The organism is Streptomyces sp. NPDC006643, from assembly GCF_042870175.1.
Taxonomy (GTDB): domain Bacteria; phylum Actinomycetota; class Actinomycetes; order Streptomycetales; family Streptomycetaceae; genus Streptomyces.
Genome location: NZ_JBIAHA010000008.1, coordinates 1 through 54,755, shown reverse-complemented (window position 1 = coordinate 54,755; position 54,755 = coordinate 1). Strand labels below are relative to the sequence as shown.

The 54,755-nt window shown below is 70.9% G+C and carries 58 protein-coding genes and 1 riboswitch (1 of these 59 running past the window's edge); of the genes, 33 read left to right on the top strand and 25 right to left on the bottom strand.

Annotated elements, in window-relative coordinates; translation table 11 throughout:
* The 4 genes from ACFYNU_RS12980 to ACFYNU_RS12965 all read right to left on the bottom strand — a co-directional run.
* Positions 1-848, bottom strand: partial view of a cobyric acid synthase gene (locus ACFYNU_RS12980; protein ID WP_356586104.1) — the 5' portion only. Its footprint begins 715 nt before the window's first position; only the first 848 of its 1,563 coding nucleotides appear in the window; it begins with the start codon at positions 846-848; the stop codon falls past the left edge of the window.
* Entirely contained in the window at positions 845-1,831 is a 987-nt protein-coding gene (locus tag ACFYNU_RS12975) for a cobalamin biosynthesis protein (RefSeq protein ID WP_356586106.1), read from the bottom strand. Before ACFYNU_RS12975 ends, ACFYNU_RS12980 begins: the two co-directional genes overlap by 4 nt.
* Before the next feature lie 205 nt (positions 1,832-2,036).
* Positions 2,037-2,113: riboswitch (cobalamin riboswitch) on the bottom strand.
* A 397-nt stretch (positions 2,114-2,510) separates the two neighbouring features.
* A complete protein-coding gene (locus tag ACFYNU_RS12970) occupies positions 2,511-2,750 on the bottom strand; it encodes a hypothetical protein (protein WP_356586108.1) in 240 nt (79 codons plus the stop codon).
* 70 nt (positions 2,751-2,820) lie between these two features.
* Positions 2,821-4,089 (bottom strand): inorganic phosphate transporter, encoded by a 1,269-nt coding sequence (locus ACFYNU_RS12965; RefSeq protein WP_356586110.1) that lies wholly within the window; start codon positions 4,087-4,089, stop codon positions 2,821-2,823.
* A 330-nt stretch (positions 4,090-4,419) separates the two neighbouring features.
* Between ACFYNU_RS12965 and ACFYNU_RS12960 the strand changes: the two genes are divergently transcribed.
* From ACFYNU_RS12960 to ACFYNU_RS12935, 6 genes are all read left to right on the top strand, one after another.
* The gene (locus ACFYNU_RS12960) at positions 4,420-5,100 is read left to right on the top strand and encodes a class II aldolase/adducin family protein (protein ID WP_356586112.1); all 681 of its coding nucleotides are present in this window, start codon (positions 4,420-4,422) and stop codon (positions 5,098-5,100) included.
* 135 nt (positions 5,101-5,235) lie between these two features.
* Positions 5,236-6,363: a serine aminopeptidase domain-containing protein gene (locus tag ACFYNU_RS12955; protein WP_356586114.1), complete on the top strand. Its 1,128-nt coding sequence runs from the start codon at positions 5,236-5,238 to the stop codon at positions 6,361-6,363.
* Positions 6,364-6,543: 180 nt separating this feature from the next.
* Positions 6,544-7,971 carry a hypothetical protein gene (locus ACFYNU_RS12950; RefSeq protein WP_388766075.1) on the top strand — a complete coding sequence of 476 codons (1,428 nt, stop codon included), beginning with the start codon at positions 6,544-6,546 and terminating at the stop codon, positions 7,969-7,971.
* Between the two features lie 321 nt (positions 7,972-8,292).
* Positions 8,293-9,891 carry an ABC-F family ATP-binding cassette domain-containing protein gene (locus ACFYNU_RS12945; protein ID WP_356586118.1) on the top strand — a complete coding sequence of 533 codons (1,599 nt, stop codon included), beginning with the start codon at positions 8,293-8,295 and terminating at the stop codon, positions 9,889-9,891.
* A 336-nt stretch (positions 9,892-10,227) separates the two neighbouring features.
* Positions 10,228-10,446, top strand: coding sequence for a helix-turn-helix domain-containing protein (locus ACFYNU_RS12940; protein ID WP_356586120.1), 219 nt, complete (start codon positions 10,228-10,230; stop codon positions 10,444-10,446).
* Positions 10,447-10,575: 129 nt separating this feature from the next.
* Positions 10,576-11,367, top strand: a complete 792-nt coding sequence (locus ACFYNU_RS12935) for an enoyl-CoA hydratase/isomerase family protein (RefSeq protein WP_356586122.1) — start codon at positions 10,576-10,578, stop codon at positions 11,365-11,367.
* A gap of 15 nt (positions 11,368-11,382) precedes the next feature.
* Here the strand turns inward: ACFYNU_RS12935 and ACFYNU_RS12930 are convergent, their stop codons facing one another.
* On the bottom strand, positions 11,383-12,117 hold the full coding sequence (locus ACFYNU_RS12930) for a hypothetical protein (protein WP_356586124.1): 735 nt from the start codon (positions 12,115-12,117) through the stop codon (positions 11,383-11,385).
* 92 nt (positions 12,118-12,209) lie between these two features.
* Here ACFYNU_RS12930 and ACFYNU_RS12925 point away from each other — a divergent pair, with 92 nt between their 5' ends.
* The 5 genes from ACFYNU_RS12925 to amaP are packed head-to-tail and all read left to right on the top strand — an operon-like array spanning position 12,210 to position 14,532.
* A complete protein-coding gene (locus ACFYNU_RS12925) occupies positions 12,210-12,692 on the top strand; it encodes an Asp23/Gls24 family envelope stress response protein (RefSeq protein WP_356586126.1) in 483 nt (160 codons plus the stop codon).
* A 36-nt stretch (positions 12,693-12,728) separates the two neighbouring features.
* Positions 12,729-12,920: a hypothetical protein gene (locus ACFYNU_RS12920; RefSeq protein ID WP_356586128.1), complete on the top strand. Its 192-nt coding sequence runs from the start codon at positions 12,729-12,731 to the stop codon at positions 12,918-12,920.
* A 6-nt stretch (positions 12,921-12,926) separates the two neighbouring features.
* Positions 12,927-13,271, top strand: a complete 345-nt coding sequence (locus ACFYNU_RS12915) for a hypothetical protein (RefSeq protein WP_356586130.1) — start codon at positions 12,927-12,929, stop codon at positions 13,269-13,271.
* Positions 13,268-13,948 carry a DUF6286 domain-containing protein gene (locus ACFYNU_RS12910; protein ID WP_356586132.1) on the top strand — a complete coding sequence of 227 codons (681 nt, stop codon included), beginning with the start codon at positions 13,268-13,270 and terminating at the stop codon, positions 13,946-13,948. Before ACFYNU_RS12915 ends, ACFYNU_RS12910 begins: the two co-directional genes overlap by 4 nt.
* The gene (amaP, locus tag ACFYNU_RS12905) at positions 13,945-14,532 is read left to right on the top strand and encodes an alkaline shock response membrane anchor protein AmaP (RefSeq protein WP_356586134.1); all 588 of its coding nucleotides are present in this window, start codon (positions 13,945-13,947) and stop codon (positions 14,530-14,532) included. The genes ACFYNU_RS12910 and amaP overlap by 4 nt, the downstream gene beginning before the upstream one ends.
* A gap of 169 nt (positions 14,533-14,701) precedes the next feature.
* On the opposite strand, the gene ACFYNU_RS12900 is transcribed toward amaP, so the two are convergent.
* The 5 genes from ACFYNU_RS12900 to ACFYNU_RS12880 all read right to left on the bottom strand — a co-directional run bounded on the left by ACFYNU_RS12900 (position 14,702) and on the right by ACFYNU_RS12880 (position 19,523).
* On the bottom strand, positions 14,702-15,457 hold the full coding sequence (locus ACFYNU_RS12900) for an SDR family oxidoreductase (RefSeq protein WP_356586136.1): 756 nt from the start codon (positions 15,455-15,457) through the stop codon (positions 14,702-14,704).
* Positions 15,458-15,462: 5 nt separating this feature from the next.
* Positions 15,463-17,292, bottom strand: a complete 1,830-nt coding sequence (locus ACFYNU_RS12895; RefSeq protein WP_356586138.1) for a glycoside hydrolase family 15 protein — start codon at positions 17,290-17,292, stop codon at positions 15,463-15,465.
* Between the two features lie 29 nt (positions 17,293-17,321).
* Positions 17,322-18,110: an SURF1 family protein gene (locus tag ACFYNU_RS12890; protein WP_356586140.1), complete on the bottom strand. Its 789-nt coding sequence runs from the start codon at positions 18,108-18,110 to the stop codon at positions 17,322-17,324.
* Positions 18,111-18,197: 87 nt separating this feature from the next.
* Complete coding sequence (locus ACFYNU_RS12885; RefSeq protein ID WP_078494392.1) at positions 18,198-18,431, bottom strand: hypothetical protein; 234 nt, start codon at positions 18,429-18,431, stop codon at positions 18,198-18,200.
* A gap of 63 nt (positions 18,432-18,494) precedes the next feature.
* Positions 18,495-19,523, bottom strand: coding sequence for a DEDDh family exonuclease (locus tag ACFYNU_RS12880; RefSeq protein ID WP_356586142.1), 1,029 nt, complete (start codon positions 19,521-19,523; stop codon positions 18,495-18,497).
* Positions 19,524-19,717: 194 nt separating this feature from the next.
* Here ACFYNU_RS12880 and ACFYNU_RS12875 point away from each other — a divergent pair, with 194 nt between their 5' ends.
* A complete protein-coding gene (locus tag ACFYNU_RS12875; protein WP_356586144.1) occupies positions 19,718-20,551 on the top strand; it encodes a sterol desaturase family protein in 834 nt (277 codons plus the stop codon).
* A complete protein-coding gene (locus ACFYNU_RS12870) occupies positions 20,548-21,198 on the top strand; it encodes a lysoplasmalogenase (protein WP_356586146.1) in 651 nt (216 codons plus the stop codon). Before ACFYNU_RS12875 ends, ACFYNU_RS12870 begins: the two co-directional genes overlap by 4 nt.
* A 48-nt stretch (positions 21,199-21,246) precedes the next feature.
* Here ACFYNU_RS12870 and ACFYNU_RS12865 read toward each other — a convergent pair whose 3' ends face one another.
* Positions 21,247-22,776, bottom strand: coding sequence for a S8 family serine peptidase (locus ACFYNU_RS12865; RefSeq protein ID WP_356586148.1), 1,530 nt, complete (start codon positions 22,774-22,776; stop codon positions 21,247-21,249).
* Between the two features lie 237 nt (positions 22,777-23,013).
* Here ACFYNU_RS12865 and ACFYNU_RS12860 point away from each other — a divergent pair, with 237 nt between their 5' ends.
* The 3 genes from ACFYNU_RS12860 (at position 23,014) to moaA (ending at position 26,163) form a co-directional block, all read left to right on the top strand.
* The gene (locus tag ACFYNU_RS12860; protein WP_356586150.1) at positions 23,014-23,382 is read left to right on the top strand and encodes a DUF485 domain-containing protein; all 369 of its coding nucleotides are present in this window, start codon (positions 23,014-23,016) and stop codon (positions 23,380-23,382) included.
* Positions 23,379-25,025, top strand: a complete 1,647-nt coding sequence (locus ACFYNU_RS12855) for a cation acetate symporter (protein ID WP_388766066.1) — start codon at positions 23,379-23,381, stop codon at positions 25,023-25,025. Before ACFYNU_RS12860 ends, ACFYNU_RS12855 begins: the two co-directional genes overlap by 4 nt.
* A 148-nt stretch (positions 25,026-25,173) precedes the next feature.
* Complete coding sequence (gene moaA / locus ACFYNU_RS12850) at positions 25,174-26,163, top strand: GTP 3',8-cyclase MoaA (protein WP_356586152.1); 990 nt, start codon at positions 25,174-25,176, stop codon at positions 26,161-26,163.
* On the opposite strand, the gene ACFYNU_RS12845 is transcribed toward moaA, so the two are convergent.
* Both ACFYNU_RS12845 and ACFYNU_RS12840 read right to left on the bottom strand, forming a co-directional pair.
* The gene (locus ACFYNU_RS12845) at positions 26,146-26,403 is read right to left on the bottom strand and encodes a hypothetical protein (protein ID WP_356586154.1); all 258 of its coding nucleotides are present in this window, start codon (positions 26,401-26,403) and stop codon (positions 26,146-26,148) included. The genes moaA and ACFYNU_RS12845 overlap by 18 nt on opposite strands.
* A 229-nt stretch (positions 26,404-26,632) precedes the next feature.
* Positions 26,633-27,007, bottom strand: a complete 375-nt coding sequence (locus ACFYNU_RS12840) for a DUF3099 domain-containing protein (RefSeq protein ID WP_356586156.1) — start codon at positions 27,005-27,007, stop codon at positions 26,633-26,635.
* A gap of 215 nt (positions 27,008-27,222) precedes the next feature.
* Between ACFYNU_RS12840 and ACFYNU_RS12835 the strand changes: the two genes are divergently transcribed.
* Positions 27,223-27,507, top strand: coding sequence for a GlsB/YeaQ/YmgE family stress response membrane protein (locus tag ACFYNU_RS12835; protein WP_356586158.1), 285 nt, complete (start codon positions 27,223-27,225; stop codon positions 27,505-27,507).
* An 80-nt stretch (positions 27,508-27,587) separates the two neighbouring features.
* Here the strand turns inward: ACFYNU_RS12835 and tyrS are convergent, their stop codons facing one another.
* The 3 genes from tyrS to ACFYNU_RS12820 form a co-directional block, all read right to left on the bottom strand.
* A complete protein-coding gene (gene tyrS, locus ACFYNU_RS12830) occupies positions 27,588-28,865 on the bottom strand; it encodes a tyrosine--tRNA ligase (protein WP_356586160.1) in 1,278 nt (425 codons plus the stop codon).
* An 80-nt stretch (positions 28,866-28,945) separates the two neighbouring features.
* Positions 28,946-30,337 carry a metallopeptidase TldD-related protein gene (locus tag ACFYNU_RS12825; protein WP_356586162.1) on the bottom strand — a complete coding sequence of 464 codons (1,392 nt, stop codon included), beginning with the start codon at positions 30,335-30,337 and terminating at the stop codon, positions 28,946-28,948.
* A complete protein-coding gene (locus ACFYNU_RS12820; protein ID WP_356586164.1) occupies positions 30,334-31,857 on the bottom strand; it encodes a TldD/PmbA family protein in 1,524 nt (507 codons plus the stop codon). The genes ACFYNU_RS12825 and ACFYNU_RS12820 overlap by 4 nt, the downstream gene beginning before the upstream one ends.
* A gap of 190 nt (positions 31,858-32,047) precedes the next feature.
* Here ACFYNU_RS12820 and fabG point away from each other — a divergent pair, with 190 nt between their 5' ends.
* From fabG to ACFYNU_RS12805, 3 genes are all read left to right on the top strand, one after another.
* Entirely contained in the window at positions 32,048-32,767 is a 720-nt protein-coding gene (gene fabG / locus ACFYNU_RS12815) for a 3-oxoacyl-[acyl-carrier-protein] reductase (RefSeq protein WP_356586166.1), read from the top strand.
* Positions 32,768-32,771: 4 nt separating this feature from the next.
* Entirely contained in the window at positions 32,772-33,542 is a 771-nt protein-coding gene (gene fabI / locus ACFYNU_RS12810; protein WP_356586168.1) for an enoyl-ACP reductase FabI, read from the top strand.
* A gap of 366 nt (positions 33,543-33,908) precedes the next feature.
* Positions 33,909-34,205 (top strand): hypothetical protein, encoded by a 297-nt coding sequence (locus ACFYNU_RS12805; protein ID WP_356597139.1) that lies wholly within the window; start codon positions 33,909-33,911, stop codon positions 34,203-34,205.
* Positions 34,206-34,209: 4 nt separating this feature from the next.
* Here ACFYNU_RS12805 and ACFYNU_RS12800 read toward each other — a convergent pair whose 3' ends face one another.
* Positions 34,210-34,893, bottom strand: coding sequence for a FadR/GntR family transcriptional regulator (locus ACFYNU_RS12800; RefSeq protein ID WP_356597101.1), 684 nt, complete (start codon positions 34,891-34,893; stop codon positions 34,210-34,212).
* A 126-nt stretch (positions 34,894-35,019) separates the two neighbouring features.
* Here ACFYNU_RS12800 and ACFYNU_RS12795 point away from each other — a divergent pair, with 126 nt between their 5' ends.
* The 4 genes from ACFYNU_RS12795 to ACFYNU_RS12780 all read left to right on the top strand — a co-directional run bounded on the left by ACFYNU_RS12795 (position 35,020) and on the right by ACFYNU_RS12780 (position 37,464).
* The gene (locus tag ACFYNU_RS12795; protein ID WP_356597103.1) at positions 35,020-36,348 is read left to right on the top strand and encodes an MFS transporter; all 1,329 of its coding nucleotides are present in this window, start codon (positions 35,020-35,022) and stop codon (positions 36,346-36,348) included.
* 17 nt (positions 36,349-36,365) lie between these two features.
* Positions 36,366-36,482, top strand: coding sequence for an SGM_5486 family transporter-associated protein (locus ACFYNU_RS12790; RefSeq protein ID WP_023542633.1), 117 nt, complete (start codon positions 36,366-36,368; stop codon positions 36,480-36,482).
* A 170-nt stretch (positions 36,483-36,652) separates the two neighbouring features.
* Positions 36,653-36,859 carry a hypothetical protein gene (locus ACFYNU_RS12785; RefSeq protein WP_356597105.1) on the top strand — a complete coding sequence of 69 codons (207 nt, stop codon included), beginning with the start codon at positions 36,653-36,655 and terminating at the stop codon, positions 36,857-36,859.
* 86 nt (positions 36,860-36,945) lie between these two features.
* On the top strand, positions 36,946-37,464 hold the full coding sequence (locus ACFYNU_RS12780) for a histidine phosphatase family protein (protein ID WP_356597107.1): 519 nt from the start codon (positions 36,946-36,948) through the stop codon (positions 37,462-37,464).
* A 97-nt stretch (positions 37,465-37,561) separates the two neighbouring features.
* On the opposite strand, the gene serB is transcribed toward ACFYNU_RS12780, so the two are convergent.
* On the bottom strand, positions 37,562-38,803 hold the full coding sequence (gene serB / locus ACFYNU_RS12775; protein ID WP_356597108.1) for a phosphoserine phosphatase SerB: 1,242 nt from the start codon (positions 38,801-38,803) through the stop codon (positions 37,562-37,564).
* Between the two features lie 308 nt (positions 38,804-39,111).
* Between serB and ACFYNU_RS12770 the strand changes: the two genes are divergently transcribed.
* Positions 39,112-41,694 carry an FHA domain-containing protein gene (locus tag ACFYNU_RS12770; RefSeq protein WP_356597110.1) on the top strand — a complete coding sequence of 861 codons (2,583 nt, stop codon included), beginning with the start codon at positions 39,112-39,114 and terminating at the stop codon, positions 41,692-41,694.
* A gap of 96 nt (positions 41,695-41,790) precedes the next feature.
* Here ACFYNU_RS12770 and ACFYNU_RS12765 read toward each other — a convergent pair whose 3' ends face one another.
* The 3 genes from ACFYNU_RS12765 to ACFYNU_RS12755 form a co-directional block, all read right to left on the bottom strand.
* On the bottom strand, positions 41,791-42,507 hold the full coding sequence (locus tag ACFYNU_RS12765) for a transglycosylase SLT domain-containing protein (RefSeq protein WP_356597112.1): 717 nt from the start codon (positions 42,505-42,507) through the stop codon (positions 41,791-41,793).
* Positions 42,508-42,767: 260 nt separating this feature from the next.
* Entirely contained in the window at positions 42,768-43,880 is a 1,113-nt protein-coding gene (locus ACFYNU_RS12760) for an S-adenosylmethionine:tRNA ribosyltransferase-isomerase (RefSeq protein WP_356597114.1), read from the bottom strand.
* Positions 43,880-44,581, bottom strand: a complete 702-nt coding sequence (locus ACFYNU_RS12755; protein ID WP_356597116.1) for an SDR family NAD(P)-dependent oxidoreductase — start codon at positions 44,579-44,581, stop codon at positions 43,880-43,882. The genes ACFYNU_RS12760 and ACFYNU_RS12755 overlap by 1 nt, the downstream gene beginning before the upstream one ends.
* Positions 44,582-44,967: 386 nt before the next feature.
* Between ACFYNU_RS12755 and ACFYNU_RS12750 the strand changes: the two genes are divergently transcribed.
* The 3 genes from ACFYNU_RS12750 (at position 44,968) to ACFYNU_RS12740 (ending at position 47,154) form a co-directional block, all read left to right on the top strand.
* Positions 44,968-46,113, top strand: a complete 1,146-nt coding sequence (locus ACFYNU_RS12750) for a GAF domain-containing sensor histidine kinase (RefSeq protein WP_356597118.1) — start codon at positions 44,968-44,970, stop codon at positions 46,111-46,113.
* A complete protein-coding gene (locus tag ACFYNU_RS12745; protein WP_023542642.1) occupies positions 46,106-46,753 on the top strand; it encodes a response regulator transcription factor in 648 nt (215 codons plus the stop codon). The genes ACFYNU_RS12750 and ACFYNU_RS12745 overlap by 8 nt, the downstream gene beginning before the upstream one ends.
* A gap of 149 nt (positions 46,754-46,902) precedes the next feature.
* Positions 46,903-47,154, top strand: coding sequence for a chaplin (locus ACFYNU_RS12740; RefSeq protein ID WP_356597121.1), 252 nt, complete (start codon positions 46,903-46,905; stop codon positions 47,152-47,154).
* A 104-nt stretch (positions 47,155-47,258) separates the two neighbouring features.
* Here ACFYNU_RS12740 and ACFYNU_RS12735 read toward each other — a convergent pair whose 3' ends face one another.
* A complete protein-coding gene (locus tag ACFYNU_RS12735; protein ID WP_356597123.1) occupies positions 47,259-48,047 on the bottom strand; it encodes a hypothetical protein in 789 nt (262 codons plus the stop codon).
* 124 nt (positions 48,048-48,171) lie between these two features.
* Between ACFYNU_RS12735 and ACFYNU_RS12730 the strand changes: the two genes are divergently transcribed.
* The 4 genes from ACFYNU_RS12730 to ACFYNU_RS12715 all read left to right on the top strand — a co-directional run bounded on the left by ACFYNU_RS12730 (position 48,172) and on the right by ACFYNU_RS12715 (position 51,415).
* Positions 48,172-48,963 (top strand): ABC transporter ATP-binding protein, encoded by a 792-nt coding sequence (locus tag ACFYNU_RS12730; protein ID WP_356597125.1) that lies wholly within the window; start codon positions 48,172-48,174, stop codon positions 48,961-48,963.
* Positions 48,964-49,023: 60 nt separating this feature from the next.
* On the top strand, positions 49,024-49,452 hold the full coding sequence (locus ACFYNU_RS12725; RefSeq protein WP_356597127.1) for an NfeD family protein: 429 nt from the start codon (positions 49,024-49,026) through the stop codon (positions 49,450-49,452).
* Positions 49,453-49,588: 136 nt separating this feature from the next.
* Entirely contained in the window at positions 49,589-50,518 is a 930-nt protein-coding gene (locus ACFYNU_RS12720) for an SPFH domain-containing protein (RefSeq protein WP_023542647.1), read from the top strand.
* 129 nt (positions 50,519-50,647) lie between these two features.
* Positions 50,648-51,415, top strand: a complete 768-nt coding sequence (locus ACFYNU_RS12715; RefSeq protein WP_356597129.1) for a sulfite exporter TauE/SafE family protein — start codon at positions 50,648-50,650, stop codon at positions 51,413-51,415.
* 123 nt (positions 51,416-51,538) lie between these two features.
* Here ACFYNU_RS12715 and ACFYNU_RS12710 read toward each other — a convergent pair whose 3' ends face one another.
* From ACFYNU_RS12710 to ACFYNU_RS12700, 3 genes are all read right to left on the bottom strand, one after another.
* Entirely contained in the window at positions 51,539-52,051 is a 513-nt protein-coding gene (locus ACFYNU_RS12710) for an HNH endonuclease (RefSeq protein WP_356597131.1), read from the bottom strand.
* 189 nt (positions 52,052-52,240) lie between these two features.
* Positions 52,241-52,780, bottom strand: coding sequence for a YbhB/YbcL family Raf kinase inhibitor-like protein (locus tag ACFYNU_RS12705; RefSeq protein WP_356597133.1), 540 nt, complete (start codon positions 52,778-52,780; stop codon positions 52,241-52,243).
* An 86-nt stretch (positions 52,781-52,866) separates the two neighbouring features.
* Positions 52,867-53,649, bottom strand: a complete 783-nt coding sequence (locus ACFYNU_RS12700; RefSeq protein ID WP_356597135.1) for a sporulation protein — start codon at positions 53,647-53,649, stop codon at positions 52,867-52,869.
* A 75-nt stretch (positions 53,650-53,724) separates the two neighbouring features.
* Between ACFYNU_RS12700 and ACFYNU_RS12695 the strand changes: the two genes are divergently transcribed.
* Positions 53,725-54,366 carry a DNA-3-methyladenine glycosylase gene (locus ACFYNU_RS12695; protein ID WP_356597137.1) on the top strand — a complete coding sequence of 214 codons (642 nt, stop codon included), beginning with the start codon at positions 53,725-53,727 and terminating at the stop codon, positions 54,364-54,366.
* Positions 54,367-54,755: the final 389 nt, after the last annotated feature.

The following is a 54,755-nucleotide window of genomic DNA, read 5'->3' as shown; positions in this document are numbered from 1 at the left end:
GACATCAGCGGCACCGCGCAGACCGCGACCCGCAGGACGTCCTCTCCGTGCGGAGGAGCCACCACCGACTCGCGTACGGCGCCGCGCAGGGACACCCGCAGACCGTCCTCCTCGTCGATACCCAGTCCGTGCCGGAAGGGCAGCACGCCGTACGTGGCGCGGCCGGTCAGCCCGCGCAGCATCTCCAGGCCCGGCTCCAGCAGCGACACGTCGCCCCGGAACTTGTTGACGAGATAGCCCGAGACCAGCGTCTGGTCCTCGGGGCTCAGCAGCGCCGTCGTACCGAAGAAGGACGCGAAGACGCCGCCCCGGTCGATGTCGCCGACCACGACGACGGGCAGCCGGGCGGCCCGCGCGACGCCCATGTTCACGATGTCGGTACGCCGCAGATTGATCTCCGCCGGGCTGCCGGCGCCCTCGCAGATCACCGCGTCGTACGTGCTCCGCAACTCCTGGAGACAGTCCACGACGGTGCCCAGCAGGGTCTCCTGACGTCCGGGCCCCGCGCCGTCGCCGTGGTAGCCGCGGGCGCTCAGCTCACCCACCGGCCGCCCCATCAGCACCACTTGACTGCTGCGGTCGCTGCCCGGCTTGAGCAGGACGGGATTCATCAGCGCCGTCGGCTCGACGCGCGCCGCCTGTGCCTGCATCGCCTGGGCCCGGCCGATCTCGGCGCCCTCGCGCGTCACGAACGAGTTCAGCGACATGTTCTGCCCCTTGAAGGGAGCCACCTTCACGCCCCGGCGTACGAGCCAGCGGCAGATCCCCGCCGTGACGACGCTCTTCCCCGCGTCGGAGGTGGTGCCGGCGACCAGCAGCCCGCCCCCGAGCCCTTGTCGGCCGCTCATCGGACCCTCCTCCTCAGGAGGCGGCCGGCCAGCAGCCGCCCGGCCACGCAGACGCCGAGCGCCAGCACGCCCACCCGGCGCGACAGTTCGACCGCCCGCTCGATGTCGGCCACCTCGACCGGCCGGCCGCCGCCGTTCAGCACCGGCCGGTGCTCGACCCGTCCGCCGTACGCGAGGGTGCCGCCGAGCCGTACACCCAGCGCGCCCGCGAACGCCGCTTCCACCGGGCCCGCGTTGGGGCTCGGATGGCGGCCCGCGTCGCGCCGTACGGCCGCCAGCGCCCGCGCGGGCGCCCCGCCCGCCACGGCGGCCAGCGCGGCCGTCAGCCGGGCTCCCGGCCAGCCCGCCACGTCGTCCAGCCGCGCGGACGCCCAGCCGAAGCGCAGATGGCGCGGCGAACGGTGCCCGACCATCGCGTCCAGCGTGTTGACGGCGCGGAACGCGGCCAGCCCCGGCACCCCGCCGAACGCGCCCCAGACCAGGGCCCCCACGACGGCGTCCGAGGTGTTCTCCGCGACGGACTCCACGACGGCGCGCGCGATCTCCCGCTCGTCGAGATGCTGCGGGTCCCGTCCGCACAGATGCGGCAGCCGCTCCCGTGCGGCCTCCACGTCCCCGGCCGCCAGCGCGCCGCCGACGGCGCGCGCCTCACGCCCCAGCGACGTACCGCCGAGCACGGTCCAGGTGACGGCGGCGGTCAGGGCCACGGACGCGGCGGTACGGTTCCGCAGCCCGCGCGCCACGAGTGCCGCCGCCCCGGCCGTACCCCCGGCACACACCACGGCGTACAGCGCGCCCCAGCCCCGGTGGTCACGCCACAGCAGACGCTCGACGGTGCCCGCTGCCCGCCCGAAGGCGGCGACCGGATGGCCGCGCCGGGGATCGCCGAAGCACCGGTCGGCGAGCAGACCGGCGGCGGCGCCGTACGCGAAAACGCTTCCCTGGGCCGGTACTTCGCGGCCCGCCGAATACTCGGCACGCATCGCTCAGCCCGCCGTTACGCCTCGGGAAGCTCTCGGGGTTCTCGTACTCGAAGGACGCGAAGGACGCGAAGGAGTCGACGGACTCGAAGGACGCGACGGACTCGGAGGTCTCGAAGGCAGGGACGCGACAGCTGAACCGCAGCCGGGCATGGCGATGTGTCCTCACTCAGGGTCCGCGCCCTGGTTCGACGTGATGCGGCGACAAGAGTTCCTGGCTCCCGGAGACATGGCTGTCTCCGGTCACAGTGGCGGGACCGCGCCGGATTCGCACCGGCTTCCTCTCGCTGTCGCCGTATGGGCCTCGGCAGTCCACCACGCGTGCGAATCCCCGTCAACCAGGCTTTGACCTGCGGCGGGGCAGTGTGCTGAGACCCACACGCCACGGGCCGCGAAACCGAGAAGGCGCTCTGCGGATATCGCAGTTGGTTCTATGGAACTCAACCGATCGCGTTGTTCTTGGTTGAATCGATGTCGAATCCCTTGCTGAACGAACGCGATCAACCAAGAATCCGCAGCTGTCGAACGCGACGGCCGGGACCCCGCCCGCCGGTACCGGCAGCCGGGGAGCGGCACAAGGCGGGCCGGGCGGTGCGCGAACTGGGCTGACCGGGACACGACGGAGGGGGCGGCCCGTATGGCACGGGCCACCCCCTCGGCGTGTGCCGGATGAGACGTCGGGTCAGGCGACGATCAGATAGATCCCGTACGACACGGCCGCCAGGCACAGGGCGAAGCAGACGTACGCGCCGGTGCGGGCGACCGCGACGGAGCCGGTGCCCCTGGCCGCCGTACCGCCCTCGGCGGATGCCGCGCCCTTCGAGAGCCCGACGATGCCCAGGGTGAACAGGCCCACCAGAGCGACGGTCGCCACGAGGCTGACGCCGAAGACGGAGCCGAGCGCCGCCCAGTCGATGTTCATGCTTGAAAGTGTCCTTCGCTTCGTCGGGCCGTTGAGGTCGCGCCGTGCCGTTGGTGCCGGGACGCCGATGTCAGACGGTCGCGGGGCGGGCCGGTTCGGCGGTCGGGTCCGTGGGGCCCGGCGCCGGGGCCGGGATGGTCGCCGCGATCTCCGACGACGGACCGCCCACCGGGGGCGGGGTGACGGCGGCGACGGCGGCGGTCACGATGCCCGCGGGCTCCGCGGCCTCGGCGGAGCCGTCCGCCTCGTTGACGTTGGTGTGGTCGACCGGCCGGCGGCGCGAGGCGAACCAGATGACCGCCGACAGCGAGATGAGCAGCGCGGCCGTGACGCCGATGCCCCACGGGCCCTGCTTGGTCAGGAACTCGGCGCCCGCCGCGACCAGACCGGCGGCCGGCAGGGTCAGACCCCAGGCGACGAACATCCGGGTGGCGGTCGACCAGCGGACTACCCCGCCCTTGCGGCCGAGCCCCGCGCCCATCACGGCGCCGGAGCAGGACTGGGTGGTGGAGAGCGAGAAGCCCAGGTGCGACGAGGCGAGGATGACGGTTGCCGCGCTGGTCTGGGCGGCGAAGCCCTGCTGCGGGCGGAGGTCGGTGAGGCCCTTGCCCATGGTGCGGATGATGCGCCAGCCGCCGAGGTAGGTGCCCAGCGCGATCGCGACACCGGCGGAGACGATGACCCACATCGGCGGGTTGGAGCCGGGGGCGAGGACGCCGCCGGTGACCAGCGCGAGGGTGATGACACCCATCGTCTTCTGCGCGTCGTTGGTGCCGTGGGCGAGGGACACGAGGCCGGCCGACGCGATCTGTCCCGCGCGGTAGCCCTTCGCCGTGTCCTTCTCGGCCGTGTGGCGGCCGATGCGGTACGTCAGCCGGGTGGCGAGCATCGCGGCCAGCCCGGCGACGAGCGGCGCGGCGAGCGCGGGGAGCAGGACCTTGGTGACGACGACGCCGCCGTTGACACCGGAGGTGCCGACGGACATCAGCGTGGCGCCGATGAGACCGCCGAAGAGGGCGTGGGAGGAGCTGGACGGAAGTCCGAGCAGCCAGGTGAACAGGTTCCACAGGATGGCGCCGACGAGCGCCGCGAAGATCACTTCGGTTCTGATGCCCTGTTCGTTGATGAGCCCGCCGGAGATGGTCTTGGCGACCTCGACCGACAGGAACGCGCCGACGAGATTGAGCACGGCGGACATGGCCACCGCGGTCTTGGGTTTGAGGGCGCCGGTCGAGATGGTCGTCGCCATCGCGTTGGCGGTGTCGTGGAAACCGTTCGTGAAATCGAACACAAGAGCTGTCACGATCACGATCGCGAGCAGCAGCGTGAGGTGTTCCATTTACCCAGGCAATCGTTTGACGTCATCGGCCGTTCAGGAACGTAGGGATGTTGAGTGAACGGAAGATGAACTGAGGCAGGCGTTGCGGTGTCTCTCGTCGGGGGGTGATCGATCCGCCGGTGAACTGCGCGGTGACCGGCGGAGTTTCGAGAGGGCCCCCGGATTCCGCCTGCCCCTTGCGGCGCCCGGCCCCGGACCGTTCCCCGGCCTCTTTCCGGCCCCTTCCGGGCGGCCTCGGAGACCCGGTCGCCGGCGGTCCGGCGGCAGGGAGAGATATCGCTCAAACGTGGGTCCCGCCAATCCCTTCACGTCACCTGGCAGGATCGCCGCATGACGGAAACCGGACACGCCGACGGACACGCGAACGGGCAGTCGATCGAACAGGCGTGGCGGGACCTCGTCGCCACCGCCCGTCGCAGCGCGGCCGACGGACTGGTCGTCGGCACCTCGGGCAATGTGTCCGTACGCGTCGGAGAGCTGGTCCTCGTCACGCCGAGCGGAGTGCCGTACGACCGGCTGACGCCCGGGGACACCGTCGCGGTGGACCTCGAAGGCCGCCAGGTGATCGGCCGCCTCAAGCCCACCAGCGAGCTGCCGATGCATCTGGAGGTCTACCGGAACGCGGACGCCGGCGCCGTGGTCCACACCCACGCCGTGCACGCCACCGCGGTCTCGACCCTCGTGCCCGAACTCCCGCTGATCCATTACATGGCCGCGGACTTCGGCGGTCCGGTCCGGGTCGCCCCGTACGCGATGTACGGCACCGACGCCCTGGCCGGGAACATGGTGCGCGCGCTGCGCGACCGCACGGGCTGTCTCCTCCAGAACCACGGCACCGTCACCTACGCCGGCACCCTGGACAAGGCGTACGACCGCACGGCCCAGCTGGAGTGGATGTGCCGCCTCTGGCTCACCGCCTCCGCCGTCCCCGGCCACACGCCCAGTCTGCTCTCCCGGCAGCAGGTACGGGACGTCGAGGAGCAGCTCAAGGGCTACGGCCAGCGCGGCTGACCGACGCGCGGCCCCGCCGCCCACGGCACCGGCGTGCCGCCGGGAGACGCCCGCGCCGCCCCGAGCCACCCCCGACGGTCACCCCGGACGCCCGCTCCGCTGGCCGTACCGCCCATCCGTACCGACACTGGGGGAATGCGCCCGGCCAGAGCGACGGCAGCAGCCGTCACCACAGTGATCGGTGTCGGCACGGCCGCTGTGGCGGCCGGCCGGTACGCCAGCGACGCCGCGCTCAAGGCGCCCCCCAGACGGCCACTGCCCGGCGACCCACGGCTCACCGTGCACGCCACCGCCGCCGGCCGGGTCACCCTCACCCGCTGCCTCGCCTCGCTGCGCCCCGGCACCTACGGGCTGGAGTCCTCCGACGTCCAGGCCGTCGTCGGCCCGGTCCTCGATGACGTACCGCACCCCGCCGACACGGTCGTCCGCAGGCTGGAACGGGTCAGCGCGGGCACCCTCGCCGCCGGCAGCCGCGTCCGGCTCACCCCCCGGCTGCACCACGGCGACCCCGCCACCGCGCTCGGCATCGAGTACGACCAGGTGGAGATCCCCGGCGAACTCGGCACGCTGCCCGGCTGGTTCGTGCCCGGCAGCCGGGACACCTGGGTGATCACCGCGCACGGCCTCGGCGCCACCCCGGAGCACCCCATGAACGTCCTGGAGTTCCTGGTGGACCAGCAGCTCCCGGTCCTGAACCTGGCCTACCGGGGCGACCACGGCGCCCCGCGCTCCCCGGACGGCCTCGGTCACCTCGGCGACTCCGAATGGCGCGACCTCGACGCCGCGATCCGCTTCGCCGTCCGGGGCGGCGCCGAACACGTCGTCCTGTACGGCTGGTCCATCGGCGCCACGATGGCCCTGCACGCCGCCGCGAGGTCCGGACAGCGGGACCGGATCACCGGGCTCGTCCTGGACAGCCCGGTCCTCGACTGGGAGAGGACCCTGCGCGCCCTGGCCACCGCCCGCCGCACCCCGGGCCCCCTGCTGCCCCTCGCCGTACGCGCGGCGCAGGGCCGCACCGGACTGCGCGGCGGCCGGCTGCCCGTGGTCGCCGATCCGGGCACCCTCCAGGTCCCGACGCTGATCATCCACGGCCCCGACGACGTCCTGGCCCCCTGGTACCCCTCCCGCGAACTCGCCGCGCGCCGCCCCGAGCTGATCGAGCTGCACACCGTCTCGGACGCCCCGCACGGCGCCATGTGGAACGCCGACCCCACCGGTTACGAGGAGGCGCTCCGCCGCTTCCTCACCCCCCTCATGTAACCCGCCGTCCTCCTGTCCCACCCCCGCACGCCATGCTCGCGCGGTAGCGCCCCCGCCCCCCTGCGGGCATCCCCGCCCGCCCTCCGGTCCCGCGTCTTCCCGGCGGTGTGACCGGCCGCTGGAGGCCCGGCCCGGAGGTTCCGTTTGGGCTTTCGGGCAATCAGCGGGAAGACTGCTCCCGTGACGTCCCGAAAGCCTGATGAGCAATTGGCGCGCAACTCCAGACTCCGACTCGTCCGCCCGCGAGCGTTGACCACGGCCCGACGGGCCGTGACCACCGGACGAACACGTCCGGCACCCCGTCCGCCGGAGGGCACCCCGCCCCCCGCGGAGCTGGCCCGTCAGGCGCGGGCCGTACTGGCCGACGCCGTACGGATCGCCCGCTGGGCCGCGGCCGACCGGGACCCCGGCGCGGGCCCGCTCGCCCCGAAGGCCCGTGAACGGGCCGCCGCCGCCCTGGAGTTGACCCCGGATCAGGTGAGCGCGGGCTGGGACCGCGCCAGGCTCGCCGGGCTCGTCGAACTGCACGGCGGCACCGCGCGTCCCGGCTGGCGTCTGCGCGCCTGGGACCGTGACGACTCCGCCGTCCTGCGCGGCTGGGTCGCCCTCTTCGACGCCTGGTCGCTCGTCCACGCCGCCCCCGCCGACGTCGCCCCGGCGACGGTCGCCGAGGTCGTCGAGGCCGTCCCCCAGGTGCTCTCCCTCCTCCAGCTCTCGGCCGGCCCGGTGCTCGTACCGGCGCTGCTCGACCTGCTCCAGCAGCGCGTCGCGGAACTGCGCGACGAGCGCTGCGAGGTCCCGTACGACCCCAACGCCGCGTCCGGCCCCACGGCCGTCCCGACGGCGTCCGCACCGGACCCCGACCCGGCACGGGCCGACGACACGGTCCCGCTGCCGCCGCTGCTCGACTGGGCCCTCGAAGGACTGGCCGCCGTCGGCGCGCTGACCCTCGGCAAGGGCCAGGCGACCCTCACTCCGCTCGGCAACTGGGCGGTCTGGGTCAAGCTGGAACAGATCTGCGTCGCCGCCCAGAGCCCGGCGGGCAACATCGAGCAGTCCGCCGACAACATGCTGCGCGGCTGCGCCCGGCTCACCCCCGGACCGGCCCGCGCCGAATACCGCGCCTGGCTCGCCGCCCGCCCCGTCGGCAGCGCCGTCACCGAACTCCTCGCCGTGGCACGCGGCGAGGACGCGCTCCTGCGCGGGCTGGCCTTCGAGGCGCTGCGCGTCGTCGGCGCCCCCGCCGAGCCCGAGGTGCGCGCCGCGAGCGCCGAGCCCTCCGTACGTCCCTACGCGCTGCTCTGGCTCGCCGAGTACGAAGGCGCTGACCCCGAGGACGCGCCCGACGTCCTCACCCGTGAGGAGTCCACCTGGCTCTGGGTCGACACCGCCGCGGCCGTCGCCGACCACGGCGAGACCGCGCTGCTGGTCCGCCATCTCGACTCGGCCGTCCAGGGCACCGTCCCCGCCCTGCTCGACGAGGTCAGGGCCGTCGGCCACCCCCGCACCGTGCAGGTGCTGGTCGCGCTGGCGGCGGCGCACCCGGACCCGGCCCTCGCGAAGGCCGTACGCAGGGCCGCGTTCCAGGTCCACACCGGAGGAGCCTGACCCGGCCGGAGCCGGGCGCCCACGGGGTGTCCGGCGCCGGCCGGGTCCGCCGCGCCGGTCGACCGTCCCGCTCCGGCGCGTCCGCCGCGCCGTCCGGCCGTCCCGCCCCGCCTGTGACCCGCGTCTCAGTTCGTCCGGTCGCGCCCCGGCCACCGACAACGCGGCCGGGGCCGCCCGCCCCGGACAGACCCCGCCAGGCGTAAAGCAGTTGTGCGGCCCCGGTAGACTCGGCCGTATGGCATTTCTCCTTGTGCATTAGCCGGCGTCGAAGATTCCCCTCCGCCTGCCCTTCCGCCGTCCATACCGCCTTGGAGTTTTACCGTGATCACCGCCACCGGTGTCGAGTTGCGCGCCGGCGCCCGCGTCCTCATCGAGTCCGCCTCCTTCCGTATCGCCAAGGGCGACCGCGTCGGCCTCGTCGGCCGCAACGGAGCGGGCAAGACCACCCTCACCAAGTGCCTCGCGGGTGAGGGAATCCCCGCCGCCGGCACCATCACCCGCTCCGGCGACGTCGGTTATCTGCCGCAGGACCCGCGCACCGGCGACCTCGACACCCTCGCCCGCGACCGCATCCTCTCCGCCCGGGACCTCGACTCCGTCCTGAAGAAGATGCGCGAGAACGAGGACCGGATGGCGAACGGCAAGGGCGCCACCCGCGAGAAGGCGATGAAGAAGTACGAGCGCCTGGAGACGGAGTTCCTGACCAAGGGCGGTTACGCCGCCGAGTCCGAGGCCGCCACCATCGCCGCCGCGCTCGGCCTGCCCGACCGGGTCCTCGGCCAGCCCCTCCATACGCTCTCCGGCGGTCAGCGCCGCCGCGTCGAACTCGCCCGCATCCTCTTCTCGGACGCCGACACCCTGCTCCTGGACGAGCCGACCAACCACCTGGACGCCGACTCCATCGTCTGGCTGCGGGACTACCTCAAGTCCTACCGCGGCGGCTTCATCGTCATCTCCCACGACGTCGACCTCGTCGAGACGGTCGTCAACAAGGTCTTCTACCTGGACGCCAACCGCTCCCAGATCGACGTCTACAACATGGGCTGGAAGCTCTACCAGCAGCAGCGCGAGTCCGACGAGAAGCGCCGCAAGCGCGAGCGGGCCAACGCCGAGAAGAAGGCCGCGACCCTCAACTCGCAGGCCGACAAGATGCGCGCCAAGGCCACCAAGACCGTCGCCGCCCAGAACATGGCACGCCGCGCCGAGCGACTGCTCTCCGGACTGGAGGCGGTACGCCAGTCCGACAAGGTCGCCAAGCTGCGCTTCCCCGACCCGGCGCCGTGCGGCAAGACACCGCTGACCGCCGAGGGCCTGTCGAAGTCGTACGGCTCCCTGGAGATCTTCACCGATGTCGACCTGGCCATCGACAAGGGCTCTCGCGTCGTCATCCTCGGGCTCAACGGCGCCGGCAAGACCACCTTGCTGCGTCTGCTCGCCGGGGTGGAGACCCCCGACACCGGTGAGGTGACGCCGGGCCACGGCCTCAAGCTCGGCTACTACGCCCAGGAGCACGAGACGCTCGACCCGGACCGCTCCGTCCTGGAGAACATGCGCTCGTCCGCCCCGGACCTGGACCTGGTCGAGGTCCGCAAGACCCTCGGCTCGTTCCTCTTCTCCGGGGACGACGTCGACAAGCCCGCCCGGGTCCTGTCCGGCGGCGAGAAGACCCGGCTGGCGCTGGCGACCCTGGTGGTCTCGTCGGCCAACGTGCTCCTTCTGGACGAGCCCACGAACAACCTCGACCCGGCCAGCCGCGAGGAGATCCTCGGCGCGCTGCGCACGTACAAGGGCGCGGTCATCCTCGTCACCCACGACGAGGGCGCCGTACAGGCGCTCGAACCCGAACGGATCATCCTGCTGCCCGACGGTGTCGAGGACCTGTGGGGCGCGGACTACGCGGATCTGGTGGCGCTGGCCTGACGGCACGGGCGTGATCCACTCCGTATGGATCATTCGGCTCAGCGGTGATCCATCATCTGAGTGAGTGCGTCTCGTACTTTGGCGTGGCGTGCGGACGATCAAGCCGTTCCGGGACCAGTTCGGTCAGCTTTCCCACACGCATCGTCTGACCTGCTGTTTCTTGTGCGGATCCGGCGACGGGTGTGCGCAGGCCGGTCTGGAAGTAGCGATTCCGTTCGTGTTCGAATCCTGGGCTCCGACGAAGCTTGTGGTGCGAACCTTGCTGAATGGGTGGCCAGGAGCGCCCCGAGGGGTGATCATGAGAAGTCCAGAGCGCACTTCCATGAGGAGGCACGGGTGGCCGAGACTCTGAAGAAGGGCAGCCGGGTAACCGGCCCCGCGCGCGACAAGCTCGCGGCAGACCTGAAGAAGAAGTACGACTCCGGTGCGAGTATCCGTGCGCTGGCCGAGGAAACAGGCCGGTCCTACGGATTCGTCCACCGGATGCTCAGCGAGTCCGGAGTCACGCTGCGGGGACGCGGCGGAGCGACACGCGGCAAGAAGGCCACGGCCTGACGACCGCGTACCGCTTCTCCGGCCACCGGTTCCACCGGTGACCACCCGGCCGGTCGTCGCGGTCGACCGGGTGGTTACTGTGCAGTCACTTAGCTCTCAGTGCTGACTGCACCGGACCGGAGGCACCCCATGACTTCGCTCGATCCCGTACTCGACAAGGACGGCGTACAGCTCACCGTCGAGGACGCCGTTGCCACGGTGACTCTGACCAACCCGGCCAAGCGCAACGCTCAGTCTCCCGCTCTGTGGCGGGCGTTGACGGAAGCCGGGCAGTCACTTCCGGGCAGCGTGCGGGTCGTCGTGCTGCGCGGCGAAGGCAAGTCCTTCTCCGCCGGCCTCGACCGGCAGGCGTTCACCCCCGAGGGCTTCGACGGTGAACCCTCCTTCCCGGAGCTGGCACGCCGCACCGACACGGACCTCGACGCGGCCATCGCCGCGTACCAGTCCGCCTTCACCTGGTGGCGCCGGAGCGACATCGTGTCGATCGCCGCCGTCCAGGGACACGCCATCGGCGCCGGCTTCCAGCTCGCGCTCGCCTGTGACCTGCGCGTCGTCGCGTCGGACGTGCAGTTCGCCATGCGCGAGACCAGCCTGGGCCTGGTCCCCGACCTCGGTGGTACACACCCCCTCGTCGGCATCGTCGGGTACGCCCGCGCGCTGGAGATCTGCGCGACCGGCCGGTTCGTCCAGGCCGACGAGGCGGAGCGCACCGGCCTGGCCAATCTCGTCGTACCGCCGGGAGAACTCGACGCGGCGGTACTGGACTTGACCGCCGCCCTGCTCGCCGCGCCCCGTGACGCGACCGTCGAGACGAAGGCGCTGCTGCTGGGCGCCCCGGCGCGTACCTACGACGAGCAGCGTGCCGCCGAACGCGCCGCACAGGCACGGCGCCTGCGGGACCTGGCGGGCCTCGGCGACTGATCGCCCGCCCCCCGGTCAGCCCGGCACATCCACCGCCGTGATCAGGACGGCCACCGTCGGGTGGCTCGGCAGCGACGCCGTCACCGCGCGGCTCACCGCACGGGCCACCTCCGGCGGGTGGTGGCCCGCCGCCGTCGCCAGCTCGACCCGGACATGACCCTCGGTCACCAGCACCGCCGTACCGAGCGACCCGGACAGATGGGCGACGCCGGGGACGTTCGCCGCGACGACCGCCGCCGTGCCCGTCGGAGCGACGGCGGTTGCCCCGACCGGCGCAGCCGCCCCCCAGGAATCCGAAGCGCCGGAATCGATGTCCGGATCCGGGTCCGGCGCCTTCTCCAGCAGCGCCGTCACCCGCAGGTCCACCGCCGTCACCCGCAGCCCCAGCCGGTCCACCGCATGGGCGTACAGCGCCGTCCGCAGCCGCTCGGCCACATCCGGCAGCGGCACGCCCGTGACCGCCGCGAAATCCCCCTCGACCCGCAGCGCCCCCGGCGGCAGCGCGCCGGGCGGCGGAGGCACCGCGGGCGGCTGCGCGGATGCGGGATCGGCCGGCCGGATCCGCAGCCGCCCCGGCGCGGCGCCGGACACCTCCCACGCCGTACGCCGCAACGCTGTCGTCGCCGCCCGTTCGGCCAGCCACGCGCCGTCCGCCGCCTCGCCCAGCGGGAGCAGCCGGCCGAGGCCGAGCCGTTCGCGTACCGCCGCGCTCCATCCGTCCGAACCGTCGCCACCGTGCCCTGTCGTCATGACCTCAGACTGCCGCATTCCTGGCGCGAGACCGGGCAAGGCGCCCTAATGTGAGCACAGAGTTCATCGGCGGACGGAAAGGGACGAATCACATGTCCGACATCGCACAGCACAACCAGTCCGAGCCCTCCGGCTCCTCGTCGTCCACCGACGACCAGCGGAAGACGTCCACCGGCAGGAAGGGTGACCCGGCCTCCCGCGGACGGACCACCATCGCCGACGGCGTGGTCGAGAAGATCGCCGGCCTCGCTGCCCGTGACGTGCTCGGCGTCCACGCGATGGGCAGCGGCATGTCCCGCACCTTCGGCGCCGTACGCGACCGGGTCCCCGGCGGCACCAAGTCCGTCTCGCGCGGTGTGAAGGCCGAGGTGGGCGAGGTACAGACCGCCCTCGATCTGGAGATCGTCGTGGATTACGGCGTGTCGATCGCCGATGTCGCCCGCGACGTACGGGAGAACGTGATCTCAGCCGTCGAGCGGATGACCGGCCTTGAGGTCGTCGAGGTCAACATCGCCGTCAGCGATGTGAAGCTGCCCGACGAAGAGGACGACGAGTCGGAGTCCCGGCTCCAGTAACGACGGCCGGATCCGCACGACCGAACAGGAGTCACGATGAGTATGGCGGTGGTCGGCCTGTTGGCCGGTATGGCCCTGGCGTTCGCCGGATACTTCGGCGGGTTCGGAGCCTTTCTGCTGGTGGCCGCGTTGGGCGCGGTCGGGTTCGTGGTCGGCCGGTTCCTCGACGGCGATCTGGAAGCGGGCGACTTCTTCCGCGGTCGCGACCGCGACGAACGCCGGCGGTGACCGCCCGTGGCCGGTGAACGGGTGGCGGCTGCGGGGCGCGGGGCGACCACGATCGCCGACCGCGTCGTCGCGAAGATCGCCGCGCAGGCGGCGCGGGAGGCGCTGGACGGCGTACCGGAAGGTGGTGCGGCGCCGCACGCGAGCGTCCTCGTCCACCACGACGTCGCGCGCGTACGGGTCGGTGTCGAGCTGGAGTACCCCTGCGACATCGGCGCCCAGTGCGGCGCCGTGCGTCGCCGGGTGACCGAGCGGGTACATGCCCTGGCGGGGATGGAGGTGCCCGAAGTGGCGGTCACGGTCGAACACCTCCACTCCGCCCAGTCGCGCGCGGCGCAGGGGAGGATCCAATGAGCGAACCGGTGGGCGAAGGGACCGAGCACCCCTCGGGTGCCGTCCGCGCGGATGTGATCGAACTGGACCAGTCCTCCTCGGCGGCCCGGTACGAGTCGAAGCGCCCCACGCTGGGGCACGGCGAAGCGGACGGCAAGGCGGGCCGCTTCTGGTCCTGGCGCCGTATCCCCGCATCGGTGGTCGCGGTTGTCCTGCTCGGCGCGGCTGCGCTGCTGCTGTACGACGTCGCGGCCGTACGCGCCGACCATCCGGCCATGTACTGGCGCCGCTGGCTCGCCGACCAGCTCGCCACCCAGCCCCTCGACGACACCTGGGTCCTGGTCGGTACGGGCGTCGCGGCGGTCCTCGGCCTCTGGCTGCTCCTCCTCGCTCTTACGCCCGGCCTGCGCCAGGTGCTGCCGATGCGGCGCGGCCCCGCGCGCGTACGGGCCGGGCTCGACCGCGACGCGGCGGCGCTGATCCTGCGCGACCGGGCGCTGGAAGTCTCCGGCGTGCAGTCCGTACGGGTACGGGCCCGCCGCTCCAAGGTCCGCGTACGGGCCGTGTCCCACTTCCGCGAACTGGACGACGTACGCGCCGATCTCGACACCGCGCTGGGGACCGGCATCGGCGAGCTGGGCCTCGTCAAGCCGCCCGCGCTCTCCGTACACGTCCGCCGGCCGAAGAAGAAGGGATGACGGGGATGCTCAGGGTCGTCAACCGTGTCCTGCTGGGCCTCGTCGGGCTGGCGCTGCTCTGCGTGGGCGGCGGCGTGCTGGCGACGGGGCTGGGCGTGTCCGTACCGTCCTGGTGGCCGTACAGCGGAAAGAAGGACGTCCTGCTGAGCGACGCCGACCGGGACCGGTGGCGCGACCAGGGCTGGTGGTGGCCGGTCGTCATCGCGGTCCTCGCCGTCCTGCTGCTGCTGGCGCTGTGGTGGCTGCTGTCCCAACTGCGCCGCGCACGGCTGGCGGAGGTCCTCGTCGACAGCGGCGACGGGGAGGGCGCGCTGCTGCGGGGGAGGGCGCTGGAGAACGTGCTGGAGAGCGAGGCGCAGTCGCTGGACGGGGTGTCCCAGGCACGGGTCCGGCTGACGGGGCGGCGCAGTGCGCCCGAGGCGCGGGTGCGCCTGCTGCTGGAGCCGCACGCGGCGCCGGGGGCGGCGCTGGAACGGCTGACGGGGGAGGCGGTGGCGCATGCGCGGGAGTCGGCGGGGCTGGATTCGCTGCCGACGGAAGCGCGATTGCGGGCTGCCAAGCATCGGGCGCAGCGGGTGACTTGAGGGCGCCGTTCAGCCCTGGGGCGGGGGCCGCTGCGCGGGGCTCTGTTCCCCTACCCGCCCCTTCCCGAAACCGGGGCTCCGCCCCGGACCCCGCGCCTCAAACGCCGGCGGGGCTGAAGATGCCTGCCCGGTCCCGCGCCTCAAGCGTCGGCGGGGCTGGGAAGAGCCGTCAGTACCCGTGGCGGGTGCCGCCGTCGATCGGGAGCATCAGGCCCGTCAGATAGGACGCCGCCGGGGAGAGCATGAACGCCGCCGTGCGGCCGAACTCCTCCGGGGTGCCGTAGCGGCGCAGCGGGATGCGGGACTCGTGGGACGCGCGCGCCGCCGACGGGTCGGGGGACAGCGCGTCGAGTTCGCGGACGCGGTCCGTGTCGATCCGGGCCGGCAGCAGGCCTATCACGCGTATGCCGCGCGGGCCCACCTCGTCGGCCAGCGACTTCGCGAAACCCGCCAGGCCCGGCCGCAGACCGTTGGAGATGGTGAGGCCGCGTATCGGTTCGTAGACCGAGCCGGACAGGACGAGGCCGATGACCCCGCCGTCGCCCAGCTCCGCCGCCGCCGTACGCGCCAGCCGTACCGCGCCCAGGAAGACCGAGTCGAACGCCGAGCGCCACTGCTCGTCCGTCGTCTCCAGCGCGAGACCCGGCGGCGGGCCGCCGACGCTGATCAGGATTCCGTCGAAACCGCCGAACCGCTCCCGGGCCACCGCCGGCAGACGCTCCGCGACGGCGGGATCGGCGTTGTCCGCGGCGACGCCGAACGCGTTCGGACCGATCGAGGCCGCCGCCTCGGTGACGGACTTCTCGTCGCGCCCGGTGACGACCACTTTCGCGCCGTCCGCCGCCAGCGCTTCGGCGGACGCGCGCCCGAGTCCCCGGGACGCGCCGGTGACGACGTAGACACGGTCCTTCAGTCCAAGATCCATGACCCCTATCCTGCCTCCTCCTCCGCCGCCAGGGCGAGGGCCGTCCCCACGAGACCGATATGACTGAACGCCTGCGGGAAGTTGCCGAGTTGCCGGCCGATCGCCGGGTCGTACTCCTCGGCGAGCAGACCGACGTCGTTGCGCAGCGCGAGAAGCCGCTCGAAGAGGGCCGTCGCCTCCTTCTTGCGGCCCGTCATCAGCAGGGCGTCCGCCAGCCAGAACGAGCAGACGAGAAACGTGCCCTCCCGGCCCGGCAGCCCGTCGACCGACGCGCCCTCCGTGCTGTAGCGGCGGACCAGTCCGTCCGGGCCCAGCTCCGCCCGGACCGCGTCGACCGTGCCCACGACCCTCGGATCGTCCGGCGGCAGAAAGCCGAAGCGCGGGATCAGCAGCGTCGCCGCGTCCAGTTCCTCGGAGCCGTACGCCTGCGTGAAGGTGTTACGGACCGGGTCGTAGCCCTTCTCGCACACCTCGCGGTGCACCTCGTCGCGCATCGCGCGCCACCGGTTCACATCGCCGCGCAGCGACGGATCGGCCTCCAGTGTCTTGACCGCGCGGTCGGCGGCGACCCACGCCATCACCTTGGAGTGCGTGAAGTGCTGCCTCGGGCCGCGTACTTCCCACAGGCCCTCGTCCGGCTCGCGCCATTTCGACTCCAGGAAGCCCAGCAGGGCGAGTTGGAGGTCCCAGGCGTGCGGCCGGCCGGTGAGGCCGACGCCCCGGGCCACATGCAGGGAGTCGATGACCTCGCCGTACACGTCGAGCTGGAGCTGGTCGACCGCCTCGTTCCCGATCCGGACCGGGCTCGCGCCCCCGTAACCGCTCAGCCACGGCAACTCCGACTCGGGCAGCCGCCGTTCACCGCCGACGCCGTACATGATCTGGAGGTCCGAGGGGTCACCGGCGACCGCGCGCAGCAGCCAGTCGCGCCAGGACTCCGCCTCGTCGACATAGCCCGCGGAGAGCAGGGCGCCCAGGACGAGCGCCGAGTCGCGGAGCCAGCAGTAGCGGTAGTCCCAGTTCCGTACGCCTCCCAGCTCCTCCGGGAGCGAGGTCGTGGGGGCCGCGACGATGCCGCCCGTTGGGGCGTAGGTGAGTGCCTTCAGGGTCAGCAGCGAGCGCATCACCGCGTCGCGGTGCGGCCCCTCGTACGTGCACCGCGCCGCCCACCGCGCCCAGTCCTCCACGCTGTGCTCCAGCGCCTCGAACGGGTCGATGAGATCGGGGCGCGGCAGATGCGAGGGGTGCCAGGTGAGAACGAACGCGACCTGCTCACCGGCGCCGACGGTGAACGACGAGCAGGTACTGAACTCCTGCCCCCAGGTCTTGACCGACGGCCCCTCGTCCGGCGGCGGTTCAGCGCCGCCGGACCGCGCCCGGGACACGCTCCGCAGCCAGACCGAGTCGGGCCCGGCGACCGCGACGCGCTGTCCGTCGGTCTTGCGCACCCACGGCACGACCGAGCCGTAGTCGAAGCGCAGCCGCAGGGTGGCGCTCATCTCCACCGAGCCGCTGACGCCTTCCACGATCCGCACGACGTCCGGTGCCTCGTCGCGCTGCGGCATGAAGTCGGTGACCTTCACCGTGCCGCCCCTGGTCTCCCAGAGGGTCTCCAGCACCAGCGAATCGCCCACGTACCGGCGGCTGGTGGCGCGGCTCGCGCCCCGGGGGGCGAGCAGCCAGTGGCCGTTCTCCTTGTTGCCGAGCAGGGAGGCGAAGCAGGCGGCCGAGTCGAAGCGTGGCAGGCACAACCAGTCGATGGAGCCGTTCATTCCGACGAGGGCCGCGGTTTGCAGGTCGCCGATGAGGGCGTAGTCCTCGATGCGTTGGGTCACCTCAGCCATGTTCCCGCAGGACAGGGACGTTATGCGGGGGCAGTCTCACGCTCGGGGGTGCTTCGGGTGGCGGCCGAAGCACGGTCGCGTAGCTCGCGCCGTACGAGGACGACCCATCCGACGGGCACGGCGGCCGTGAACAGCCACCACTGCACCGCGTACGCCATGTGCGCGCCGATGGAGCCGGAGTCGGGCCGCGGGATCTGCTCCGGGCTGCCGCCGGGCGCCGCGGGGGCGGTCTGCTCGATGTAGCCGCCGAGGACGGTACGGCCGAGGGACCGGGCCTGCTGCTCGCTGTTGATCAGCATGACCTGGCGGTCGGGGAGGTCCTTGAGTTCCTTGATGCCGCTGGTGCCGGTCGTCTCGTCGGCCTTGAGGCGGCCGGTGACGGTGACCTCGCCCTTCGGCGCCGCCGGGATGTCGGGGAAGGTCCGCTGGTCCGCGCCGAAGGGGACCCAGCCCCGGTTGACGAGGACCGCGCGGCCGTCGGCCAGGACGAACGGGGTCAGGACGTGGAAGCCGACGGTCTCGTCGGTGTTGGTCCGGCGGCGTACGACGACCTCGTGCTCCGTGTCGTACCGGCCGGTGGCCTCGACCTGGCGCCAGAAGTCGGCGCGCGGCACGGTGTGGCCGGGGGAGGTCAGCTCGGTGACCGGGACCGGCTTCGCCTTGAGGTTGTTCGCGATCAGGGTGTTCTGCGCCACCCGGTGCTGATGCCGGTGCAGCTGCCAGAAGCCCAGCTCGATCATCACGGGGATGAGGACGAGGGCGAGCAGGGTGAGGATCACCCACTGCCGCGACAGGAGGAAGCGGTACACGCCTCCGACGGTACCCGGCGGGCCGGGCGTCCCCGCCAGCGGGTCCGCCCGCCGGCCGGTGCGCCCGGCCCGCCGGGCCGGCGGCACTCACACCCGGTCGACGATGCCCACCTTCCCCTCCGCGCGGGCGCAGTGGGCTCCGCAGAACCACTGGCCCTCGACCTCGACGCCCTGGCCGATGATCTGGACCCGGCAGTGTTCACAGACGGGCGCCATGCGGTGGATGGCGCAGGAGAAGCAGTCGAAGACATGCACCGCGCCCTGCGCGTGCACCTCGAAGGACATGCCGTACTCGTTTCCGCAGACTTCGCAACGTGCCATGCGGCACAGGTTGGGACGCGGTGCGGCGGTGTGCGAGCGGTCGGCGGGCGCGTCGCGGCGCAATCACCCGTCTGACCGGGGCACCGGCACCGGCCGCCCGGCCGGCGGGGTGGCCGGCGGCGCGGGCGCGGGCGCCACGTCGCGCAGCAGATGGGTGAACGCCGCCTCGTCGACGACCGGTGTGCCGTACTCCGCCGCCTTCACCGTCTTCGACGTCGCCGACCCCGGATCGTTCGTCACCAGCAGGCTCGTCCTGCGCGAGACGCTGGTGGCGACATGCAGGCCCGCCTCGACGGCCCGGTCCTCCAGCAGCTCGCGGTCGACCGAGGTGTCACCCGAGAACGCCACCCGCATCCCCTGCGCGAGCGGCTTGTCGCTCTCGTACCGCCCCGGATTCGGATACGGGCTGGGCGGCAGCCGGCGCGACGGCCGCCAGGTCCCCGGACGGTGCGTCGGCTGATGGCCGATCAGCGGTGTCGCCGGGCTCTCCGACCACTCCGTCAGCGGCAGGCATTCCAGCAGCGGCAGCCGTACGCCGTCGCGCGCCGCCGCGTGCAGGCTCGGCCGGAACGCCTCCGCGAGCACCCGGGCGTCGTCCAGCGCGTGGTGCGCGCGCTGCTGCCTGACGCCGAAGTGCTCGGCGAGCGTCGCCAACTTGTGGTTGGGCAGCGGCAGTCGAAGCTCCCTGGCGAGCGCGATCGTGCACAGCCGCTGACGCGTCGGCACGGTCGCCCGCGCGCGGGCGTACTCCCGGGCGATCATGGACCAGTCGAAGGCCGCGTTGTGCGCGACCAGCACCCGGTCCGCGAGCCGCTCCGCGAACTCGTCCGCGACATCCCTGAACAGCGGCGCGCCCGCCAGCACATCGGTCGTCAGACCGTGGATCCAGACCGGGCCGGGATCCCGCTCGGGGTTGACCAGCGTGTACCAGTGGTCCTCGACGTCGCCCCGCGCGTCCAGCCGGTACACCGCCGCGGACACTATCCGGTCGTCACGGGCGAGTCCGGTGGTCTCCACGTCGACGACCGCGTATCCCCGGGGGTACGCGGCCGGCCACATCGCTGAAGTCGCGGGGTCGTCGAGCATGGTCACAGAGAATACGGGCCACGACTGACAGTCCGTGACGCGCCTCTGACCGTTCGTCGGCCCGCGCGCGGGGCACGGTGCTGACGGATCGTCCGGTCACCCGTTGGTGGAAGCCCACAGATTCCGCTGACAGAACGTCTCACATACTTGTCAGTAACAACATCTAGCCGGGGCCGCGCGCCCCGCCCTACCGTGCTCGCATGCCGCCGAACCTGCCTGATGTCGTGCTGTGGTCGATCCCCGCGTTCGTCCTGCTCACCCTTGTGGAGGTGGTGAGTTACCGCCTCCATCCCGACGAGGACGCCGCCGGCTACTCGGGCAAGGACGCCGCCACCAGTCTCTCCATGGGACTCGGCAGCCTCGGCTTCGACCTCCTGTGGAAGATCCCCGTCGTCGCGATCTACACGGCGGCCTACGAACTGACGCCCCTACGGGTCCCGGTCCTGTGGTGGACGATCCCGCTGATGCTTCTCGCGCAGGACTTCCTCTACTACTGGTCCCACCGGGGCCACCATGTCGTCCGCATCCTGTGGGCCTGCCACGTGGTGCACCACTCCAGCAGGAAGTTCAACCTCAGCACCGCGCTGCGCCAGCCCTGGACCTCGCTCACGGTCTGGCCGTTCTACCTTCCGTTCGTCCTGCTCGGCGCCCATCCGGCGGCGCTCGCCTTCTGCTCGTCGGCGAACCTCGTCTACCAGTTCTGGGTGCACACCGAGCGGATAGGCAGACTGCCCCGGCCCGTCGAGTACCTGTTCAACACGCCCTCCCACCACCGGGTGCACCACGCCTCCCAAGGCGGCTACCTGGACCGTAACTTCGGCGGGATCCTGATCGTCTGGGACCGGCTCTTCGGCTCCTTCACGGCCGAGACCGAGCGGCCCGTCTTCGGCCTCACGAAGAACATCGAGACCTACAACCCGCTGCGGGTCGCCACCCACGAGTACGCGGCCATCGCACGCGACGTACGGGCGGCGCGCGACTGGCGCGAACGGGCCGGACGGATCTTCCGCGGACCCGGCTGGCAGCCCGAGTGAGGGGCCGTCACGCGAAACCGCTGCTCGCGGCCTTCGCCCTCGCCGCCGTCGCCGAGCTGGTGAGCGTCGCCGCGGACGCGCGGACGGGTCAACTCCTCGCCAAGCCCCTGCTGATGCCGCTGCTCGCCGCGTACGTGGCCGCCCGAGGCGGTCCGCGGCTGCTCGTCGCGGCGCTGCTCCTCGGCTGGGGCGGCGACGTGTTCCTGCTCTTCCCGGCCGACGGGGCGTTCCTCGCGGGCATGGGCTGCTTCGCCGCCGGACACCTCTGCTACCTCGCGCTGTTCGGCCGCCGTCGCACCCGCGTCGGCCCGGCCGTCGGATACGGCCTGGCGCTCGTCGTGACGCTCGCCCTGCTGTGGTCCGGCCTCCCGGCCGAACTCCGCGTCCCCGTCGCCGTGTACAGCCTCCTGCTGGCCGCCATGGCCTGCCGGGCGAGCGCTCTCGGCGCCCTCGCGGGCACGGGCGGCGCGCTCTTCCTGCTCTCCGACACGCTCATCGCCCTCGGCGTCGCCGGCCGGCCGGAGCCGCCGGCCGCCGATCTGTGGGTCATGGTCACCTATCTCGCGGCGCAGGCCCTGCTGACGGCGGGGATCCTGGCGGACCGCTCGCGCGTACGCGCCCGTACACCCGCCCCCGCACATGACTGAGCGGGCCGCCCGTCGAGGCGGCCCGCCCACCCACTCACACGGTCGCTGTTACCAGCGGACGGCGTCCAGCGCGTCGATCACGCCGGCCCCGTAGAAGCCGTTCTTGTTCTTGCCGCCCTCGCACACCGCGTCGACGGTGCCGTCACCGTCGATGTCGTACGGGTTGGTGCACGACGTCGCGTCGGCCTGGGTGGTCAGCAACGTCTTCACCAGCCACGGCGAGGCGTACGGGTGCTTCGACTTGATCAGCGCCGCGACACCCGCCGCGTGCGGGGAGGCCATCGACGTACCACCCTTGTAGCCGAAGCCACCACCGGGCAGCGTGCTGAGGATCAGACCGTTGACGGCGGGCGCCTCCGGCGTCTGGTACGCCGTCAGGTCGCCGCCGGGAGCGGCGACGTCGATGACACCGTTGCCGTAGTTGGAGTACGACGCCTTCAGGTTCTTCGCACCGGTCGCGGAGACCGTCACGACACCCGCCACCTGCGACGGGATGTCCAGGCACTCGTCCGGGTCGATGACCCGCTCGCCCGGAGTGGTGTCGTTCGGGCTGGAGTCGTCCGTCAGCTCGTCGGCCGCCAGGTCCAGGTCCGAGTTGCCGGCGGCGGCGACGTTCACGACGCCCTTGCCCTCGGCGTACCGGGTGGCCCGGGTGACGGCGTCCGCCAGGGCCTTCTGGTCCGGGTCGTCCTCGCAGTTGAACAGCCACGGGTCGGTGTAGTAGCTGTTGTTCGTCACATCGACACCGTGCTCCGCGGCCCAGATGAAGCCGCAGACGACCGCTTCCGTGTAGAAGAAGCCGTCGGGCTGCGACACCTTGATGCCGGAGACCTTTACGCCCGGAGCGACACCGGTGACACCGGTGCCGTTCTTGGCCGCGGCGATCGTGCCCGCGACGTGCGTGCCGTGGTCACTCTCCCCGGGGCCCGGACGCCAGGCGCCGTCAGCCGTGTTGGGCGTACCGCCCACACAGCTGACCGAGGCGCGGCGGTCGAAGTTCGGCGCGAGATCGGGGTGGGTGTCGTCGACACCCGTGTCGATCACGCCGACCGTGACCTTGCTGCTGCCGAGCGACTTCTTGTGCGCCTTGTCGGCCTTGATGGCCGGCAGGTCCCACTGAAGGGGCTCCAGCGCGTCCTGCTCGTCCGACGCCTTCGCCTCGGCGGCCTTGGCCTCCTTGGCGGACAGCGGCTGCTCGGCCTCGATGTCCGTGGTGGTCTGGGCCGCCATCGGCTTCGTGCGGGTGGCCCCCGCCGACGCCACGCCCCGGACCTTGCGGATCGTCTTGCCGAACTCCGGGTTCTGCGAGTGGACGACGATGACACCTATCTGGTCGTAGGCGATCACGACGGTCCCGCCGGCCTCGGCGATGGCCTTCTTCACCGACTTGACGGTGGAGTGCCCGCCGTTGGTGTTCACGACGTACGACAGCTTCGGGCCGTCCGCCGAGACCGCGGCCGGCACGTCGGCCGGGGCCGCCGAGGCGGACCCGGCCGGCAGGAAGCCGAGCGAGGCGATGAGCGCCAGGCCGACGGGCATGACCAGGACGCGCCGTCGTCTGGATCTCAGATGAGCCATGGGTTCTCCACATCATCCGTGAGGCCGCCCCCGCGCACGTTGCGCATGGGCGGGTACATGACGAGCGAAGCTATCTCTGAACGTCGCTGCTCAGCAACGATTTCGGTCAGAAAAACGCGGGTGTTGAACCACTTCGCCGCGCACTCCGTGCCGTTGTCAGGGGGTGGAGCACCATCGCCCCCCGAGTGAGGACACCTGATGACCACCCCTACCGCACCCGCGTCACGAGGAGATTCCGTGGCTACCGATGGACCGCCGCCGCCCAAGGGCGATTCGGACACCAGCCCCGCCCAGCCCACGACAGCCCAGTTCGTAGAGGTCCAGGAGAGCGCCGAGTTCGGTGAACTGCGCCGTACCTACCGCTCCTTCGCCTTCCCCCTGACCATCGCCTTCATCGCCTGGTACCTGCTGTACGTCCTGCTGTCCAACTACGCCGGCGGCTTCATGGGCACCAAGCTCTTCGGCAACATCAACGTCGCCTTCGTCTTCGGCCTCGGTCAGTTCCTCACCACCTTCCTCATCGCCTGGTTCTACTCGAAATTCGCATCGCGGAGGCTCGACCCCCAGGGCGCGGCGATCAAGTCCCGTATGGAGGCCGACCTGTGAGCCCGACCATCCAGCTGAGCGAGGCCGCGGGGATCCACCTCGCCAACTCCGACGCCAGCGAACACCGGCCGCTGATCATCACGCTCTTCGCGCTGTTCGTCATCGCGACCCTCGTCATCACCGTGTGGGCCGGCCGGCAGACCAAGAGCGCCGCCGACTTCTACGCGGGCGGACGGCAGTTCACCGCCTTCCAGAACGGCCTCGCGGTCTCCGGCGACTACATGTCCGCCGCGTCCTTCCTCGGAATCGCCGGCGCCATCGCCCTCTTCGGATACGACGGCTTCCTCTACTCCATCGGCTTCCTGGTCGCCTGGCTCGTCGCCCTGCTGCTGGTCGCCGAACCGCTGCGCAACTCCGGCCGCTACACCATGGGCGACGTCCTCGCCTACCGGATGCGCCAGCGCCCCGTCCGTACGGCCGCCGGCGCCTCCACCATCGTCGTCTCGATCTTCTACCTGCTCGCCCAGATGGCCGGCGCGGGCGTGCTCGTCTCGCTGCTGCTCGGCATCACCAGCGACGCGGGCAAGATCCTGATCGTCGCCCTGGTCGGCATCCTGATGATCGTGTACGTGACCATCGGCGGCATGAAGGGCACCACCTGGGTCCAGATGGTCAAGGCCGTCCTGCTCATCGCGGGCACCCTGCTCATCACCTTCCTGGTGCTGCTGAAGTTCAACTTCAACGTCTCCGACCTCCTCGGCACCGCCGCCTCCAACAGCGGCAAGGGCTCGTCCTTCCTGGAGCCCGGACTCAAGTACGGCCTCACGGAGACCTCGAAGCTCGACTTCATCTCCCTGGGCATCGCGCTCGTCCTCGGCACCGCCGGACTGCCGCACATCCTGATCCGCTTCTACACGGTGCCCACGGCCAAGGCGGCCCGTAAGTCCGTCAACTGGGCCATCGGCATCATCGGCGGCTTCTACCTGATGACCATCGCCCTCGGCTTCGGCGCGGCGGCGCTGCTCACCCCGAAGGAGATCACCGATTCCAACCCTGCGGGCAACACGGCGGCGCCACTGCTCGCCATGGAGATCGGCGGCGGCGGTGACTCCACCGGCGGCGCCATCCTGCTCGCCGTGATCTCCGCGGTCGCCTTCGCCACCATCCTCGCGGTCGTGGCCGGCCTGACACTGGCGTCCTCGTCGTCGTTCGCGCACGACATCTACGCCAACGTCATCCGCCGGGGCAAGGCCACCGAGAAGGAGGAGGTGCGCGCGGCGCGCTACGCGACCGTCGCCATCGGCATCGTCTCCATCGCGCTCGGCGCCCTCGCCCGTGACCTGAACGTCGCCGGTCTGGTGGCCCTCGCCTTCGCGGTCGCCGCCTCCGCCAACCTGCCGACGCTCCTCTACAGCCTCTTCTGGAAGAGGTTCACGACCGTGGGCGCGCTCTGGTCGATCTACGGCGGACTCGCCTCGTCCGTCCTGCTGGTGCTGTTCTCGCCGGTCGTCTCCAGCAAGCCCAGCTCGATGTTCCCGGGCGTGGACTTCGCCTTCTTCCCGCTGGAGAACCCGGGTCTCATCTCGATCCCGCTGGGCTTCCTGCTCGGCTGGCTGGGCTCCCTCCTCTCCAAGGAGGAGCCCGACGTCAAGAAGTACGCCGAGCTGGAGGTCAAGTCGCTCACCGGCACCGGAGCGCACTGATCGTCTTCCGCCGAAGCGGGCACACATGGCGTGGCCGCGTCGTAGAGTCCTACGACGCGGCCACGCCGCTCCTTGTGGCAAACGGCCCCGGCCGTTGTCAGAGGTCTGCCGTACGCTCGAAGGACACCACGAGGGAAGGGGGCTCAGCGTGCTCATCGACACCTATGGCCGAGTAGCCACCGACCTGCGCGTCTCGCTCACCGACAAGTGCAATCTCCGGTGTACGTACTGCATGCCGGAGGAGGGCCTTCAGTGGCTCGCCAAGCCCGACCTCCTCACCGACGACGAGATCGTCAGACTCGTCCGTATCGCCGTGACCCGCCTCGGAGTCCGCGACGTGCGCTTCACCGGCGGCGAGCCGCTGCTGCGCCCCGGTCTCGTCGGGATCGTCGAGCGCTGCGCGGCCCTCACCCCCCGCCCCAAGATGTCGCTGACGACCAACGGCATAGGGCTGCGGCGTACGGCCTCGGCGCTCAAGGCCGCCGGTCTCAACCGGGTCAACGTCTCGCTCGACACCCTGCGTCCCGACGTCTTCAAGACGCTCACCAGGCGCGACCGCCACCAGGACGTGCTCGACGGACTGGCCGCCGCACGGGACGCCGGACTCACCCCCGTCAAGGTCAACACCGTGCTGATGCCGGGGCTCAACGGCGACGAGGCTCCCGAGCTGCTCGCCTGGGCCGTCCGGCACGGCTACGAACTGCGCTTCATCGAGCAGATGCCCCTCGACGCCCAGCACGGCTGGAAGCGGGACGGGATGATCACCGCCGGTGACATCCTCCAGTCGCTGAGCACCCGCTTCACGCTCACCGAGGAGGGCGGCGAGGAGCGCGGGTCCGCCCCCGCCGAGCGCTGGATCGTGGACGGCGGACCGCACCGGGTCGGTGTCATCGCCTCCGTCACCCGCCCGTTCTGCTCGGCCTGCGACCGCACCAGGCTCACCGCCGACGGTCAGGTGCGCAACTGTCTGTTCGCCCGGGAGGAGACCGATCTGCGGGCCGCCCTGCGCTCGGACGCCACCGACGAGGACGTCGCGAGGATCTGGAAGCTGGCGATGTGGGGCAAGAAGGCGGGCTCCGGACTGGACGACCCGTCGTTCCTCCAGCCCGACCGGCCCATGTCAGCCATCGGCGGCTGAGCTGTCCCGCTCCCACGCGGCCAGGGTGACGACATCCTTGAGGAAACCGCGTACACCGAGGAACGACGACAGGTGTTCGCGGTGCTCGTCGCAGGCCAGCCAGGTCTTACGGCGCTCGGGCGTGTGCAGCTTGGGGTTGTTCCACGCCAGTACCCACACGGCGGGCGCACGGCAGCCCTTGGCCGAGCAGACGGGGCTGTCGGGTCCGGAAGAGGCGCCGGGGAGATCGAAGAGGTCCACGGCCCCAAGACTAGGCCGGGACCGGAGCGTGCGGAGAGCGGGTCCGGGGGTGACACCCTCCGGAGAAAAGGCGACGCCGAGCAGCCACGGGGGGAGCTGCCCGGCGTCGGTCCGTCGCTCCGACGGGGGATGCGGAGCGCCTACAAAGTATGTCACGGCTCATGGGGTCAGGTGCACCGGAACTTCATGATTGATCTGAGCTTTTCTTGAGCTTCGGGCCTCGCCCCGCTCAGCCCCGCTCGCGCGGGGGAGCGGGGTGTTCGAAGTTCGCGGACCGCGCGCCGGATTCCGCTCCACCGGAGACCGGGGCGGGAGCGATCATCGGCCGGGCCGGCGGGGCGAGATGGGTCGACGGCAGCGAACCGGCGTTCTCCCGGCCCCCGTTGGCGAATACAACAGCCACGTAGGGCAGCAGAATGCCCAGTACAAGACCGGCAATCGCCACATAACGCTCCACATTCCACAGAACCACCGCCAGGATGATCCCGAGCGTGCGCACCAGCATGGAGATGACATAGCGCCGCTGTCTGCCGCGCACGTCCTCGTCGAGTCCCCGCCGCGCGCCTGTGATACGGAAAACCTCGGCGCTGCGCTGCTTCCGCATCACGATCCACCACCCGATTCCCTCGCCGGCCGCTCCCCGTGCCGGACCCGCTCAACGGTACGCCCGCCCTGCGCCCGCTACGAGAGGGGGTACCGCCCGAGCGCTGCGCACCGTACCTGCGCCCGGCCACGTACGGCCGTGTTCGACATGCGGCGTACGCCGGACACGCCGAGACTGGCCGCACTGCGCAGAGCGCGCCGCACGAGGAGGCGACCATGAACTGGCTGTGGGCAATCATCGTGGGCCTGGTGCTGGGACTGATCGCCAAGGCGATCATCCCCGGCAAGCAGCGCATCCCCCTGTGGCTGACGATCATCTTCGGCATCCTGGGCGGCATGCTGGGCAACGCCGCGTCCGGCTGGCTGGGAGTCCAGGACACCAGAGGCTTCGACTGGACCCGGCATGTGCTCCAGGTGATCGGCGCCGTCATCGTCGTGGGGGTGGGCGACATGGTCTGGTCGTCGTTCCGGCACGGCAGAGGACGGACGACCCCCAGGTAGGACTCCCGGCAGCGGGCGGACAGCGCCGGGGCCCGGTACGCGCATCGCGTACCGGGCCCCGGCGTCGTCCCACGACCGGCTCAGGGAGCCGCGTCCGCCGTGACCTCTACCGCCGCCAGGTTCTTCTTGCCCCGGCGCAGCACCAGCCAGCGCCCGTGCAGCAGCTCCCCGGCGTCCGGTACGGCCTCGGCGTCCGTGACCTTGACGTTGTTCACGTACGCGCCGCCCTCCTTCACCGTCCGGCGGGCCGCCGACTTGCTCGGCGCCAGACCGACCTCGGTCAGCAGATCCACCATCGGCGCCAGCTCCGCCACCCGCGCGTGCGGTACCTCGGACAGGGCCGCCGCCAGCGTCGCCGCGTCCAGCCCGGTCAGCTCGCCCTGGCCGAACAGCGCCTTCGACGCCGCGACCACACCCGCGCACTGCTCGGCGCCGTGGACCAGCGTCGTCAGCTCCTCGGCCAGCGCACGCTGCGCCGCGCGCGCCTGCGGACGCTCCTCGGTCAGCTTCTCCAGCTCCTCGATCTCCGCGCGGGACTTGAAGCTGAAGATCCGCAGGAACTTGGAGACGTCCCGGTCGTCCGCGTTCAGCCAGAACTGGTAGAACGCGTACGGTGTCGTCCGCTCGGGGTCCAGCCAGACGGTCCCGGACTCCGTCTTGCCGAACTTGGTGCCGTCGGCCTTCGTGATCAGCGTGGTCGCCAGGGCGTGCACCGACGCCTCGGGCTCGACCCGGTGGATCAGATCCGTACCCGCGGTGAGATTGCCCCACTGGTCGCTGCCGCCGGTCTGGAGCGTGCAGCCGTGGCGCCGGTACAGCTCCAGGAAGTCCATGCCCTGGAGGATCTGGTAGCTGAACTCGGTGTAGCTGATGCCCGCGTCGGAGTTCAGCCGCCGCGCGACCGCCTCCTTCGCGATCATCTTGTTGACCCGGAAGTACTTCCCGACGTCACGCAGGAAGCTGATCGCCGACAGACCCGACGTCCAGTCCAGGTTGTTGACCATGGTCGCGGCGTGCGGACCCTCGAAGTCCAGGTACCGCTCGATCTGCCCGCGCAGCCGCTCGACCCACTCGCCGACGACCTCGGGCGCGTTCAGCGTGCGCTCCGAGTTCGGCTTGGGGTCGCCGATCAGACCCGTGGCCCCGCCGACCAGGCCCAGCGGACGGTTCCCCGCCAGCTGCAACCGGCGCATGGTGAGAATCTGGACCAGATTCCCCAGATGCAGACTGGGCGCGGTCGGGTCGAAGCCGCAATAGAACGTGACGGGGCCGTCCGCGAACGCCTTGCGCAATGCGTCCTCGTCGGTGGACAGGGCGATCAGCCCGCGCCACCGCAGCTCGTCGACGATATCCGTCACGTTTCTCGCGTCTCCTTCGATGAATCAGGCCCGATGGGCCAGGTCCGTCCGGCGCCCATGGCGCCGGAACCCCTTCGAGGTTATACGCCCTGGCTGACCGAACTCATATTGAAATCAGGCACACGCAGCGCGGGCATCGCGGCCCGGGTGAAGTAGTCGCCCCACTCACGCGGCAGCGTCTTCTCGGTCCGGCCCGCCTCCGACGCCCGCGACAACAGGCCGACCGGCGACTCGTTGAAGCGGAAGTTGTTCACCTCGCCGACGACCTCGCCGTTCTCGACCAGATAGACACCGTCGCGCGTCAGCCCCGTCAGCAGCAGCGTGGCCGGGTCGACCTCGCGGATGTACCACAGGCACGTCAGCAGCAGCCCGCGCGTGGTGCCGGCGACCATCTCCTCCAGCGAACGCTCACCGCCGCCGTCCAGGATCAGATTGTCGGCGCCCGGCGCGAGCGGCAGCCCGGTCAGCTCCGCGCTGTGCCGGGAGGTGACCAGCCGGTCCAGCCTGCCGTCCTTGATCCAGTCGGTCGCGCGCAGCGGCAGCCCGTTGTCGAACACCGACGAGTCGTCGCCCGACGCGTGCGCGATCACGAACGGGGCGGATTCCAGGCCCGGTTCGTTCGGATCGCTGCGCAGCGACAGCGGCAGCTCGGCGAGGGAGTCACCGACACGCGTACCGCCGCCGGGCTTGGAGAAGACCGTACGGCCCTCGGCGGCGTCCCGCGCGGAGGACGACCACAGCTGGTAGATCAGCAGATCGGCCACCGCCGTGGGCGGCAGCAGCGTCTCGTACCGCCCCGCGGGCAGCTCGATCCGGCGCTCCGCCCAGCCCAGGCGCTTCGCCAGCTCCGCGTCCAGCGCCGCCGGATCGACATCCTTGAAGTCCCGCGTCGCCCGCCCCGCCCACGCCGACCGCGACCGGTCGGGGGACTTGGCGTTCAGCTCCAGCGTGCCGTTCGGCTGGTCATGGCGCAGCCGTACACCGGTCGACGTGCCCAAGTACGTCGACGTCAGCTCGTGGTTCGCGAAGCCGTACAGCTCACGGCCGCCGGCCCGGGCGCGCGCGAAGGACTCGCCGAGCGCGGGCGCGAAGTCCGCGAAGACGGCGGACGTCGTCTCGGCGGGCTCCTCGGTGAAGTCCTTCGACGCCGGTCCGGCCTCCACGAGCGGCCGGGCGTCCTCGGCGGGGCCCGCACCACGGGCGGCGGCCTCGGCGGCCCGCACCAGCGGCTCCAACTCGTCGGCGGTGACGGCGGATCGCGACACCACACCGGAGGCGGTGCCCTCCTTGCCGTCGACGGTCGCGATGACGGTGAGCGTACGGCCGCGGGTCAGGCCGTTCGTCGTCAGCGCGTTGCCCGCCCAGCGGAGGTTGGCGGTCGAGTGCTCGTCGGCGATGACCACGCAGCCGTCGGCGGTGGACAGTTCGAGTGCCCGCTCGACGATCTCGTGCGGCTTGCTGCTCGTGCTCAACTTCCGGCCTCCTGCGTCGTGTTGAGAATGTTCACACCTCGGAACAGGGCCGACGGGCAGCCGTGGGAGACCGCCGCGACCTGGCCCGGCTGGGCCTTGCCGCAGTTGAAGGCGCCGCCGAGGACATAGGTCTGCGGTCCGCCGACCGCCTCCATCGAGCCCCAGAAGTCCGTCGTCGTCGCCTGGTAGGCGACGTCCCTCAGCTGACCGGCCAGCTTGCCGTTCTCGATCCGGAAGAACCGCTGCCCGGTGAACTGGAAGTTGTAGCGCTGCATGTCGATCGACCACGACCGGTCACCGACCACATAGATCCCGCGCTCCACACCGCCGATCAGATCCTCCGTACCGAGCCCGCCCGGATCCGGCTTCAGCGACACGTTCGCCATGCGCTGCACCGGCACATGGGCCGGGGAGTCGCCGTACGCGCAGCCGTTGGAGCGGTCGAAGCCCGTGAGCTTCGCGATCCGCCGGTCCAACTGGTAGCCGATGAGCGTGCCGTCCTTGACGAGGTCCCACGACTGGGCCTCGACACCCTCGTCGTCGTAGCCGATCGTCGCCAGACCGTGCTCCGCCGTCCGGTCACCCGTCACATTCATGATCGACGAGCCGTACGCCAGCTTTCCCAGCTGGTCGAAGGTCGCGAAGGACGTCCCGGCGTACGCCGCCTCGTACCCCAGCGCCCGGTCCAGCTCCGTCGCGTGCCCGATCGACTCGTGGATCGTCAGCCAGAGGTTCGACGGGTCGACCACCAGGTCGTACGTCCCCGCCTCCACGCTCGGCGCGCGCATCTTCTCGGCGAGCAGCGCCGGGATCCGCTCCAGCTCGGAGTCCCAGTCCCAGCCGGTGCCCGTCAGATACTCCCAGCCGCGCCCGGCCGGCGGGGCGATCGTGCGCATCGAGTCGAACTCGCCGCTCTCGCCGTCCACCGCGACCGCCGACAACTGCGGGTGCAGCCTGACGCGCTGCTGCGTGGTGACGGTGCCCGCCGTGTCCGCGTAGAACTTGTTCTCGTGGACGGTCAGCAGCGAGGCGTCCACATGCGCGACACCGTCCGCGCGCAGCAGCCGCGCGCTCCACTCCGCGAGAAGCCCCGTCTTGTCCTCGTCCGGCACCTCGAACGGGTCGATCTCGTACGCCGACACCCAGGTCTTCTCCGCGTGCACCGGCTCGTCGGCCAGCTCCACGCGCTCGTCCGAACCCGCCGCCGCGATCACCTTCGCGGACAGTTTGGCCATCGCCACGGCCTGTCCGGCGACCCTGGCCGCCGCGTCCATCGTCATATCGACGCCGGACGCGAAGCCCCACGCGCCGCCGTGCACCACGCGTACCGCGTACCCGACGTCGGTGGAGTCCGACGACCCGGCGGGCTTGGCGTCCCGCAGCCGCCAGGCCGCGCTCCGTACCCGCTCGAACCGGAAATCGGCATGATCGGCGCCGAGCGCCCGCGCCCTGGCGAGCGCCGCGTCGGCGAGCGCCCTCAGCGGCAGTGCCAGAAACGACTGATCGACCTCATGGGGCACGTCGGCCTCCCTTTCACACGCCTCGGTAAAGGTGTCCGCAGTGAATCATGCGGTACGGAGGTGAGTTTCGCCGCGTTTATGTAGGGACCCCACAGTGACCGTACCGAGGCGCTGTCCATGCCCGAGTCCACGGACCGACGCGGGGACCGATAGGTTTTCCAGGTACCAGACAGCTACGAAAGGTGCTCCGTTGAGCCGCTCGGTTCTCGTCACCGGAGGAAACCGGGGCATCGGCCTTGCCATTGCCCTGGCCTTCGTCGGCAACGGCGACAAGGTCGCCATCACCTACCGCACGGGCGAACCGCCCGAGGCCCTGACGGAGGCCGGTTGCCTGGCCGTCCGGTGCGACATCACCGACGCCGAGCAGGTGGAGCAGGCCTACAAGGAGATCGAGGAGACGCACGGTCCCGTGGAGGTGCTGGTCGCCAACGCCGGTGTGACCAAGGACCAGTTGCTGATGCGGATGTCCGAGGAGGACTTCACGTCCGTACTCGACACCAACCTCACCGGCACCTTCCGCGTCGTCAAGCGCGCCAACCGCGCCATGCTGCGCGCCAAGAAGGGCCGGGTCGTACTGATCTCCTCGGTCGTCGGGCTGCTCGGCTCGGCCGGCCAGGCGAACTACGCGGCCTCCAAGGCGGGGCTGGTCGGCTTCGCCCGCTCGCTCGCCCGTGAACTCGGCTCGCGCAACATCACGTTCAACGTCGTGGCGCCCGGTTTCGTCGACACCGACATGACCAAGGTGCTCACCGACGAGCAGCGCAAGAACATCGTCGCCCAAGTCCCCCTCGGTCGTTACGCGCAGCCCGAGGAGATCGCGGCAGCGGTCCGCTTCCTCGCCTCGGACGACGCCTCGTACATCACTGGAGCCGTCATTCCCGTTGACGGCGGATTGGGCATGGGTCACTGATCACATGAGTGGAATCCTCGCCGGCAAGCGCATCCTCGTCACGGGTGTCCTCACCGACTCCTCCATCGCCTTCCACGCGGCCAAGGTCGCGCAGGAAGAGGGCGCGGACGTCATTCTCACCGGCTTCGGGCGTCTGTCGCTCGTGGAGCGCATCGCGAAGAGGCTGCCCAAGCCCGCCCCCGTCATCGAGGTGGACGTCACCAACCAGGAGCACCTGGACTCCCTCGTCGACCGGATCCGTGAGCACCAGGGCGAGGGCGCGAGCCTCGACGGCGTCGTGCACTCGATCGCCTTCGGCCCGCAGGGAGTCTTCAACTTCCTGGAGGCGGACTGGGAGGACGTCGGCACGGCGGTCCATGTCTCGGCGTACTCGCTCAAGTCGCTGACCACGGCCTGTCTGCCGCTGATGGAGCGCGGCGGTTCGGTCGTCGGGCTCACCTTCGACGCGCAGTTCGCCTGGCCCAAGTACGACTGGATGGGCGTCGCGAAGGCGGCGCTCGAATCCACCAACCGCTATCTCGCGCGTGATCTGGGCGCCCGGAACATCCGCTGCAACCTCATCTCGGCCGGCCCCCTCAAGTCGATGGCCGCCAAGTCCATCCCGGGCTTCGAGGAACTGGCCGACGTGTGGAACCACCGCGCGCCGATCGGCTGGGACCTGGCCGACCCGGAGCCGACGGGTCGCGGCGTCGTCGGGCTGCTGTCGGACTTCTTCCCGAAGACGACGGGCGAGATCGTCCACGTCGACGGCGGCGTCCACATGATGGGTGCCTGAGGATCCGAGGCCGCGGGGGGGGGGGGGGGGGGGGGGGGGGGGGGGGGGGGGGGGGGGGGGGGGGGGGGGGGCCGGCCGCCCGGGGGGGGGGGGCGCGGGGCCCCCCCCCCCCCCGCCCCCCCCACGGCTCCGTGCTTTCCCGCGCCCCTTCCGGGCCGTTGATCACCGTCCGTGTCCGTCCGAGTCGAGAACGGCGACGAATCCCCGCAGACTGATCGCGGAGGAGGTGTCGCTGTGTACCGGAAAGCGCGCAAGGTGGCCGCCTCGCTGACGGTGGCGGTGCTGATCGTGGCGGGCCTCGCCGTCACCGCCGTCGTACGGGACGAGTCGCCGCCGCCGGTGGCCAGGTCCTCGGCGGCCGACATCATGGGCGTCAACGGGGTCACGGCGGACGACGGCGACGAGCGCGAGGACCGGGCGCGCGAGCCCTTCGGGGCCTCCTGCCGTACGAAGGCGGAGGGCTCCCTGGTGACAGCCCTCTGCCACAACCCGTATCCGGAGACCGACCGCGTCCAGCTGCACATCGAGTGCGTGCGCTGGTGGGACGTCGACTCCGACAGCGCACCGGCCGAGACCGGGCCCGCCGGCTACGCCCGGCTCAGCGGGCGCTGCTGGAAGGAGGTCGAATCGGCCTGGGTCAGCCACGAGCGGGTCACGCCCTGACCGGTCAGGCGTTGGTGACCGTCTCGCGCAGGCAGGTGAACGCGTGGCTCGCCGCCTCCGTCCCCGCCGTCTCCGCGTCCCGCGCCCTGATCGCCGCGACCAGCCGCGCGTGGTCCAGATGGAACGCCGGCCGCAGCTCACGCCCCACGTCCGCGCGCAGCCCGTCGCGCATCAGCTCGCTCAGGTCCGCGTAGAGCGCGGTCAGCACCTCGTTGTGCGAGGCCGCGACCACCGCCAGGTGCAGGGTCGCGTCCGCCGCGACGAACAGCTCGGCGTCCCCGCCCGACCAGGCCTCCTCGCGGCGTGCCAGCAGCGTCTCCAGCTGCCGCATGTCCCGCTCCGTACGCCGCTCGGCCGCCAGGCGCGCCGCCGAGGCCTCCAGGGTGGAGCGCACCTCCGCGATGTGCCGGGCGTCGGCGTCGGCGAACCGGCGGTGCATCACACCGGCCAGCTCGCTCGTCGCGACGACATAGGTGCCCGAGCCCTGCCGGATGTCCAGGAGCCCGTTGTGCGCCAGGGCGCGGACGGCCTCACGGACGGTGTTACGGGCCACCCCCAGCTGCTCGACCAGCTCGGCCTCGGTGGGGATGCGTGAGCCCACCGGCCATTCTCCCGACGTGATCTGGTTCCGCAGCTCGGTGATCACCTGATCGGAGAGCGCGGATCGCCGGGGAGAGGTCAGGGCCATGGTGCTCCAAGTTTCTCAGTGCCGGATCGGACGACCGGGTTGGTCAGGAGGGTTGGCCAGGAGGGTTGGCCAGGAGGGTTGGCCAGGATTGGACAACCAATCATCCCATGATTCTATGATGGCTCCATGCTTGACGAGACCACGACTCCGCTCTCGCCCCGCGAGGACGTTCCGCCCCCGCCGGCCGATCCTCCCGCACCGTCGTCCTCACCGGCGTCGTCCGTGTCCGCCTCGCCCCGGACGACCGCGTGGCTGACCCGGCTCCTCGTCGTGGGACTCGTCCTCGCCGCCGTCAATCTCCGCCCCGCCATCACCAGCCTCGGCGCGCTGCTCGAAGACGTACGCGACGGACTCCATATGAGCGGCAGCGTCGCCGGGGTCCTCACCTCCGTACCGGCGCTCTGTTTCGCCGTCTTCGGCATCACCGCCCCGCGCCTCGCCCGCCGCTTCGGGCCCGGCGCCGTCGTCCTCGCCGGCATGGTGGCCATCACGGCGGGTCTGCTGATCCGCCCCTTCACCAACAGCACGGCCGCCTTCCTCGCGGCCAGCGCCCTCGCGCTGATGGGCATAGCCGTCAGCAATGTGCTGATGCCGGTCATCGTGAAGCGGTACTTCCCCGACCGGGTCGGCACCATGACCGGGCTCTACTCGATGTCCCTGTCCGCCGGCACCGCCGTGGCCGCCGCCGCGACCGTCCCCATGACCACGGCGCTGGGCGGCAGTTGGCGCCTGGGCCTCGGTGTGTGGGCCCTGGTCGCCGCCGTCGCCGTACTGCCGTGGGCCGCGCTCCTCGTACGCGACCGCAGGAGCGGGTCGGCCGGCCCGGAGACGGACGCGGTACGGCGACGGGAGTCCGGACAGGTCGCGGCGCCGGCCCCGAGGATCACCCGCAGCCGGACCGCCTGGGCACTCGGCTGCTTCTTCGGCCTCCAGGCCACGGGCGCCTACATCACCATGGGCTGGATGCCGCAGATCTTCCGCGACGCGGGGGTCTCGGCCGGTACGGCGGGGCTGCTGCTCGCCGTCACCATGGTGATGGGCGTCCCGCTGGCCTTCGTCATCCCGCGACTGGCCACCCGGATGAAGAACCAGGGCCCGATCGTCATCGCCCTCGGCGCCTGCGGTCTGACCGGCTACGCGGGTCTCTTCCTGGCGCCCGCCGCCGGGGCCTGGGTGTGGGCGGTGGTGCTGGGTGTCTCCAACTGCGCCTTCCCCCTGGCGCTCACGATGATCGGCATGCGCGCGAGGACCGGCGCCGGCGTCGTACGGCTGTCCGCCTTCGCGCAGAGCACCGGCTATCTGATCTCCATTCCGGGCCCGCTGCTGGTGGGAGTGCTCTACCAGCACAGCGGCGGCTGGGAACTGCCGATCATGCTCATGGGCGGACTGATGGTGCCGCAGATCATCCTGGGCGTCGTCGCGGGGCGGGACCGGACGATCGAGGACGAGTGCTGAGATGAGAAACTGGGCGCATGCCAGTCCTTGATCCGAATCCCCAGAACGGCCAGAAGAAACTGCTGCTGATGTTCGGCACGATCATCGGCATCATGGTGGTGATCGCCGTCATCGCCTCGATCGCCTCCCCCTGAGCGCCTCCCTATTGAGGGCTCGGTCCGCCTCCGGGCGGCCGGGGTGGTGCTGGCACCACCATCCCCTAGGGGGCCAGGGTCAGGGTCGAGTGGGTGGGTCTCCGGATGGGCGGCGCGGTCGGTGATCCGTAGCTTTGAGGTACCTCAACCGCAGACCTACGGAGGCGGCCATGGCGGCCCCTACGCACACCCGGTCCCACCAGCCGTCCCCCGACGCCGTCGACATCCGTCTGCCCTGGTGGGCCGTCGTGCTCCCGGCCGTCGCGTTCGCCGCGCTGCTCCTGCTGATGGCCGGTCCCGGCCAGGCCGCCGCGTCCGCCGGTGACCCCGGTGTCGGGCAAGTGGTGATCCGGATCCAGCAGACCCTCGCCCGGTAGCGGGCCGGCGACCGCCCCGGTCACCCGGGCGGGCGACCCGTCAACACCCCGCGCCTGACGGCGCATTTCGTGCGAAGCTGGGATGCATGAGCGTCGAATCACCCCGCAGGATTGTCCTACTCCGGCACGCGAAGGCCGACTGGCCCGACGTGGCCGACCACGAGAGGCCGCTCGCCGAGCGAGGCCGCGCGGACGCCCCGGTCGCCGGTCGGCGGCTCGGGGAGACCGGTATCGCCTTCGACCTGGCTCTCTGCTCGACGGCGGCCCGTACGCGCGAGACCTGGAAGCTCGCCGTGCACGAACTGCCGCAGCGGCCCCGGACCGTCTACGAGGACCGGTTGTACGACGCCACGCTCGGCGATCTCCTGGCGCTGCTCACCGAGACGCCGGACGAGGTGAACGACCTCCTGCTGATCGGCCACAACCCCGGCATGCACGCCCTCGCCGACGCCCTCTCGGCCCGCGCCGAGGGCGACGCCCTGGGCCGGCTGACCGCGAGCGCGTTCCCGACCTCGGCGTTCGCCGTGATCGGTTTCACCGGCACCTGGAAGACCGTGGAGCCCGATGTGGGCACGCTGCTCGAATACTGGGCCCCGCACGACTGACCACCGCCCCCGTCTTCGCCGGCGAGTGAGCCCGGCACCTACCGACGAAGCCCCGGCACGGTGTGCGTGCCGGGGCTCCGTCGTCTCTCGGGGGCGGTCAGACGGGCGGCGCCGCTTCCGTCGCTTCCGCCGCCTCCACCTCTTCGACCTCTTCGCGCGTGATCCCCAGCAGATACAGCACCGTGTCCAGGAACGGCACGTTCACCGCCGTGTCCGCCGCCCTGCGGACCACCGGCTTCGCGTTGAACGCGACCCCCAGCCCCGCCGCGTTCAGCATGTCCAGGTCGTTGGCCCCGTCGCCGATGGCCACCGTCTGCGACAGCGGCACCCCGGCCTCGGCGGCGAATCGCCTCAGCAGCCGGGCCTTGCCCGCCCGGTCGACGATCTCGCCCACGACCCGGCCGGTGAGCTTCCCGTCCACTATCTCCAGCGTGTTCGCCGAGGCGAAGTCCAGTCCGAGCTGGTCCTTCAGCCCGTCGGTCACCTGGGTGAACCCGCCGGACACGACGCCCACTTGGTACCCGAGCCGCTTGAGCGTACGGATCAGGGTGCGGGCGCCTGGCGTCAGCCGTACCTCCGCGCGCACCTTGTCCACCACCGACGCGTCGAGCCCGGCCAGCAGCGCCACGCGCGCGTGCAGCGACTGCTCGAAGTCCAGCTCGCCCGCCATGGCCCTGGCCGTCACCTCGGCGACCTGCTCCTCGCAGCCCGCGTGCGCCGCGAACAGCTCGATGACCTCGTCCTGGATGAGCGTCGAGTCGACGTCCATGACGACCAGGCGCTGCGCCCGGTGGTGCAGCCCGGCCGAGACGACAGCCACATCGACGCCGATCTCGGCGGCCTCGGTCGCCAGCGCGGTGCGCAGCGGTTCGGTCTCCGTGCCCGACACGGCGAACTCCACCGCCGTGACCGGGTACTTGGCCAGCCGGAAGATACGGTCGATGTTCCCGCCCGTCGAGGTGATGCGGGCGGCGATCGCCGCCGTCGACTCGGCGGACAGCGGATGCCCGAGCACGGTGACATGGGAACGGCCGCTGCCGCGCGGCCTGTTGTCGCCGGTGCCGGAGATGATCTCGGCCTGGAGCTTCAGCGACTCGGCCCAGCTGTGGACGGTCGCGCGCAGCTCACCCTCGGCGCCGCCGGCCTCCGGCGACGTGACGAGGGCGCACAGGACGATACGGCCACGGGTGACGACCTGCTCGATGTCTATGACGTCGAGCGAGTAGGCGGCGAGGGTGTCGAAGAGGCCTGCGGTGATCCCCGGGCGGTCCTTGCCGAAGATCTTGACGAGAAGCGTGGGTGCGGCGTCAGCGGTGTGACGGGGCTGCGATGCGCTCATGGTGTTCCCACCGTATCGGGAGGGGCGGGTGGGGCGACCGGGCGTCCCGCGTACCGGACAGCTGTTCGTGGAGGCAGCCGGGCGCGTACCCCTCGGGCCCGTCCCGCTTGCGGGATTTGAGCCCGTTCACTTACGTTTCGCCGCGCCTCGAAGGCGGCTTTTGCGGTCTTCACCGAGGCCTGACTTTCATATAAGGGGGCGGGCCTGAAATAGTTCCCCCCGATGTTCGCCATCCCTAGACTCCCCGTGATGGGGAGTAACCCGGGGGACAACCAGTGGGGCATGGAGTGCCGGAACTCGTACTTGAAATGAATGGAAGGACCTGGACGCTCGACCAGTCCAGGTCGTACAGCGTGGGACGTGATCCGCAGGGCGACCTGGTGATCGACGACGCCCGGGTCTCGTGGCGTCACGCCACCGTCAGCTGGGGGGGCCGCGGTTGGGTGATCGAGGATCACGGCAGCACCAACGGCACCTATGTGCAGGGCCAGCGGATCCACCAGATGGAAATCGGTCCCGGCAGCGCCGTACGGCTCGGCAACGCGACCGACGGACCGCGGCTGAATCTCAGCGGCGCGGCGGCCGGTGCCTACAAGGCACAGGGCGCACCGCCCCAGCAGGCCCAGCACGCGCAGCCGCAGCACGCGCCCGCTCAGCCGCAGCCGCAGGGCGGTCCCGGCTGGGCCCCCCAGCAGCAGCCGCCCCAGCAACAGGGCTGGCCGCCACCGCAACAGCAGCCGCCCCAGCACCAACAGCAGCACGGCTACGTACCGCAGCAGCACGGAGGGCCGGGGGGCCCCGGTGTGGGCGGACCCGGCGGCCACGGCGGTCATGGCGGTCCCGGCACGGGTGGCGCGGCGGGGGCGCCGCCGGTGTACGGGGACCGCAGCCCGACCACCTTCCATCAGCTGGCCGTCGGCCGGGTGATGCGCATCGGCCGTGCGCTGGAGAACGAACTGGTCGTCTCCGACCTCCAGGTCTCCCGGCTGCACGCCGAGTTCACCTCGACACCGGACGGCCGCTACCAGATCCGCGACCTCGGATCCCACAACGGCACGTACGTCAACGGCCAGCCGATGGCCAAGTCCGGTACGGCGCTCATCGGCCCGAACGACATCGTCGGCGTCGGTCACTCGACCTTCCGCCTCGTCGGCGACCGGCTCGAGGAATTCGTCGACACCGGCGAGGTCTCCTTCTCGGCCCGCCATCTCACGGTGACGGTCGACGGCGGCAAGCAGATCCTCAAGGACGTCTCCTTCGGCGTTCCCGAGAAGTCGCTCATCGCGGTCATCGGCCCCTCGGGCTCCGGCAAGTCCACGCTCCTCAAGGCGCTCACCGGCTACCGGCCCGCCAACGAGGGCGATGTCCTGTACGACAACAGGAATCTGTACAAGCAGTTCGCCGAGCTGCGCCAGCGCATCGGTCTGGTCCCGCAGGACGACATCCTGCACAAGGAGCTGACCGTACGGAAGGCGCTCAAGTACGCCGCCAAGCTCCGGTTCCCCGGTGACACCGCCGAGTCCGAGCGCGAGGCCCGTATCGACGAGGTGCTGCGCGAACTGAAGCTCGACATCCACAAGGAGAAGCGGGTCACCTCGCTCTCCGGCGGCCAGCGCAAGCGTGTCTCCGTCGCCCTCGAACTGCTGACCAAGCCGTCGCTGATCTTCCTGGACGAGCCGACCTCGGGTCTCGACCCGGGCATGGACCGCGACGTCATGCAGTTGCTGCGCGGCCTCGCCGACGACGGCCGTACCGTCCTGGTCGTCACGCACTCGGTGGCCGAGCTGGCGATCTGCGACAAGCTGCTCGTGATGGCGCCCGGCGGCTCGGTCGCGTACTTCGGACCGCCGGAGGAGGCGCTCAACTTCTTCGGCTACACCACCTGGGCCGATGTCTTCTCGGCGTTCGAGAACTACCGCGACTACGACTGGGCGGGCCGCTGGCGCGGCTCGCAGCACTACCAGATGTACGCCGCCGACATCGACGCCGTCGCCGCGCAGTCGGTCCATATGCCGCCGGCGCAGCAGATGCGCCCGCCGAAGCCGCAGAGCTGGGGCTCCCAGCTCTGGACCCTGATCCGCCGCTACTCCTCGGTGATCGCCTCCGACCGGGGCTTCCTCGGTCTGATGGTGATCCTGCCCGCCGTCCTCGGCGTGGTGAGCGTCGTGATCCCGGCGGAGTTCGGACTGGGCCCGCCCGATCCGCCGGCCAGATTCAACGGCAAGGCCGGGACGATCCTGCTGATCCTCGCGGTCGGCATGTGCTTCTCCGGCGCGGCCAACTCCGTACGCGAACTGATCAAGGAACGGGTGATCTACGAACGGGAACGGGCCACCGGCCTCTCCCGCTCCGCGTATCTGATGTCCAAGGTCATCGTGCTCGGTGTGATCACGGCCTTCCAGGGCGTGATCCTGTGCGGCATCGGCTTCGCGCCGCGCGCGCTGCCCGACGAGGGTCTGCTCATGCCGCCGGCCGTCGAGATGTGCATCGTGATCATCGCGCTGGGCTTCACGTCGATGATGTTCGGTCTGGTGATCTCCTCGCTGGTCAAGACCGCCGAGAAGACCATGCCGCTGCTGGTCATGTTCGCGATCGTGCAGGTCGTCTTCACCGGCACGCTCTTCCAGATCTACGGTTCGCCCGGTCTGGAGCAGTTCGCCTGGCTGATGCCCTCGCGCTGGGCGATCGCCGGTACCGGCTCGACCCTCGACCTGGCGCATCTGATGCCGCCGTGGGAGCCGAAGAGCCCGAACGACCTGGACCCGCTCTGGGACCACTCGGTCGGGCAGTGGGGCCTCAACCTCACGGTCCTGCTCTTCCTCGGTGTCCTGTGCGGGTTCGCGGTGGCGCGGCTGCTGCGCCGCCACGAGCCGGAGGTCATGCGTAAGTAACGCGGTCCCCGCACGACGCACGCCGCCGGTGGGCGGCACCCCTTTCACGGGGTGCCGCCCACCGGCGTCTGTGCGTACGTGTGGTCGTGCAGCGGCTCAGTAGGCGCTGTCGACGTTGTCGATCGAGCCGTACCGGTCGGCGGCGTAGTTGGCCGCGGCGACGAGGTTGGCGACCGGGTGGTACTGGCTCTTGGGCGTGCCCTTGACGTGGTACGCGTCGAAGGTCGGCTTGATGACCTGGAGCAGGCCGATCGACGGGACGCCGTTCTTGGCGTTGATGTCCCAGTTGTTGATCGCACGCGGGTTACCACTGGACTCGCGCATGATGTTGCGGTGCAGACCCTCGTACGTGCCGGGGATCTTCTCCTTCTTCATGATGGACAGAGCTTCCTTGATCCATCCGTTCAGGTTGTTCGCGTAGGTGGGCTTGCGGTCGGCGGAGCGGCTGGCCTTGGACTTCTCGGCCGCGCGCTTCTTCGCCTTCGCGGCTGCCGTCTCCTTGGCGTCGGCCTTGGCCTTCGCCTTCGCGGACGCCTCCTGCTTCGCGTGAATCTCCGCGACGCGGTCGGCGAGGGAGTGCTGCTTGGTGAGGCTCTCCTGGACGGAGGAAGCCTGGCTCTTGCCGGTGGTATCGCTGAACGCCACCGGGGCGGTGGAGGTGGATCCGGCCACCGCCTTGCTCTCGGCGTCGGCGGACGCGTTGCCGGGGACCAGGGAGAGTGAGACGGCCGCGGCGGCGACGACTGTCACGCCGGCGATCGAGAGCTTGTGGCTCTTCTTCAGACGGTTGCCAGGGGTGCTGGACGCGGTCATACGACATACCTCTTCGAATAGCGGGGCGTCGCGGAGGCCGGTCGGCCAGATGCCTTCTTGGCGGCGACGGCTGCAATTCTTAGCGGCAGCAAAAACCCTTGGCAAAGGTGGGACGTACGACCCTTGGTAGTTGAAAGGGGTCCAAAGAGGACACCTCGCTACCCATTCACGCCATGCTTACACCCGTCGTTATGTCCACTACGTACCTTCGTAAGTGATCTGGGTCCTATGTGCGGCGTCACATTCGGGGGGTGTCCGTTTTACCGGAAGTTGCTGGCGCAACTCGGAGAGTGAGCGGTCTCATCCGGGAGGACGAGGTGGACGTCGCCGAACTCGTGCCAGAGGTAGAGATGCCGTACGGCCTCGGTATAGGCGCGCTCCAGCGGCCCTCGTCCGGCGATCGCCTCCAGCATCAGCAGATGCGAGGCCTCGGGCTCGTGCAGCCCGGTCAGCAGCCCGTCGACGACCCGCACCCCGCGCCCGGGCGTGACCACCAGATCCGTCCAGCCCGCCGCCGCCCGTACCGTCCCGCCGGGACCGGCCGCCGACTCCAGCGCCCGTACGGCCGTCGTCCCGACGGCGACGATCCGCCCGCCGCCCGCCACGGCGGCGTTCACCAGCCGGGCCGTCGTCGCCGGGACCTCGAAGCGCTCCGGGTACGGCGGCTCGTGCGCCTCCGCCGACGCCACCCCCGTGTCCAGCCTGATCGGCGCGAACTGCACGCCCCGGCTCACCAGCTCCGCCACCAGCGGGGCCGTGAAGGGACGGCCCGCGCTCGGCATCTCCGCCGAACCCGACCCGTCGGGGGAGGGGAGCGCGAAGACCGTCTGATACGCCGAGAGCGGCTGGTCCCGCTCCGTGTACCCGTAGCGGATGGGCCGGCCATGCCGGCGCAGCAGCCCCGCCACGTCCCCGCCGGCGATCCGCGCCCACCACAGCCGGGTGCCCGCCGGATCCAGCCGCTCCTCCAGTACGAGGTGCCCGCCGCCCGGCAGCCGTACGACCGCCCCGGCCGGACCCCCGGCGCGGGCCGACGTCCCCGTACCCGCGCGCGTGCCCGGCGTCCGGAGCTCCACCGCCCACCGGCCGTCGTCCCCGCGCGTGGAGAAGTGGACGACCAGCCGCTCACCCCCGAGCCGCCCGTCGACCGCCGCCGGCAGCGTCCGCGACGTGTTCACCACGAGCACGTCCCCGGCCCGCAGCTGCCCCGCCAGCTCCCGGAAGGCGTGGTGCGAGACCTCCGTGCCGCGCGACACCAGCAGCCGTACGTCGTCCCGCCCCGCGCCGCGCTGCTCGGCCGGCACCCGCGCGGAGAGCGCCTCCGGCACCCGCAGCCCCTCCAGCCCCGTCCGCCGCACGGTCGCCCCGGTCATCAGGCCACCTCCAGCAACGAGGCCGCCGAGTAACGGCCGCTCGTCGGCCGCCGCCGCAACAGGCGCAGGAAGCCCGGCACCACGGACCGGGGATCCGGCCGCGCGTCGCCGTCACCGTCGTCCGGCACCGCCGCCGCGTACAGATCCGTCCGCATGTCGCCCGGGTCGACGCTCCACACGCGCAGCTCCGGCTCCTCGACGGCGAGCACGGCGGCCAGCTGGTCGAGCGCGGCCTTGGACGCCCCGTACCCGCCCCAGGTCTCGTACGCCTCGGCCGCCGCGTCCGAACTGACGGCGATCACCGTCCCCGCGCCGCCCGCCCGCAGCAGCGGCAGCGCCTCCTGCACCAGCCCCAGCGCCGCCACCACATTGGTCTCCAGCGCGGCCCGCAGCCCCTCCAGCGCCAGCGCCTCCAGCCGCACCAGCGGCTCCGCCCCCAGCGCGCTCGCGTTGCTCACCAGCAGATCGAGCCCGCCGAGCCCGGCCGCCGCCGCGACCAGCTCCGCACGGTGCGCGGGATCGGTCACATCCCCGGCCACCGCCGTCACCCGGGTCCCGTGCTCCCGGATCTCCGCCGCGGCGTCCGCCAGCGCGCCGGGGGTCCTGGCGTCGAGCACCAGGTCCCATCCCTCCCGCGCGAGGGCCGTGCCCAGCGCGCGCCCCAGTCCCTTGGAAGCCCCTGTGATGATCGCTACCGACATGGCGTCCGCTCCTTCTCGCCTCACGTCCGCCCCGGCCGTCGTTCGAGGGCCGTTGTCCTCGAAGCCGAGGCCGGTTGTCCTCAACATAGAAAGGACAACGTCCCCACCGGATCAGCCGCGGGTCCCGCCCCATGAAGGCACATGGACCTAGGTCCTGTCCGGCGGATCATCGTGGGCCCGGGGCGTCCGGCACGGCGCCTCGCCGCGTTGTCGGAGTCGCCCGAGTACGCCCGGTACGAGGCCGATCCTCCGCCTTGCGACGCACCGCACCGGACACCCCGGGCCGATCCACGATGATCCGCCGGACAGGACCTAGGCCGTCCGCCCCCGTCCACTGCGTCTCAGGTCCGATCCGGCCCGCCCCGCCCCGCCGGTACCGTGAGGCCATGAGCCATCGACCCAGCTCCGGGCTGGCCGCCGTGAGCACCGCACTTCTCGCGATGAGCCGGCATCTGGAAGTGCGGGACGTCCTCAAGACGATCGTCGCCTCCGCCCGCGAACTGCTCGACGCCGAGTACGCGGCGCTCGGGGTGCCGGACGACCACGGCGGCTTCGCCCAGTTCGTGGTCGACGGCGTCAGCGACGCGCAGTGGAAGGCCATCGGCCCCCTCCCGCGCCAGCACGGCGTCCTCGCGGCGATGCTGCACGACGCCCGGCCCGAGCGGCTCGCCGATGTGAAGAAGGACCCCCGCTTCGGCGGCTGGCCCGCCGCCCACCCCGACATGTCCGACTTCCTGGGCCTGCCCATCCGCGACGGCGACGAGACGATCGGCACCCTCTTCCTCGCGAACAAGCGCTGCCCCAAGCCGGCCGGCGGCTGCGGATTCACCGAGGAGGACGAGGAACTTCTCGGCATCCTCGCCCAGCACGCGGCGATTGCCCTCACCAACGCCAGGCTGTACGAGCGCAGCCGCGAGCTGACCATCGCCGAGGAACGCTCCCGGCTCGCCCACGAACTCCACGACGCCGTCAGCCAGAAACTCTTCTCGCTGCGGCTGACCGCCCAAGCCGTCTCCAGCCTCATCGACCGCGACCCCGCACGGGCCAAGGGCGAACTGCAACAGGTCGCCGACCTCGCCGCCGAGGCCGCCGACGAACTGCGCGCCGCCGTCGTCGAGCTGCGCCCCGCCGCCCTCGACGAGGACGGCCTGGTCCACACCCTGCGTACCCATATCCAGGTGCTCGACCGCGCCCACGCCGCGCGGGTCACCTTCGACAGCTGCGGCGTACGGGCCCTGCCCGCCGCCCAGGAGGAGGCGATGCTGCGCGTGGCCCAGGAAGCGCTCCACAACGCGCTGCGCCACTCCGGCGCGGACCGGGTCGATGTGACCATCGCCCCCCGGGGCCAGGGCGCGGTCCTCAGCGTCACCGACAGCGGCAAGGGCTTCGAACCGCGAACGGTCCGCAGGGCCGGCCGCCATCTCGGACTCGTCTCGATGCGGGACAGGTCGAGCGGAGTGGGCGGCAGGCTCACCGTGCAATCGGCGCCCGGACAGGGCACCACGATCGAGATGGAAGTGCCCGGTGGCTGACGACAAGAAGATCCGTGTGCTGCTGGTGGACGACCACCAGGTGGTCCGCCGGGGTCTGCGCACCTTCCTGGAGATCCAGGACGACATAGAGGTCGTGGGCGAGGCGTCCGACGGCGACGAGGGGGTGGCCGGCGCGGAGGAGCTGCGCCCGGACGTCGTCCTGATGGACATCAAGATGCCGGGCACCGACGGCATCGAGGCGCTGCGCAAGCTCCGCGAACTCGCCAACCCGGCCAAGGTGCTGATCGTGACGAGCTTCACCGAGCAGCGCACGGTGGTGCCCGCGCTGCGCGCCGGGGCCGCCGGTTACGTGTACAAGGACGTCGACCCGGAGGCGCTGGCCGGCGCCATCCGCTCCGTGCACGCCGGCCATGTCCTGCTCCAGCCGGAGGTGGCGGGCGCCCTGCTGGCCCAGGACGACCCGGGCGCGGGACACGGCAGGGGATCGTCGCTCACCGACCGGGAGCGCGAGGTGCTCACCCTGATCGCGGACGGCCGCTCCAACCGGGAGATCGCCCGCGCGCTGGTCCTCTCCGAGAAGACCGTCAAGACGCATGTCTCGAACATCCTGATGAAACTGGATCTCGCGGACCGCACGCAGGCCGCCCTGTGGGCCGTACGGCACGGGATCACGGGCTGAGAGGGTCGATCCGGAGCGTCGTATTCCGATCTGAGATTCATACCGTCGGGTGTATGTCCCCCACACGGCGTATCCCCGACGGCGTCCGGGCGTTCTCCATGACGTGCCGCGGATTACCGCCGCGGTCCTTGCGATGGAGGATCTTGAAAATGAACAACCTTAAGAAGGCCGCTGCCCTCACGATGATCGCCGGTGGCCTCGTCGCCGCCGGTTCCGGCGCCGCCTTCGCCACCGGCGGCCCGCACGCCGCGGCCGAGGGCCAGGCCGTGCACTCGCCGGGCGTCGGCTCCGGCAACCTGGTCCAGGTCCCGGTGCACGTCCCCGTGAACGCGGTCGGCAACACCGTCAATGTGATCGGCGTCCTCAACCCGGCGTTCGGGAACCTCGGCCTGAACCCCTGATCCACCGCCTGCCAGGCCCCGCGGCCCCGGTGCCCGTCCTTGACGACGGGCACCGGGGCCGTGCCGTTGCTCACATCCCGCGCCGCACCCCGGCGGCCCCCCGCTCAGCGCGGCCCGCGCTCCAATTCCTCCACATACGCGTTGTACGCCGCCACCTGCGCCCGCCGCGACACCCGCTCCACCGGCCGCAGCGCCTCGCCCCGCGCCGCCATCTCCGACGCGCTCACCGCCCCGCCGTGCCCGTGCTCCCGCGCCAGGTCGACCAGCAGCCCCACCCGCTGCGCCAGCTCCAGCACCCGTACGGCGCGCGGCGGGTAGCCCGGCGCCAGCACCTCCCGGCCCCCCTCCGCCCGCGCCCGGTACGCGTCCAGCGCCGCCTCGGCCACCGGCCCCGACGCCGCGACGTCCAGCCGCGACAGCACCTCCGTCGCGTCCCGCAGCGCCTCTGCCAGCTCCCGCTCCGCCTCACCCAGCGACGGCACGTCCGCCGGCGGCGCCTCGCGCACCGGCAGACAGTGCCAGAGCACCTCCACATGAAGGTCGCCCTCGGGTCCCGCCGAGGACACCTCCGGCACCAGCCCGTACGGCGCCCCCGACGCGACCACGGCCTCCTCGGCCTCCAGCGCGCGGGCGTTGAAGTCCGGCGGCCCGCTGAGCCCCAGCGGATGGCCCGGCGCCGGAAGCGCCACCCGGAACCCGCTCACCCCCAGCGCGCGCAGCCGGCCGAGCGCCAGCGTCAGCCCCACCGGCCCCGGCTCACCCGGCAGCCCCGCCACCCGGTGCACCGCGTCCGGCCCGACGATCGCGAGAGCCGCGTCGTCCGGCGATACGAAACCGGCAAGGAGGGCATTTCCCCAGGCCGCCAACAGTCCTGAGCGTGGTTCGGAAAGCATGGCCCCAGCCTAGGGAACGGACCTAAGGAGTTGACCGCCGGACCGGTGGCGTAGGTTTTCCCTGTGGAGCTGCGCCCACAGGCGCATGCCAGATCTCAAGACTGCATGGGGAGACAACGCGCTCATGAGCGATGTACTGGAGCTGGTGGACGTATCCGTGGTCCGCGACGGACGCGCTCTGGTGGACGATGTCTCCTGGTCCGTCAAGGAAGGCGAACGCTGGGTGATCCTCGGCCCCAACGGCGCCGGCAAGACGACCCTCCTCAACCTCGCCTCCAGCTATCTCTTCCCCTCCACCGGCAAGGTGAAGATCCTCGGCGACAAGCTCGGCAAGGTCGACGTCTTCGAGCTGCGCCCCCGCATCGGCATCGCGGGCGTCGCCATGGCCGAGAAGCTGCCCAAGCGCCAGACCGTGCTCCAGACGGTCCTCACCGCCGCCTACGGCATGACCGCCACCTGGCACGAGAACTACGACGAGGTCGACGAACAGCGCGCCCGCGCCTTCCTCGACCGGCTCGGCATGACCGAGTACCTGGACCGCAGGTTCGGCACCCTCTCCGAGGGCGAGCGCAAGCGCACCCTGATCGCCCGCGCCATGATGACCGACCCCGAACTGCTGCTGCTCGACGAGCCCGCCGCCGGTCTCGACCTCGGCGGCCGTGAGGATCTCGTACGCCGACTCGGCCGGCTCGCCAGGGACCCGTACGCCCCCTCCATGATCATGGTCACCCACCATGTCGAGGAGATCGCCCCCGGCTTCACCCATGTCCTCATGATCCGTCAGGGCAAGGTCCTCGCGGCCGGCCCCATGGAGACCGAGCTGACGTCCCGTAACCTCTCGCTCTGCTTCGGCCTCCCGCTCGTCGTCGAGCAGGCCAACGAACGCTGGTCGGCCCGCGGTCTGCCGCTGCGCTGACCACCGGATGACCTGATCGCACCCCTGTCGGGACCCGACCCGCCGCCCTACCATGATGATGTGGAAATCGACGCGTGGGTGTGGTGGCTGATCGCCGCCGTAGGACTGGGAATTCCGCTCGTCCTGACGGCGATGCCCGAATTCGGGATGTTCTCCGCGGGTGCGGTGGCCGGTGCCGTCGTCGCGGCACTCGGTGGCGGAATCGTGGCGCAAGTCCTTGTCTTCGTGGGGGTGTCGGTCGCGCTCATCGCCGTCGTACGGCCCCTGGCCGCCAGACAGGGCGCCCGAACTCCCCGGCTGGCCACGGGAATCGACGCCCTGAAAGGGCGTCAGGCCGTCGTCGTGGAACGTGTCGACGGCAGCGGCGGCCGGATCAAACTGGCCGGAGAGATCTGGTCGGCACGGTCGCTCGACGCCGAACAGACCTTTGAACCGGGGGAGAAGGTCGACGTCGCCGACATCGACGGCGCGACCGCGGTGGTGATGTGAACGCTCCGCCGGGCGCCCGCGCACGCCGTGCGAACTGAGCCAACCAGGCCGAACGCCCCGCACACACAGGCGTGTTCTGCGAAACTAGATCATCTGACAGTCCGGCAGTCCGGCAGCGAAGGGCAGTAGGAACGCGATGCCATCAATCATCATCGTCCTGGTCATCCTGGTGGTGCTTGTATTCATCGCCCTGATCAAGACGATCCAGGTCATTCCACAGGCGAGCGCCGCCATCGTGGAGCGCTTCGGGCGCTACACCCGCACGCTCAACGCCGGCCTGAACATCGTGGTCCCGTTCATCGACTCGATCCGCAACCGCATCGACCTCCGCGAACAGGTCGTCCCCTTCCCGCCCCAACCGGTGATCACCCAGGACAACCTGGTCGTCAACATCGACACGGTCATCTATTACCAGGTCACCGACGCCCGCGCCGCGACGTACGAGGTCGCCAGCTACATCCAGGCGATCGAACAGCTCACCGTCACCACGCTGCGCAACATCATCGGCGGCATGGACCTGGAACGGACCCTCACCTCCCGCGAGGAGATCAACGCGGCCCTGCGCGGCGTCCTCGACGAGGCCACCGGCAAGTGGGGCATCCGCGTCAACCGCGTCGAGCTCAAGGCCATCGAACCGCCCACCTCCATCCAGGACTCGATGGAGAAGCAGATGCGCGCCGACCGCGACAAGCGCGCCGCGATCCTCACCGCCGAGGGCATCCGGCAATCGGCGATCCTCACCGCCGAGGGCGAGAAGCAGTCCGCGATCCTGCGCGCCGAGGGTGAGGCCAAGGCCGCCGCCCTGCGCGCCGAGGGCGAGGCCCAGGCGATCCGTACCGTCTTCGAGTCCATCCACGCCGGAGACCCCGACCAGAAGCTGCTCGCCTACCAGTACCTCCAGATGCTCCCCAAGATCGCCGAGGGCGACGCCAACAAGCTCTGGATCGTGCCCAGCGAGATCGGCGACGCGCTCAAGGGACTCAGCGGCGCGTTCGACAACCTCGGCGCAGGCGTACCGGGCTTCAACACCGGCAAGGACAGGCGCCAGCAGCCGCCGCTCGACTGACCGGCTCCCCCTGTCCCGTACGCGGGACGCCACGCGTGGTCCCGTACGACGCACACCCGTCGTACGGGACAGGGCTTCCCGTCGGGCATGATCGGTGCTAACACCACCGATCACCGAGGGACGTGCTGCGTGACCATCTGGGAGATGCTCGCCGTCTTCGTCGCGGGCACCTGCGCCGGCACCATCAACGCCATCGTCGGATCAGGGACGTTGATCACGTTCCCGGTGCTGCTGGCAACCGGCCTGCCACCCGTCACCGCCACCGTCTCCAACGCGCTCGGCCTGATACCGGGCGCCGTCAGCGGAGCCATCGGCTACCGCGCGGAACTCACCGGACAGCGCCGCCGTGTCCTCCGCCTGGGCACCGCCTCCGTCTGCGGCGGACTCGGCGGAGCGATCCTGCTCGTCTCACTGCCCTCGACCGCCTTCGAGACGATCGTGCCGATCCTGGTGAGCCTCGCCCTCGTCCTGGTGATCCTCCAGCCCCGGCTCGCCAAGACCGTCCGGCGCCACCGCGACCGCCGGGGCGTCGCCACGAAGACCGACGGCGGACCGCTGCTCTTCGGCGGCGTACTGGCCGCCAGCGTCTACGGCGGCTACTTCACGGCGGCCCAGGGGATCATCTACATGTCCCTCATGGGCATGCTGATCGACGAGGAGATGCAGCGCCTCAACGCCGTCAAGAATGTCCTCGCCGCCATCGTCAACACCATCGCGGCGATCTTCTTCCTCTTCGTGGCGCACTTCGACTGGACGGCGGTCGTGCTCATCGCCGTCGGCTCCGCGATCGGCGGCCAGTTGGGCGCGAAGGTCGGCCGGCGGCTCTCACCCACCGTGATGCGCGGCCTGATCGTGGTCGTCGGCACCGTGGCCGTCGTCCAGCTGGTCACCCGCTGAAGCACCCGCACCCGCACCCGCGCCCGTACACGACGAAGCCCGCCTCCGACGTACGGAGACGGGCTGCCCGGCGGCCGGCACGACCGGCACGACTAAGTAAGACCCCCAAAGCGCGACAAGGCCCTACGCGGCCGTACCGACCCCCGCGAGCCACTGCGGCAGCGTCGACCGCTCACCGGCCCGCAGCGCCAACAGCATCGCGTCGGCCGGAGACGGCACGAACGGCTCGTAAAGCAGCGGCATTCCCGCCTGCTCCGGCGTCCGGTCGGCCTTGCGGTGATTGTCCTCGGCACACGAGGCGACCGTATTGAGCCAGCTGTCCGCACCGCCACGCGACCGCGGCACCACATGGTCCACGGTCGTCGCGCGCCGACCGCAGTACGCGCACCGGTGCTGGTCACGCACCAGCACACCACGTCTCGACCACGGCGCCTGTCTTCGGAAGGGCACCCGTACATACCGGCAGAGCCTGATCACCCGCGGCACCGGAAGATCCACCGCCGCCGCACGCACCCGCAGCGCCGGGTGGGACTGCTCGACGACAGCCTTGTCCTGGAGGACCAGCACCACCGCTCGGTTGAGTGTCACCGTCGACAGCGGCTCGAAGCTCGCATTCAGTACCAGCGTGTCCCGCATCCCGCCCACCTCCCGTGTGCCGCCCCGCCGGACGGCGGGCTGGGATCAACTCTGGCCGGGCGCGCCGAGATGGACAACGCAATATCCGCCGATCCGAGTTCCGGGGACGACCCCAATAACCCCCGCAACGAAAAAATGCCCTGCTCTGATCTCTCCAAGACCAGGGCAGGGCAAACAACAGCTGAACGGTCAGCTTTCCGCCGGAGCGGTGTACTCACCGATGAGCTGCGCACGCGCGAGCGTGTGGAACCGCAGATTGAAGCCGACATACGCGGGCGAGGCGTCCGAGTCCGGGCCCAGCGTGTCGCTGTCCACCGCGTACACCGTGAACACATAACGGTGCGCCGGATCACCCACCGGGGGAGCGGCGCCCCCGAACCCCTTCGACCCGTAGTCGCTACGAGCCTGCACGGCACCCTCGGGCAGCCCCACGAACGAACCGGAACCCGCCCCCACCGGAAGCTCGGTGACCGACGCCGGAATGTCGAACACCACCCAGTGCCAGAATCCGCTGCCGGTCGGCGCGTCCGGGTCGAAGCAGGTCACGGCGAAGCTCTTCGTCTCCGCGGGGAATCCCTCCCACCGCAGATGCGGCGAGGTGTTCCCCGCCGCGAAGACCTGGGCGTCCTTCAGGACCGCACCGGGCGCGATGTCGTCGCTCACCACGGTGAAGGACGGCACCGGCGGAAGGAAGTCATGAGGGAGTGGAGCCCTCTTCGCCTCGGTCACTACAGAACCTCCGGATTCGGCTGCGTGCCGCCGGGGCCCCACGGGACCCGGCGGCCTTCCGCAGTCGACACTAGCGCCGTCAGACCTCAGGCCCAGTTACGACGTCCGCCGACGTCGGCGATCCACTGGTTGAGGTAGGCGGCCCAGTCGGTGCCCTGGAAGTCGTGCAGACCGACCTTGAACGCGCGGAAGGAGTCACTGCCCTCGCTGAACAGCCCCGGCTTCTTGTCCATCTCCAGAATGACGTCCATCTCACGGTCGTCCGCGACGAACGTCAGCTCGACCTGGTTCAGCCCGCGGTAGCGCTGCGGCGGCACGAACTCGATCTCCTGGTAGAACGGCAGCCGCTGACGCGTCCCGCGGATGTGCCCACGCTCCATGTCCGCGCTCTTGAAGCGGAAGTCCAGGCTGATGAAGGCATCCAGGATGGCCTGCTGCGCCGGCAGCGGGTGGACGTTGATCGGGTCCAGGTCGCCGGAGTCCAGCGCGCGGGCGATCTCCAGCTCCGTCGTCACACCGATGTTCATGCCGTGCAGCTGCTGCCCGGCGATGCTCGTCACCGGGGTCTCCCACGGGATCTCCAGACCGAAGGGCACCACGTGCACCGCGCCGGCCTTGACCTCGAAGGCGCCACCGAGACGCTGCTTCACGAACTCCAGGTCCTGCTTGACCTCCTGGTCACCGCCCTCGACCTCGACGCGCGCCTGAAGACCGACGGACAGCCCCTCGATCTGCTGGTCGACCGACCCGCCCTGGATGCGCACCTCGCCCTGGACGACTCCGCCCGGCACGACGTTCTGCTCGGTCAGCTCGGTCTCGACGGACGCACCGCCGGCACCCATGCTCGCGAGCAGCCTCTTGAAGCCCATAGTCACTCCTCCTAGATCCTGACCTCTACATACGCGCCACGACCGCGGGCGGTTCCCCCGCTACGCTCGGACGACATGATCGAGCGCCCCGACGGTACGCCGTTGCCCCGCCACTTCTTCGACCGGCCCGTACTGGAAGTCGCCCCGGACCTGCTGGGCCGAACCCTCGTACGCCGCACGGCGGAAGGAACCATAGAGCTGCGCCTCACGGAAGTGGAGGCGTACGCGGGCGACATCGACCCCGGCTCCCACGCCTTCCGCGGCCGTACGGCCCGGAACGACGTGATGTTCGGCCCGCCCGGCCACGCGTACGTCTACTTCACGTACGGCATGTGGCACTGCCTCAACATGGTGTGCGGCCCGGTGGGCCACGCGAGCGGGGTACTGCTGCGCGCCGGGGAGATCCTGGCGGGCGCGGAGCAGGTACGGAAACGACGGCTCTCGGCCCGCAACGACAAGGAACTGGCCAAAGGACCGGCCCGGTTGGCCACCGGCCTGGACATCGACCGCGCGCTGAACGGCACGGACGTCTGCTCCGGCGACGACGCGCCCCTGTCCGTCCTCACGGGCACGCCACCCCCAAGTGACCTGGTACGCAACGGTCCTCGCACCGGAGTCGGCGGCGACGGCGCCCCGCACCCGTGGCGATTCTGGATCGACGGCGACCCCACGGTGAGCCCGTACCGCGCCCACACTCCCCGCCGCCGGACAACTTGACGCGCCGGGTCGCGCCCCCTAATGTAGTCCGAGCCGCTTTCAACGGGTCTTGCTCTTCAGCAGCCCGCAGTGGCCACCCACTACCTACGATTTGCCCCTGACGGGTTCTATTTCGGCATGCCGAAATCTGAACTGGCCGACTCGATTATGAGTCGCCCGGGGAATCGGTTAACGTAGTGGACACGCCGAAAGGGAAACGCGAAAGCGGATAACTGAAAGCGGTCCCGCTGACTGGGAATCAGGCGCCGAAAGGTTCTGATAGAGTCGGAAACGCAAGACAGCAACACAGCAAGAACCGAAGGGAAGCCCGGAGGGACCCGGAAACGGGACCAAAGGAAGCGTCCGTTCCTTGAGAACTCAACAGCGTGCCAAAAGTCAACGCCAGATAT

What these genes read in the sequence shown, in the direction of transcription:
- ACFYNU_RS12865 (WP_356586148.1), bottom strand. Translation starts at nt 22,776, where the DNA reads ATGGCTCATCTGAGATCCAGACGACGGCGCGTCCTGGTCATGCCCGTC.
- amaP (WP_356586134.1), top strand. Translation starts at nt 13,945, where the DNA reads ATGACGGGGATGCTCAGGGTCGTCAACCGTGTCCTGCTGGGCCTCGTC.
- ACFYNU_RS12760 (WP_356597114.1), bottom strand. Translation starts at nt 43,880, where the DNA reads ATGACCGGGGCGACCGTGCGGCGGACGGGGCTGGAGGGGCTGCGGGTG.
- ACFYNU_RS12710 (WP_356597131.1), bottom strand. Translation starts at nt 52,051, where the DNA reads ATGCGGGACACGCTGGTACTGAATGCGAGCTTCGAGCCGCTGTCGACG.
- ACFYNU_RS12970 (WP_356586108.1), bottom strand. Translation starts at nt 2,750, where the DNA reads ATGAACATCGACTGGGCGGCGCTCGGCTCCGTCTTCGGCGTCAGCCTC.
- ACFYNU_RS12875 (WP_356586144.1), top strand. Translation starts at nt 19,718, where the DNA reads ATGCCGCCGAACCTGCCTGATGTCGTGCTGTGGTCGATCCCCGCGTTC.
- ACFYNU_RS12965 (WP_356586110.1), bottom strand. Translation starts at nt 4,089, where the DNA reads ATGGAACACCTCACGCTGCTGCTCGCGATCGTGATCGTGACAGCTCTT.
- ACFYNU_RS12925 (WP_356586126.1), top strand. Translation starts at nt 12,210, where the DNA reads ATGTCCGACATCGCACAGCACAACCAGTCCGAGCCCTCCGGCTCCTCG.
- ACFYNU_RS12930 (WP_356586124.1), bottom strand. Translation starts at nt 12,117, where the DNA reads ATGACGACAGGGCACGGTGGCGACGGTTCGGACGGATGGAGCGCGGCG.
- ACFYNU_RS12740 (WP_356597121.1), top strand. Translation starts at nt 46,903, where the DNA reads ATGAACAACCTTAAGAAGGCCGCTGCCCTCACGATGATCGCCGGTGGC.
- ACFYNU_RS12765 (WP_356597112.1), bottom strand. Translation starts at nt 42,507, where the DNA reads ATGACCGCGTCCAGCACCCCTGGCAACCGTCTGAAGAAGAGCCACAAG.
- ACFYNU_RS12720 (WP_023542647.1), top strand. Translation starts at nt 49,589, where the DNA reads ATGCCATCAATCATCATCGTCCTGGTCATCCTGGTGGTGCTTGTATTC.
- ACFYNU_RS12805 (WP_356597139.1), top strand. Translation starts at nt 33,909, where the DNA reads ATGGGCGTCAACGGGGTCACGGCGGACGACGGCGACGAGCGCGAGGAC.
- fabI (WP_356586168.1), top strand. Translation starts at nt 32,772, where the DNA reads ATGAGTGGAATCCTCGCCGGCAAGCGCATCCTCGTCACGGGTGTCCTC.
- ACFYNU_RS12920 (WP_356586128.1), top strand. Translation starts at nt 12,729, where the DNA reads ATGAGTATGGCGGTGGTCGGCCTGTTGGCCGGTATGGCCCTGGCGTTC.
- ACFYNU_RS12695 (WP_356597137.1), top strand. Translation starts at nt 53,725, where the DNA reads ATGATCGAGCGCCCCGACGGTACGCCGTTGCCCCGCCACTTCTTCGAC.
- ACFYNU_RS12840 (WP_356586156.1), bottom strand. Translation starts at nt 27,007, where the DNA reads ATGCGGAAGCAGCGCAGCGCCGAGGTTTTCCGTATCACAGGCGCGCGG.
- ACFYNU_RS12885 (WP_078494392.1), bottom strand. Translation starts at nt 18,431, where the DNA reads ATGGCACGTTGCGAAGTCTGCGGAAACGAGTACGGCATGTCCTTCGAG.
- ACFYNU_RS12735 (WP_356597123.1), bottom strand. Translation starts at nt 48,047, where the DNA reads ATGCTTTCCGAACCACGCTCAGGACTGTTGGCGGCCTGGGGAAATGCC.
- ACFYNU_RS12755 (WP_356597116.1), bottom strand. Translation starts at nt 44,581, where the DNA reads ATGTCGGTAGCGATCATCACAGGGGCTTCCAAGGGACTGGGGCGCGCG.
- ACFYNU_RS12935 (WP_356586122.1), top strand. Translation starts at nt 10,576, where the DNA reads ATGACTTCGCTCGATCCCGTACTCGACAAGGACGGCGTACAGCTCACC.
- ACFYNU_RS12900 (WP_356586136.1), bottom strand. Translation starts at nt 15,457, where the DNA reads ATGGATCTTGGACTGAAGGACCGTGTCTACGTCGTCACCGGCGCGTCC.
- ACFYNU_RS12975 (WP_356586106.1), bottom strand. Translation starts at nt 1,831, where the DNA reads ATGCGTGCCGAGTATTCGGCGGGCCGCGAAGTACCGGCCCAGGGAAGC.
- ACFYNU_RS12785 (WP_356597105.1), top strand. Translation starts at nt 36,653, where the DNA reads ATGGCGGCCCCTACGCACACCCGGTCCCACCAGCCGTCCCCCGACGCC.
- serB (WP_356597108.1), bottom strand. Translation starts at nt 38,803, where the DNA reads ATGAGCGCATCGCAGCCCCGTCACACCGCTGACGCCGCACCCACGCTT.
- ACFYNU_RS12790 (WP_023542633.1), top strand. Translation starts at nt 36,366, where the DNA reads ATGCCAGTCCTTGATCCGAATCCCCAGAACGGCCAGAAGAAACTGCTG.
- ACFYNU_RS12795 (WP_356597103.1), top strand. Translation starts at nt 35,020, where the DNA reads ATGCTTGACGAGACCACGACTCCGCTCTCGCCCCGCGAGGACGTTCCG.
- ACFYNU_RS12750 (WP_356597118.1), top strand. Translation starts at nt 44,968, where the DNA reads ATGAGCCATCGACCCAGCTCCGGGCTGGCCGCCGTGAGCACCGCACTT.
- ACFYNU_RS12730 (WP_356597125.1), top strand. Translation starts at nt 48,172, where the DNA reads ATGAGCGATGTACTGGAGCTGGTGGACGTATCCGTGGTCCGCGACGGA.
- ACFYNU_RS12960 (WP_356586112.1), top strand. Translation starts at nt 4,420, where the DNA reads ATGACGGAAACCGGACACGCCGACGGACACGCGAACGGGCAGTCGATC.
- ACFYNU_RS12770 (WP_356597110.1), top strand. Translation starts at nt 39,112, where the DNA reads ATGAATGGAAGGACCTGGACGCTCGACCAGTCCAGGTCGTACAGCGTG.
- ACFYNU_RS12955 (WP_356586114.1), top strand. Translation starts at nt 5,236, where the DNA reads ATGCGCCCGGCCAGAGCGACGGCAGCAGCCGTCACCACAGTGATCGGT.
- ACFYNU_RS12910 (WP_356586132.1), top strand. Translation starts at nt 13,268, where the DNA reads ATGAGCGAACCGGTGGGCGAAGGGACCGAGCACCCCTCGGGTGCCGTC.
- ACFYNU_RS12800 (WP_356597101.1), bottom strand. Translation starts at nt 34,893, where the DNA reads ATGGCCCTGACCTCTCCCCGGCGATCCGCGCTCTCCGATCAGGTGATC.
- ACFYNU_RS12700 (WP_356597135.1), bottom strand. Translation starts at nt 53,649, where the DNA reads ATGGGCTTCAAGAGGCTGCTCGCGAGCATGGGTGCCGGCGGTGCGTCC.
- ACFYNU_RS12780 (WP_356597107.1), top strand. Translation starts at nt 36,946, where the DNA reads ATGAGCGTCGAATCACCCCGCAGGATTGTCCTACTCCGGCACGCGAAG.
- ACFYNU_RS12835 (WP_356586158.1), top strand. Translation starts at nt 27,223, where the DNA reads ATGAACTGGCTGTGGGCAATCATCGTGGGCCTGGTGCTGGGACTGATC.